Below are 55988 nucleotides of genomic sequence, written 5' to 3' on the forward strand. Positions count from 1 at the left end.
CCATCCAGTACGAGATCAACGAGATCATCACCGGCCTGATCGGCGTCGTCCTGATCGGCGCCTCCTTCTGGTCCTCCGTGCGCCGCAACCGCGCCCTCGCGGCGGCCGAGGGAAAGGCCGGCTCGGACGACAAGACTGAGGTCTCGTCCGGGGTGTGACGACCCTCCGGGTGAGGAACGCTCTCGACGGGGCGGCCACCGAGGCGATGCCTCGGCGGCCGCCCCGCCGGTCGTCAAGGCCGCGGGTACGGCGACGACCCGCGGTCTCCAAGTGAACGTGGGGGCGGAATGGGCCTGTTCGACGGACTCCGGCGCGGCACCGTGCAGTTCGACTCGGGCGACGCGTCGACCAACGCGATCGAGCTGACCAAGCGGCGCGCGCAGATATCCCTGACCAAGCAGGACGCGGCCACCGGCCATCTGCGGGTCAACCTCAGCTGGCGGATGCGCACCTCCGACATCGGCGGTTCCCAGCGCGAGAGCCTGCTGCGGCACCCCTTCCGGGCCCTGAAGCCACCGGAGGTCATCGGCCACAGCCAGAGCATGGTCAACGTCGACCTCGACCTGGGCTGCCTCTACGAGCTCCAGGACGGCACCAAGGGCGTCGTCCAGCCGCTCGGCGGCTACTTCGGCGACGTCAACGCCCCGCCGTACGTCAAGCTCAGCGGCGACGACCGCTTCGGTTCGGGGTCCGGCGAGACGATGTACATCAACCTCGACCACCGCGACAGCATCAAGCGGCTCCTGGTCTTCGTCTACATCTACGACCAGACACCCGCCTTCGACCGCGCCCAGGCCATCGTGACGCTCTACCCGAGCAACGGCCCCCGCATCGAGATCCATCTCGACGAACGCCAGCCGCAGGCCCGCTCCTGCGCCGTCGTCATGATCGAGAAGGTCAAGGACGAGATCGTGGTGCGCCGCGAGGCCAAGTTCGTCTACGGCTTCCAGGCGGAACTGGACCGGCTGTACGGGTGGGGGCTGCAGTGGGGACGGGGCTACAAGACGAAGGTCGGCCGCTGAACCCGCGGGAGCTCCACGGGCCCGGTGGGCTCTGCGGGCCCGGTGGGCTCCATGGGCCCGGTGGGCTCCATGGGCCCGGTGCTCGCGGCGGGCCCGGCCCCGGCGGCCTCAGCGGCCGAGGAACTGCGGGCCCTGCGGGGGCAGCCGGAAGTCGGGGTCGGGGGCCGCGGTGACCGGCTGCGGGTAGCCGTAGCCGGACGGCGCGCCCGCGGCGGCCGGTGCCTGCGGGTAGCCGTAGGCGGGCCGGCCCGTGGGCTGCGGGTAGCCGTACGCCGGCTGGGTCGCCGGGGGCTGCTGGGGCGGGTAGCCGTACCCGGACTGCGCGGGCACCGCCGCCGTCGGCTGCTCCGGCGGCAGCGGCCGGGACACCTCGGCCGAGGCCGACGAGGCGGCCGGGGGCTGCTGCTGGGCGGAACCGGCCGTGGTGGGAGGCGCGGGCACGGTCGTGGTCGGCTCCTCCGCGGCCTCCGACTCGTCCACCGAGATGCCGAAGTCGGTCGCGAGACCCTTCAGCCCGTTCGAGTAGCCCTCACCCAGCGCCCGGAACTTCCAGCCCTCCCCGCGCCGGTACAGCTCGCCGCAGATCAGCGCGGTCTCCTCACCCGTCTCCGGCTTGACGTCGAAGCACGCCAGCGCCTCCGCGCCGGCGTCCGCCGCGTCGTACAGCAGGATGCGCAGCTCCCGTACGCGGTCGAACGTCACGCCGTCCGCCGAGGCGACCAGCAGGATCCGGCCCACCTCCGGCTCGACCCCGGTGAGCTCCGTCTGGATGGTGTCGGTCAGGCCCTCGGCGTCCCGCTTCTTGCCGAGCCGCCACACCTTCCCGGAAGGGTGGCGGGGCTGGTTGTAGAAGACGAAGTCCTCGTCGGAGCGCACGCGGCCCTCGGGGCCGAGGAGCAGCGCGGAGGCGTCGACGTCCGGAACCCCCTGCCCGGGTGTCCAGCGCAGCACGGCGCGTACCGTGGTGGCTTCCAGCGGGACGTTCGACCCTTTCAGCATCGCGTGCGTCATGCGGTCATCCTGCCTTCTCGGTCCTGCTCACGACAACGCGGGGTGCCGGGTGCCACGAGCGGCACGGACGGCCGCCGGGGACTACCGTCGTCATGGCCGGGTACTGGCTGTGATTGCCCGCGTTACCTGAAATTCATGCCTGACGGGAACCTGGGACATGGACTTCTACGTACTATTACCGGCCAGCTTTCGTCGATTCGCAGGCCGCACCACCACCACGGGGGAGTTCCATGCGTCATTTCGGGCACATCGCCCCTGAGGTGCGGAAGCGTCTCTTCCACCGGGAGCCGTGCGCGTTCACCGCGGACTCCCCGGCCCGGCTGCTCTCCGCCGCCCTGGGCGCCACGCTCTACAGCCCGGCCACCCGGCCACGCCTCGCCGACGACGTGCTCAAGCAGGGCGGACGCGGGGTGGTGTCGATGGTGCTCTGCCTGGAGGACTCGATCGACGACGCGGACGTGGGCCCCGGCGAGGAGAACCTCGTCCGCCAGTTCACGGCCCTCGACCAGCTCCCCGGCCCGGACCTGCCGCTGCTGTTCATCCGCGTCCGCGCCCCGGGGCAGATACCCGACCTCGTGCGGCGGCTGGGCCCCGCCGTCCGCCTGCTGTCCGGGTTCGTCCTGCCCAAGTTCACGGAGGAACGCGGCATCCCCTTCCTGGAGGCCCTGGCGACCGCCGAGGCCGAAAGCGGCCGTCGTCTTTTCGCCATGCCGGTCCTGGAGTCGCCCGAGCTGCTCTACCGCGAGTCGCGCATGGAGACCCTGGAGGGCATCTTCCGCGCCGTCGACAAGTACCGCGACCGCGTCCTCGCCCTGCGCCTCGGCGTGACGGACTTCTGCTCCTCCTACGGGCTGCGCAGAGGCCCCGACATGACCGCCTACGACGTGCAGATCGTCGCCTCCGTGATCGCCGACGTGGTGAACATGCTGGGCCGCGCCGACGGCACCGGCTTCACCGTGACCGGGCCGGTGTGGGAGTACTTCCGGGTCCAGGAGCGCATGTTCAAGCCGCTGCTGCGGCAGAGCCCCTTCCTGGAGGTGCAGGCTGCGGAGCTGCGCGCCAAGCTGATCGAGCACGCCATGGACGGGCTGCTGCGGGAGATCTCCCTGGACCAGGCCAACGGCCTGCTGGGCAAGACCTGCATCCACCCCTCCCACGTGCTGCCGGTGCACGCGCTGTCGGTCGTCAGCCACGAGGAGTTCTCGGACGCCCAGGACATCCTGCGGCCCGAGCGCGGCGGCGGGGGCGTGCTGAGGTCGGCGTACACGAACAAGATGAACGAGGTGAAGCCGCACCGGGCCTGGGCCGAGCGGACGCTCCTGCGCGCCGAGGTTTTCGGCGTGGCCAACGAGGACATCGGCTTCGTGGAACTGCTCGCGGCGGGTCTGCCGAGCTGAGTCCCCGGGTCCGGTACATCGGCCGACGCGACGCAAGGAATCCATGGAGAAGGCAGTGAACGAGGGGCCGCACCACGAGGTGCGCGAGGGCGTCTGGTCCGGCAGCTGGGTCGCCGAGCGGCTCGGTGTCGAGCTCGCCGGTGACGACCGGCTGACCGACCTGCTGGGGCTGGCCCTGCGCCGCAACCCCAAGCGGGCCCACCTGCTGGTGTCCAACGTGCTGGGCAAGCACGTGCCGCAGGCGCCGTCCGTCGTCCGCGGCCACGGGGTGGCCCTGGGCCGCCGGGTGCGTGAGCTGCTGGGCGACGACGAGGCCCGCGAGGCGGTCGTGCTGGGCTACGCGGAGACCGCGACCGGTCTCGGCCACTGCGTCGCCGACGGGCTCGGCCTCGCCCCCTACCTGCACTCCACCCGCCGCCCGGTCGCCGGGCTCGCCCCCGCGGGCGGCTTCGAGGAGTCCCACTCGCACGCCACCTCGCACCTGCTCCTGCCGGAGGACCCGGAACTGCTCGCCGGTGACGGGCCGCTGGTCCTGGTCGACGACGAGTTCTCCACCGGGAACACGGTGCTGAACACCGTGCGCGATCTTCACGCGCGGTATCCGCGGCGGAGGTATGTCGTGGTGGCGCTGGTGGACATGCGGTCCGCTGCCGACGCGGGCCGGCTGGAGGAGTTCGCGCGGGAGATCGGTGCGCGGGTGGATCTCGTGGCGGCGGCCTCGGGGACTGTGCGGCTGCCGGAGGGGGTGCTGGAGAAGGGGCAGGAGCTGGTGGCGCGGTACGCGTCCGAGCGTGCGGCGGGGAGTTCGTCGGCGGGTGCGGCGCCGCCGTGGTCGCGACCAGCCCCCACCGCCCCGCACTCGGACGACGAGGACGCCGCCCCCCACGCCACCCGCGTCGACCTGCACTGGCCGCAGGACCTGCCGGACGGCGGCCGGCACGGCTTCACCCCCGCCCACCGGGAGCGCCTGGAGGCCGCCCTGCCCGGCATGGCGGCCTCGATCGCCGAGGCGCTGCCCGCCGGCGCCCGGCGCGTGCTCGTCCTCGGCTTCGAGGAGCTGATGTACGCCCCGCTGCGGCTCGCCGAGGCCCTGGAGCGGACCACGGACGCCGAGGTGCGCTACTCGACCACGACCCGCTCCCCCGTCCTCGCCGTGGACGACCCCGGCTACGCGATACGCACCCGCCTGGCCTTCCCCGCCCATGACGACCCGGCCGACGGCCCCGGCGAGCGCTACGCCTACAACGTCGCCGGCGCCGGGTTCGACGCCGTCGTCGCCATCGTCGACTCCACGGCGGACACGCCCGCGCTGCACGCCCCCGACGGCCTGCTGGCCGGGCTCGCCGCGCACACCCAGCGGGTCCTGCTCGCCGTCGTACCGTCGTACGCCCCCGCGTACCCCTCCGAGACCCCGCACGCCTCCGAAAGGCCCTCGATGCTGCCCGAGCCCCTCCGCGGCCCCGCCTTCTCGTCGTACGCGCCCGAGGAGGTCGGCTGGCTGCTGCAGGACCTCTCGGACGTGACCCTGGAGGCGCCGACCGAGGAGCGGGAGGAGGCCATCCAGAGCGGCGGCGCGCACTACGCGGAGTCGCTGCCCGTGGAGTACCAGCCGAGCGAGCAGTACCAGGAGCTGTTCCACGCCGCGCTGCGGACCTCGGCGGCCCGGATCGCCCGGGCGGTCGGCGTGGTCACCGAGACGGTCCTCGCCGAGCGGTCCCCGCGTCCCGTCCTGGTCTCCCTGGCCCGCGCGGGCACCCCCGTCGGCATCCTCATGCGCCGCTGGGCCCAGCACCGGCACGGCCTCGACCTGCCGCACTACGCCGTGTCGATCGTCCGCGGCCGCGGCATCGACGCCAACGCCCTGCGCTGGCTCGCCGCCCACCACGACCCCCGGGACGTCGTCTTCGTCGACGGCTGGACCGGCAAGGGCGCCATCACCCGCGAACTCGCCCAGGCCCTGGCGGAGTTCGAGAAATCCGACGGCATCACCGGCTTCGACCCGGAGATCGCCGTGCTGGCCGACCCCGGCTCCTGCGTGCGCACCTACGGCACCCGCGAGGACTTCCTCATCCCCTCCGCCTGCCTCAACTCCACCGTCTCGGGCCTGATCTCGCGGACCGTGCTGCGCGCCGACCTGGTCGGCCCGCACGACTTCCACGGCGCGAAGTTCTACCGCGAACTGGCCGCCACGGACGTCTCGGTGGCGTTCCTGGACGCCGTCGCGGCCCGCTTCCCCGAGGTCGCGGACGCCGCCTGTGCCCAGGCCAAGGAGCTGCTCGCCGCCGACCGCTCGCCCACCTGGGAGGGCTGGTCCGCCGTCGAGCGCATCAGCGAGGAGTACGGCATTCACGACGTCAACCTCGTCAAGCCCGGCGTCGGCGAGACCACCCGCGTGATGCTGCGCCGCGTGCCCTGGAAGGTCCTGGCGCGCGCCGGTGCGGGCAGCGACCTCGACCACGTCCGTCTCCTGGCACAGCAACGCGGCGTGCCCGTCGAGGAGGTGGCCGGCCTGCCCTACACCTGCGTCGGCCTGATCCACCCCAAGTACACCCGGGGCGCGACCGGCGCCGACGGCAAGGCGGTGACGCTCTGATGCCCGTGCTCGTCGCGAGCGACCTCGACCGCACCCTGATCTACTCCGCCGCGGCCCTGGCGCTGACCATGCCGGACGCGCGGGCGCCCCGGCTGCTGTGCGTGGAGGTGCACGAGAGCAGGCCGCTGTCGTACATGACCGAGACGGCGGCGGGCCTGCTGAGCGAACTGGGCGACGCGGCCGTGTTCGTGCCGACGACGACCCGGACGCGCAAGCAGTACCAGCGCATCAACCTGCCGGGACCCCCGCCCAGGTACGCGATCTGCGCCAACGGCGGCCACCTCCTCGTCGACGGCGTCTCCGACCCCGACTGGCACGCGCGGGTGACCGCACGGCTGGCCGACCAGTGCGCGCCCCTGGCGGAGGTGCAGGAACACCTGCTCAGGGCCGCCGACCCGGTGTGGGTGCGCAAGCACCGCGTCGCCGACGACCTCTTCGCCTACCTCGTCGTCGAGCGCGAACTGCTCGACGAGGACTGGGTGAAGGAACTCGGGGTGTGGGCGGAGAACCGCGGCTGGACCGTGTCGCTCCAGGGCCGCAAGATCTACGCGGTGCCCAAGCCGCTGACCAAGAGCGCGGCGATGCGGGAGGTCGCGCGGCGGACCGGCGCCGGTCTCACGCTCGCCGCGGGGGACTCCCTGCTCGACACCTACCTGCTCCTCGCGGCGGACCAGGGCTGGCGGCCCGGCCACGGGGAGCTGGCCGACACGGGCTTCACGGCCCCCTCGATCAGGGTGCTTCCCGAGCGTGGCGTGCTCGCCGGGGAGCGGATTCTGCGGGAGTTCCTGGGGGCGGTACGGGGCGCCTGAGAACCCGGGTGTCCTGGTCGTCGTCGTGCGGGTGCGGCCGCGCGGAGGCTTGTCGCGCGGTTTCCCGGCCCTCTTCGGGGCGCCGTCGCAGCAGCCGCATCGCGATGAACGCCACGACCGCCAGGGCCGCCAGGGCCAGGACCACCTTGGAGTAGGTGGAGACGAGGTCCGACACGGTGTGCCAGTTCGCGCCGAGGAAGTAGCCCGCGAGCACGAACACCGTGTTCCAGATCGCGCTGCCCAGGGTGGTCAGGCCCAGGAACACCGGCAGGCGCATGCGCTCCACGCCCGCCGGCACGGAGATCAGGCTGCGGAAGATCGGGATCATCCGGCCGAAGAACACGGCCTTGGTGCCGTGCTTCAGGAACCACGCCTCGGTCTTCTCGATGTCCGAGACCTTCACCAGCGGCAGCCGGCCCGCGATCGCCACCGTCCGGTCCCGGCCGAGCAGCGCCCCGACCCCGTACAGGGCGAGCGCGCCGATCACCGAGCCGGCCGTCGTCCACAGCAGGACGGCGAGCAGGCTCATGCGGCCGCTGCTCGCGGCGAATCCGGCCATGGGCAGGATCACCTCGCTGGGCAGCGGCGGGAACAGGTTCTCCAGGGCGATGGCGAGACCGGCACCCGGCGCGCCCAGCGCGTCCATGAGGTCGTTGACCCACTGCGGTCCGGCGTCCGCGGCGATGGCTGTCATGCCCCCACGCTAGGAAACCGGACCTGAAGGGATCCTGAGGAACCGGACCCGGGGCCCGGGGGAGAGGGCGTCAGCCGCAGCAGCCGCCACCGCAGCAGCCGCCTCCGCCGCCGCCCGCGCGGGGCGCCGGGGCGGGAGCGGCCGCCGAGCCGCCCACCGCGACGGTGGACAGGAGCTTCACCGTGTCGTCGTGCCCCGAGGGGCAGGCCGCGGGAGCGGAGGACTCGGCCATGGGGCGGCTGAGTTCGAACGTGTCGCCGCAGGTACGGCAGCGGTACTCGTAGCGAGGCATGGGCACAGGTTAACCGGCGCGGTCAGTGGCCCGCCGCCCCCCGTTCCTCCCGGATCAGGGCCACGACGTGCGCCACGGCCCGGCGTACCCCCTCCGTCTCGTTGAGGAAGTGCCAGTAGTCCGGGTGGCGGCCCTCCAGCGTGGTGACGGCGCGCTCCAGGCGGGCCACGGCGTCGTCCAGGGGGCGGGCGTGGCGTGGGTCCGGGGTGTTGCGGCCGGCCATCGCCAGGCGCTGGGCGTCGCGGATGGCGAAGCGGGTGCGGTCGATCTCCTGCTGGGGGTCCTTCTGCACGGCGTTCAGCCGGTGCAGGCGGTCACCGGCGGCGGAGACCGCCTCGTCGGTGGTGTTCAGCAGGGCGCGCACGGTCGACAGCAGGGCGGTGGCGTCGGCCCAGCGCTGCTCGTCGCGGGCGGCGCGGGCCTCGGCGAGCCTCGTCTCGGCCCGGCGGACGTTCTCGGCGGCCGTGTCGGGGACGTGCTGCAGGTCCTGCCAGCAGGCGGCCGTGAAGCGGCGGCGCAGTTCGCTGAGGATCGGATCGACCTGCTCGGAGCGGGTGGTGAGGGCCTGGGCGCGGGTGCGCAGGGAGATGAGCCGGCGGTCGATCTCGGCGGCGCGCTCCGGCAGCCGCTCGGCCTCGACGCGCACGGCCTCCGCCGCGCGGGTCACGCGCTCGGCCCGCTCCAGGGTCTGCGGTACGCCGTGCCGGCCCGCGCCCTGGTTGAGCTTGGTGAGCTCGGGCGAGAGGGCGGCGAGCCGGGCGGCGAGGTCGTCCGCCTTCAGTTCCGTGGCCCGGACGGCGTCGAGGGCGTTGGAGGCGGCGAGCAGAGCCTGGCGGGCGCGTTCGACCGCGGGGGCGAGGCGGGCCAGCTGGGTCTCCGCCTTGCCGAGCAGGGGGCCGAGGCCGTCGGTGAACCGGTCCAGCTCCTGCTTGACCCGGTCGAGTTCCTCCCTGGCGGCGGTCAGTTCGCCGCGGGCGCGGGCGGCGGCCGAGGCCTCCAGGTCGTCGCGGTCCAGGTCGTGTGCGTCGACGGCCTCGATGTACCGGTGGCTGGCCTCGTCGATGCGCCGGCCCAGGGCGTCGAAGTCGCTGACGGCGCGCCGGGCGGCGGGGGAGTCGTCGACCGCGGTGATCGTCTCGATGGAGATGCGCAGGTCGCGCTGCGCGGTGTCGAGTTCGTAGAAGGCCGCGGCGGCGGCGTCCTTCGCGGCCTGCGCCTCGGCCCGCTGGTTCTCGGCCCGGTTGCCGAACCAGCGGCGGGTCCCGCCGCCCGCGAAGGCGGCGGGCAGGACCAGCGCGGCCAGCAGCGGCAGGGCGACCAGGGCCAGCGTGTCGCCGAGCGGGCCGGGTCCGCGGACGGGGCGGTGACGCGGGCGGCGTGCGCGCGGCACCGACGGCGAGTACGGCTGCGCTGGTGTCGCCGTCACATCCCTCTCCCGTGCTGTGGTCCACCCTGCCCGGTGTCATTCTCCCACCGGTAAGGGACGAACACACGGGCCGATCAGTTCGCCGTGCGGACCGTCACTTTGCCGTCGCCGGTGCGGGCGGACACCACGTGGGCGCTGCTGTCGTCGCGCGGCACGGACACGTCGACGCCGCCGTCGCCGGTCTCGGTGGTCACGCGGTAGGTGGCGCGGGGCAGGGCGATGGTCACGGAGCCGTCCTCGGTGCGGGAGTCCACGCGGTCGGGTACGGCGCCGAGTTCGAGGCGGACGGAGCCGTCGCCGCTGTGGGTGCGCACGTCGCGGGAGGAGACGTCGGCCCGGATGGAACCGTCGCCCGTGCGCATGCGCAGCGGCCCGGTGGCGTCGGAGACACGGATCGATCCGTCGCCGGTGCGCAGCTGGAGGGGGCCGGTGGTGTCGGTGACGCGGACGGAGCCGTCGCCCGTGCGGATGTTCAGCGGGTCGCGGAAGCCCTGGGCATGGACGCTGCCGTCGCCGTCCCGGACGTTCACGGTGATGCCGCGGGGCACCTCGACGCGGTGCCTGGCCGAGCAGTCGGCGACGAAGCCGGAGCACTTCAGCCGCAGGACCAGCCGGTCGTCCCGCATGGTCCAGGTGACGTCGGGATCCTCGCCGAGGACGACCGAGCCCTCGAACCAGCGCGTGACCTCGATCCTGCCCGTGGGGTTGCCGTCGGCGGCGACGATCTCCAGGGCGGAGTCGTCGGAGTCGACGGTGAGGGTGCGGCCCTGGAGGCCGAAGGTCCGGCGCTCGGGGTCGTCGTCCTCCCCGGCGGAGGCGCAGGCGCCGAGCCCGGCGACGAGCACGGCGACGGCACCGGCGACGGCGGCCGTGCGGGCGAGGGCGGGGCGGGTGCGGGCGCTGGTGGTGCCGCTGGTCGTGGCGCGGGTGGTGCGGGTGGCGCGGGCCATGATGGTCTCCCCCTGGACGGACGACGGGCGCTCTCGGGCGCTCTACGACCGTAGGGAACCGCCGCCCGCCGGGGGATCCGGGCGGCTCCCGGATCAGGGGTGGGGATAACCCCCCGGCGGTGCCCCGGCGGTGACCCGCGATACGGGTTTGCGGGACCGTGCCCCGGGCCATGTAGGCTGTCCACTCGTCCTGGGCACGTGTCCCGGGAGCCGGGTGCGTAGCTCAGGGGTAGAGCGCCTGCCTTACAAGCAGGATGTCGGCGGTTCGAAACCGTCCGCGCCCACGGTCACCGAACGGCGAGAGGCCCCCAGGGAGATCCCTGGGGGCCTCTTCCGCGTCCGTGGCGGCGGGCGGGGCTACGGCGACGCCTCGCCCCCTTCGTCCGGCGGAGTCTCGTGGGCGTGTTTCAGCTGGGAGCGGGCCGTCACCCGGTCGGGGCCGGTGAGTTCGGACCAGTAGCGGTGCGTGCTGACGAACACCGCGAGTTCGTGCTCCCGGCGCCGGAGTTTCTCCACCTCGGCCTGTTCGTCGGCGGTCCAGCCGGGGGAGGCGGGGCGTTCCACCTTGCGCCAGCCGTTGTCGTCGCTGAAGCCGTCCAGCGGCTCCACCGACCAGGGAAGTCGCTTCAGAAGGGCCGACAGCTCGGCCCGGACCTGATGGAGTTCCTCCTGACCGGCGAGGAGGTCACTCGGAAAGTCATAGGTCGTAGCCACGGCCCAATGATACGCCTGTTCGATTTACGGGTGCGAGTTCCTTCCTGTGGTTCATGCGAACGGGTGTACCCCCCGCCTCAGCTCGCCCACCACCCGCTCCGTCACCGGGGCCGGGATCCCGTGGCGCTCGGCCGCGCGGAGCAACGCCCCGCCGATCGCGTCCAGTTCGAGCGGCCGGCCCGCCTCCGCGTCGCGCTGCATCGACGACTTCATCCCGGCCGGGAACGCGTCGTAGCGGGCGAGGGCCCCGGCCGGGTCCGACGGGCCGCCGCACGCGCGGCTGATCTCGGCCGTCTCCTCCACCAGGGCCGTCAGTTCGGCGCGGTGGTGCGTGCGGACGTCCCCGAGGGGAAGGCCGTGGCGGGTGGTGAGCAGGGCGAGGGGGCCAGGAAGGACATCTTCGCCCACAGGGTCGCCGTCTCGTCGTCCTGCACCCGGGTGTCCGGGCCGGCGGCGTTCAGCGCCTGCGCGAGGGCGTCGAGGCGGGGGCGGGGGACGTCCGTGCCGGCCAGGTCGATCTCCGCGAACGGACTGGTGTGTTCGACGACGCCCGGGGCGACCCGGGTCGACTCGACGCGGATGACGGCGGGCGCGACACGGCCGGGGCGGTAGCGGGCCCGCAGGGCCGCCGGGTGTTCGACGCCGTTCAGGAACGGCACGACGAGCCCGTCGCCCACGGCGGCGGCGGGCACGCGCCGCAGGGCCGTGTCGAGGGCGGTGTGCTTGACGGTCACCAGGCAGGCGTCGACCGGCTCGCGCAGCCCGGTGCCGGCCTCGACGCGGGCCGTGAAGTCGCCGAAGCGGGCGCTGCGGACGCGGAGGCCGTCGGTGCGCAGGGTCCGCGCCGTCTCCTCGCCGGACAGGCAGATCACGCGGTGGCCCGCCCGGGACAGCAGGGCGGCGAGCAGGCCGCCCACGCCACCCGGGCCCAGGACGGCCACCGTCAGTTCGTTCGTGGCGGAGTGCGCCATGAGAGGTCCTCTCGTCGGTCGGCCCCGGATGGTGGCCGCCTGAGCATGATCATGGCAGGAATCGCTGTCGCGGGAGTGACGAAGGGGTGAGACTGGGGGCATGTGCCGGAGTATCAAGACCCTGCGTCCGCCCGCGCTGCCCGAAGAGGCCACGGAGGAGGACATCCGCGCCGCCGCGTTGCAGTACGTGCGGAAGGTGTCGGGCTTCCGCGCCCCCGCGGCGCACAACCAGGAGGTGTTCGACCGCGCCGTGGAGGCCGTCGCGCTGGCCACGGCCGAGCTGCTCGACGGGCTGGAGGTCCGGGGCTCCTCGGGGGCGGCCCGGCAGGCGGGTTAGAGCACGGCGGGCGACGTCCTCACGCCGGCTGCGGTTCCGCGCGCGGGGCCGGGACGGTGGCGCCCTCCCACAGCTTGGCCAGGCGCTGGTAGCCGTAGACCACCGAGGCCATGACCAGCAGCAGGAGCGGTCCGGCGAGCCACGGGTACCGGGCCATCTCCAGCGGTGCGAAGCGGTACGCCGTCAGGAGCGCGGCGAAGACGACCGTCCCGTAGCCGACGAGCAGGAGCCCCGCCCGGTCCCCGCCGCGGTCGAAGGTGCGCAGCGCCGCCTCGATCGTGTAGGCGAACACCACACCGGCGACGAGGTCCACGCCGTAGTGCCAGCCGAAGCCCAGCGTCGCGGCGAGGGTGGCGATCAGCCAGAACGTGCCGGCCAGGCGCAGCGCGCGCGGGCCCCTGCGGGAGTGGAGGAAGATCGCGGTGGCCCACGCCGTGTGCAGGCTGGGCATGCAGTTGCGCGGGGTGATCTCGTCGAAGGGCAGCGCGTACGGGGCGGTCACGGCCGGCAGCGTGTGCGGCCACAGGTCGGCCGCCGCCCACCGCCCGCCCTCGGGTCCGTAGGCGAAGACCGGCCCGACCACGGGGTAGATCATGTAGACGGCCGGTCCGACCAGGCCGATCACCAGGAAGGTGCGCACCAGGTGGTGGCGCGGGAAGCGCCGCTCGGCCGCCACGTCGCGCAACTGGTACAGGGCGACGACGACCGCGGCCACCGCGAGCTGGGCGTAGACGTAGTCGAGGGCGTGCTCGCCGACCGGGCCACTGGCCTCCAGCAGCCGGCCGGCCAGCCACGACGGGTTGCCCAGGGCGTGGTCGGCCATCGCGATGTACGGGTCGAGCACGACCGGGCGGGTCTGCGAGGTGATCAGCAGCCAGGTGTCACCGGTCTTGCGGCCGGTCACCAGCAGCAGGCCCAGCCCCACGCCCTTCAGCAGCAGGAGGCGTTCCGGGCCGGTGCGGCGGGTCAGGGCGAGGACCCCGACGCCCAGGACGACCCACAGGGCGCCGTTGCCGAAGGGGTGGCCGTCCGTCAGGTCGGCACCGATCGCCCACCGGACCGCCAGGAAGACGAGGTCGATGCCGAGCGCCGCCCCCAGGGCGATCAGCCGCTGCCGCCAGGTGAGCACCACCAGCGTCAGCGCCATGCCGGCGTACAGCAGGAAGCCGGACTTGGGGGCCTGGACCACCTCGCGCGCCTGCGTGGTGATCGGCCCGGGCACGCCGAGGTGACGCGCCACGATCTCGAGCGCGACGAGGAATCCCAGGGTGAGCACGCCCGCGCCGGCCCACAGCAGCGTCCGTGGATGCCGTCGTGCGGTGGCGGTGATCCGTCCTGCCCGGGAGGTCCCGGGGTCTTTCCGCGTCGCGGTGGTCGTCAATGTCTCAGCCGCTTCCTGGTCGGAGTGGTCGTTCAGGGGGCGTGGTGAGGCCCGGCCCCGGGCTACGACGGCCTCGGCTCGCGCCGCATCAGGTACGCCGCCCCGGCCCCGGCCGCGAACAGCGCCCCGACCGACACCCCCGCGGCCAGCCAGCTCGCGCCCAGCCAGTGGGCGCCGAACCAGCCGAGGGCGACGCTGTAGCAGGCCCAGGTCAGGCCGGCGAGGGCGGACCAGGGGAGGAAGTCGCGGGCACGGCGGTGCGCGGCGCCCGCGCCGAGGGAGACGACCGAGCGGCCGGCGGGAGCGAACCGGGCGAGGACGACGAGCGCGCCGCCGCCCCGCGCGAGGGCGGCGCCGAGACGTTCCTGCGCGGTGGTCAGCCGCCGGGACCGCGAGATGGCCCGCTCCAGCCTTGCACCGCCGCGCCAGGCGAGCCGGTAGGCGACCAGGTCACCGAGGACGGAGGCGGTGGCCGCGCACAGGATCAGCACGAGGATGTCGGGCACGTCGGTCGCCGAACCCGCTGCCGCCGCCGTGGCCGCCGTGATCACCAGGACGCCGCTGGGCAGCACCGGCAGGAACACGTCCAGCAGCACGGACAGCGCGACCACCGCATAGATCCATGGGCCGCCGACCAGCGACCCCACCTGCTCCAGCACCGCGACTCCCCGTGATCCCCCGTGGGCCAGACCGTGCCGCGATGACGCGGGGGGAGCGGCAGGGGTGGCCGATGACAGCCATACAGCGTACGCGGGGGTGTGACGGGTGGTTCACGGGGGGCTCGTGTGTTCGGTACGGAGTGTTCACCTCGTCCCGGCTCGTCCCCATGTCACCCGGCTGCCGCGCCCCGGGGAGCGGGGGGCGCGGGCGTCCCGTAGCAACGGGAGGAGGCCGGGCCCGCTCCGAGGGCCCGGACGAGGTGAGGAACGGTGGAGACGATGCTGGCTGGGATATGCGCGGGGGCCGTCGCCGCCGCCCTGTTCGCGAGCGGCCCGGGCGGTGGCGAGGGCTGGGTGATGCGGACGGACGCCCGGTTCGCCCCGCCGGGCGCCGCGCAGCGGTCGCCGGCGCTGACGTACGACCGCGCCCTCGTGCCGGTGGCCTCCTGGATCGAGGTCGGCCAGCGCACGGCGCCCGGTGGTGCCACGACCGTCCGGCTGCGGGTGACCGGGATGCGGCCCGGACACGCCTACGGCGTCCATGTGCACCGCGAGCCCTGCGGCGCCGACCCGGAGGCCGCCGGCGGGCACTACCAGCACCGGCCGTCGGCCGATCCGCACCACGTCGGTCCGCACAACGAGGTCTGGCTGGACTTCACCGCGGACCGGCACGGCCGGGGCGCGGCGAGCGCCCGGCACCCCTGGGGCTTCCGGCGGGCCGAGGCGTCCTCGGTGGTGCTCCACGACGCGCCGGGCGGCGCGGGGGCGCGCCTGGCCTGCTTCACGGTGCCCTTCGGATGGGCGGCCGGGAGCCCGTGAGGGGACGAGCGGAACGGGCCCCGGATCCGGCCGGGCGCGAACGGCGCCTCCGAGCGCACGGGAAGACGCCGTTCGCGGCCGTCGGGAACGGCAGGGGGGTCAGACGGCCACCGGCGCCTGGTCCGCCGCCGGCCGGCCGGGTCCGGAGGTGCGCCGCGTCAGCAGCCGGTCCAGGCCGAAGGCGCCCGAGCCGGTGAAGATCAGCAGGAACATGGCCCAGCAGTACATGGCCGCACCCTCGCCGTTGTTCTGGATCGGCCACAGCGCCTCCGGCTGGTGGACCTTGAAGTACGCGTAGGCCATCGCGCCGGAGGAGACGAAGGCCGCGATCCGGGTGCCGAGCCCGAGCAGCACCAGGGTGCCGCCGACGAGCTCGATGACGGCGGCGTACCAGTTCGGCCAGGCGCCGGTGGCGGCCGTGCCGCCGTTGCCGTCCGCGCCGCCGAGCACGCCGAAGAGCGCGACGGCGCCGTGGCAGGCGAACAGCAGGCCGATGACGATCCGGAACAGCGCCAGGGCGTATGGCTGGACGCCGTTGAGGCGAGCGGTCATGTGGGGTCTCCTTCGGTCGGCCGGCTCGGGGAAGGCCGGTCGGGGGACAGAGCCGATCGACCCACGTTAGGTCCGCCTAACAGGTACTTGCAAGTTCAACATTTGGCCACTGCTTCACCTGTGGCCCCACCTCGCCATCGGCCACAACCGCACGTAGAGCCGCTCGCGCCACCGCGTCCGCGTCCGAAAGAGTGACCGAATCCACCCCCGGGCGAGCGCCCGCCGCCGTCACCCAGTGCACACCCTCGGTCGGCACCCCGAAAGCGAACCGCCTTGCGTGTGCGCGACCTTGACGGTCAATCAGATGGTAAGGCCGAGGCGTCACATCCAACCCCCCTGTCTCGTGACCTCCGACGGTGTGCGGACGGCACTGTCCCGTCCGCAGCAGTCCCGCGAGCAGCGCGTCGGCCGTGTGGCGCAGGTCGGGCTCGGGCAGCCGGGCCTCTATGAGGGTGGTCACGGACACGGCCGAACGGGGCACGTCCGGTGAGTGCGCCGTCCAGGCCCCGTCCTCCTCCGCCACCCGCAGCCGCGGCCCCAGCACCTCCACCACCCCCGCCTCCATCAGGGCGATCAGTTCCTCCACGCGGCGCCGGGGCGGGCCGATGGAGAGGAAGGCGTTGAGCGGCGTGTACCAGCGGTCGAGGTGGTCCCGGCGGGAGGCCCCGGCGATCCCGCCGTGGTCGACGATCAGCCGGAGTTCGTTGCGCAGGTCGCGCAGCACGTCGAGAGCCGCCTTCAGCGGGCCGCGCACATTGCCCAGCGCCGCCTGCGCGGCGTCCTCGCGCAAGTAGGCCAGCAGCCAGTCCCGCCAGGCGCCCGGATGGGCGAAGTCCCGCCCGGCGTACGGCCGGGAGATCCGCTCCCAGGACCACCGGTCTGCCTCCGGAACGCCGAACTCGTCGAGCAGCAGCGCCTCTTCGGGGTGCGCGGGCGGTACGGCGAGGAAGCGGCCGGCGAACTCCCGCTCCGCGTTCCCCCTGCCGCGCAGCAGGGCGCGGTAGTAGACCGTCTCCACCTCCTTCGCCACCAGCGGCCATATCTCCGCCAGGAAGTCGGGCGCCTCCCCGGAGTCCGCGCGCTTGCGGAAGCCCGCGATCACCTCGGGCGTGAGGACGAGCGGGACGTGCCGCCCGTACGGGCCCTTCGCGTTGTCGCCGCGCGCCTGGTAGGGCACGCCGCGCCGCGAACCGGCGTACAGGCGCGGCTCCCGCCCGGAGGGGAGGTAGCGCAGGCCCCGGCCGCCGGGTACGAAACGGCCGCCGCGGCCGGTCGTCAGCAGGGCCATGTGGTCGAAGAAGTTGAGGCCGAGGCCGCGCAGCAGGACGGGCTCGCCCGGGGCGATGCCGGACAGGTCGACGTCGGCCGGATTGGCGGGCGGGACGTGGCGCAGCCCGTGACGGGCGGCGTGGGCGGCGAGGCGTGCCAGGTCCGGGCCGGCCGTCCTCGGCAGATGCCCCTGGGCGAGGACCACGGCGGACAGGCCGGTGAGCGTGCGGCCGTCGTCGAGGACGAGGCTCTGCCGGCCGTCGGGGGCGTCGTCGAGGCGCAGCGCGCGGGCGTCGTGCGTCTCGACGCGGACGGCGGGCGGTGCCGCCCGCACGACCTCGGCGAACACCCACTCCAGGTAGCGGCCGTAGTCGGCCCGGGCCGGATACTCGTCCGGACCCAGCGCGCCGTCCGCCCACTCGTACAGGCTCGGGCCCGGGCGGATCGGGCCCGAGCAGTCCACGCTGTCGTCGGTGAACAGGGTGACCTGGCAGGCCACGGTGTTCATCAGCAGCTCGGGCGACTGGGCGGTGCGCCAGACCCGGCCGGGACCGGGCGGTGCCGGGTCGATCACATGGACCGTCAGCCGGGCACCGGGCGGCAGGAGTTCCGGTACGGAGGCGCACAGGCGCTCCAGGACGCTGGTGCCGCGGGGGCCGGCCCCGACGAGCGCGACGGAGAACGACCCCGCCGTCCCGGTCGGTACGGATGCCTCTGCCGGTGCGGGTTCCTCGGTCGACGCAGACAAGGGTGGGGCTCCAGGGCGTGGGGGTGCGGAGGTCGGAGGTCCGCCGGAGGGGAAGCGGACGGTCCGCCTCATCATGCCGTCGCCGGGAGCGCTGGGTGAGGCCGTGCGGGCAGGATGGGCGCGTGCTGTGACATGCGTCACCAGCAGCCCGGGTCACAGCGTCAACAACCGGGCGATAGGCCCCGGTTACGGGGCAAGCTCGGAATCCAGCAGGGTTGTCAGCCGCGGACCCGTCCCCTGCCGCGCCTCGGCGTGCTCCAGCCGCAGCCGGGCCGAACGGCCGCGCAGGGTCAGGGTCATGAGCTGGTTGCCGAACCAGGGTCCGCCCGTCTTGCGCCAGCCGACCGGCGAACGGGACAGCCGGCCGTGCCGGGCCAGGAGCCGGCCGAAGCCGCGCGCCGCCGCGCTCCAGCCGGCCCGGAAGGCCAGCCGCATCGACAGCGGCACCGAGTTGTGCACGGGCGAGCAGACGAGCTGCACCACCCGGGCGTCCGGCCCCGGCCGGGACCGCCAGGAGGGCTCGGCGATGTAGGCGTGGTGGACGTCCCCGGACAGCACGCACACCGTCGCCGGCGCGTCCGCCCCCGACCCCGCCTCGGCGATCAGCTCCGCCAGCCGGGCGAAGGACTCCGGGAACGCCGACCAGTGCTCCAGGTCGGCGGCCCGGCGCACCTTCTCGCTCAGCCCGGCCCAGCGGGGGCCCCGCTCGCCCCCGCACAGGGCCGCGTTCCACCCCTCCGCGTCGTGCACCAGATGCGGCAGCAGCCAGGGCAGCGAGGTGCCGATCAGCAGGTGGTCGTAGGCGCCGGGGGAGTCGAGGACCTGCTCGCGCAGCCACTCCTCCTCGCCCGGGTCGAGCATCGAGCGCTCCTGCTCGCCGAGGACGCGGGCCGCCCGGCTGTCCACCATCACCAGCCGTACGCGCCCGAAGTCGCGCCGGTAGCTCCAGCGGGCCGTGGCCGGGTCGGCGTCGGCCCGGGCGGTGAAGGTGCGCAGCACGTCGGTGCCGTCCGGCAGGGAACGGACCTGCTCGTACACCGGGTCGGCGGCCAGCTCCTCCGGGGAGAGGTTCCCCAGGTGCTGGTGGACCCAGTACGACATCAGGCCGCTCAGCAGCCGCTCCCGCCACCAGCCGGTGGAGCGCATGTCGGCGAGCCAGGCGGCGGAGGTGTTCCAGTCGTCGATGACGTCGTGGTCGTCGAAGATCATGAAACTGGGGACCGTGGACAGCAGCCAGCGGATGCGCGGGTCGAGCCAGGACTCGTAGTAGAGGTGCGTGTACTCCTCGTAGTCCGCGACCCCGCTGCCCGGCGGCTCCTTCAGGTCGCGGCGGTCCGCCAGCCAGCGCTGCGTGGCGTCGGAGGTCTCGTCGGCGTACACCTGGTCGCCGAGCAGCAGCAGCACGTGCGGCCGCTCGCCCTCCGGGTCGGCCGCGAGCCGGGTGGCGAGCGCGTCCAGGGCGTCCGGCCCGACCGGGTCGTCCCCGCCGGCCGGCGGGGAGGCCCAGCGGCAGGAGCCGAAGGCGACCCGCAGGGCGCCGTCCGGGCCCGGCGCGTGGATCGCGGAGGGCGGGAAGGGCGAGCCGGGCAGCGGCCACACGCGGGTGTCGTCCAGGAGGACCTCGTACGTCGTGGTCGTCCCGGCCGTGAGGCCGGTGACCGGTACGAGCGCGTAGTGGTGGCCCGCGATCTGAAAGGTGCGGGCCGTGCCGCCGGCGCCGTCGGCGCAGCGCACCTCGGCCGTGCACGGGCGGCTCGTCTCCACCCATACGGTCGCGGACGAACCGTCGGTGTACCTCAGCAGCGGTCCGAGGCGCAGTCCGGCCATGGCGTTCCCCTCTCCGTCGCCCCGTACGGTACGGAACGACGGAGGCCGGCGGGGAGGTTCCGACACGAATTCTCCGCGCGTGTCAGCAGCTCGCGAGGTAGTTGGTCAGGGCGGACTTCTCGGCGGAGTCGACCGAGAGGCCGTAGTAGTACTTCACCTGGACCCAGGCGCGGACGTAGGTGCAGCGGTACGTCGTCCGGGAGGGCATCCAGGTGGCCGGGTCCTGGTCGCCCTTGGCCTGGTTGACGTCGTCGGTGACCGCGATGAGCTGCGGGCGGGTCAGGTCGTTGGCGAAGGCCTGGCGGCGGGAGGTCGTCCAGGAGTCGGCCCCCGAGTCCCACGCCTCAGCGAGCGGGACCAGGTGGTCGATGTCGACGTCGGAGGCGGCCGACCAGGTGGCGCCGTCGTAGGGGGAGTACCAGCTGCCGCTGGTGGCGGCGCAGGCGGAGTCCTGCACGACGTTGGTGCCGTCGCGCTTGAGGACGACCTCGCGGGTGTTGCAGGTGCCGGACTGGGTGATCCAGTGCGGGAAGAGGTCGCGGTTGTAGCCGGTGCGGTCCTCGGTGGCCACGGTGAGCGTGGCGAGGTAGGAGCGGGCGGTGGCGCCGCTGACCGGGGTGGGGAGGGCGGCGGAGGCCGTGGGGGCGCTGAAGAGGGCCACGGAGGATATGAGGGCGGTGAACGCCGCGGCCACGCTGAGCCGTCGACGCGCGTAGAACCTGGGCATGCGAACTCCCTGGGAGAGGGGGGTGTTGGCGGGCGAGCGAGGGAATGCTCGCGGTGCCGTGTTGCGCACAGGTGTGCGTCCGGTGAGAAGTTAGTGACGCGTGCATGACATGACAAGATTCAAGACGGAACTTTTCACTCCGGGGCCGTCGCGTACCATGGACGGCGCAGAAGGGGAGTAGCTCTTCGCCGGACCGTCGACATACTGCTCAGCTCGCCTGAGCCGGCGCCCGGAGGCAGGTCCTTCACCGGACCGGCCAGCGAGACCTTCGGCAAGCAGTGCACGCCCGTGCCGTACGCGCGGGCGCCGAGTGCGCTGCCGTGCCGAGGTGTCGCGTCGAAATCTTTCGAAAGACTCCGCACTCTCGGTGGGGCAGCCCCGACCGATTGAGGAACCCTTGATCAGCCTGACCGTGACGGCCGTCGTCTTCGGCGTCGTCTTCCTCGCCGAACTGCCGGACAAGACCGCCCTCGCCGGGCTCGTCCTCGGCACCCGCTACCGCGCCTCCTACGTCTTCGCCGGGGTCGCCGCCGCCTTCGCGCTGCACGTCGCGCTCGCGGTCGCGGCCGGCAGCGTGCTGACCCTGCTGCCGCAGCAGATCGTGCACGCGCTGACCGGCGTGCTCTTCCTGGGCGGCGCCGCGGTGCTGCTGCTGAAGAAGGGCGAGGACGAGGAGGAGATCCGCAAGCCCGAGAACCAGAGCTTCTGGAAGGTCTCGGGCGCGGGCTTCATGCTCATCCTGGTCGCCGAGTTCGGTGATCTCACGCAGATCATGACCGCCAACCTGGCCGCCCGCTACGACGACCCGCTCTCCGTCGGACTGGGCGCGGTGCTGGCGCTGTGGGCGGTGGCGGGGCTCGGCATCGTCGGCGGGAAGGCGCTGATGAAGAAGGTGCCGCTGCGGCTCATCACGCAGATCGCGGCGCTGGTGATGCTGGCCCTGGGCGTGTGGAGCCTGTGGGAGGCCGTGACCGGCTGAGCTGAACAGTGGGTGAACGTCCCCAGGGGGCCCCTGGCGCGATGGCCGCTTCGTTTTGTACCGTAGAGAAACAAAGTGGCCTCCGCCCGTTTTCCCTGACCGGCGGGCGGGGCCGCCTTGTCCCTCCGGGGTGCGACGGACGCGATCCGCCGCCCGCCCCCTCCCGCGCTGGAACGCGCCCCGAGCCTTGGAGCTGCCGATGACGGCCACCGCCGTGCTCACCGCCCGCGCCCTCCTGCTGGACATGGACGGCACCCTGGTCAACTCCGACGCCGCCGTCGAACGCGTCTGGCGGCGCTGGGCCGAGCGGCACGGGCTCGACGGGGACGAGGTCATGAAGGTCGTCCACGGGCGGCAGGGCTACGCCTCGATGGCGCTGCTGCTGCCCGGCCGGCCGATGGAGCAGAACCACGCCGACAACGCCCGGATGCTCGCCGAGGAGACGGCCGACACGGACGGTGTCGTGCCGGTTCCCGGGGCGCCGGAGTTCCTGGCCTCGCTGCGGGGGCTGCCGCACGCGCTGGTGACCTCCGCGGACGTGCCGCTGTCCACGGCGCGGATGGCCGCGGCCGGCCTCGGCCTGCCCGAGGTGCGGGTCACCGCGGAGTCCGTCGGGGCGAGCAAGCCCGACCCCGAGGGCTTCCTCAAGGGCGCCGCCGAGCTGGGCGTCGACCCCGCGGACTGCGTCGTCTTCGAGGACTCCGGAGCCGGGATCGCGGCCGGGCGCGCCGCCGGGATGACGGTCGTCGGGGTCGGGCCCCGGGCCGCGTTCCACGAGCCGGACGTGGTGGTGGAGGACCTCCGGCAGGTGCGGGTCGAGGCGGGGGCGGACGGGACGATCCGGCTGCATATCGGCTGATCGCGCGTGCGGGACGATCCGGCCGGGCATCTGCTGGTCAGGCGTGCGGGACGACCTGGCCGCTCATCGGCTGGTCGCGTGGACGGATCGATCCGGCTGGGCATGATCGCGCGTGCGGGGCGATCCTGCTGGGCATCGGTGATCAGGCGGGCGGGGCGATCTGGCTGCGCATCGGCTGATCAGGCGGACGAGGCGACTTGGTTGCGCATCGGGCGGACGGGACGATCCGGCCGCGTCTGGGCTGATCAGGTGTCGGCCGAGCCGGTCGTGGCGTGCTTCGGCCGGGGGCGGTCCACGTGGGCGGCGATGAGCCGTGCGCAGGCCAGGGACTCCGTCCGGGTGGTGTCCACCTCGACGTCGTAGGCCATCCCCTGGTGCACGATCCGGGCCTGCGCCGCGGCCATGCCCCGGACCCGGTCGCCGCGTGCGATCTCGCGTCCGGCCGCGACCTCGCCGTCGCACCGGACGCCGACCCACAGCACGTCCAGGCCGGCCAGGGCCCGCTCCCAGCGCTGCCGGGACGCCGGCCCGCCGAGGAAGACGTCGTCGACCAGCACCCGCGCACCCGCCCTGGCCATCGCCGCGATGCCCTGCGACCAGGCCGTGTCCAGTTCGCGGAACTCCGCGCCCACGCTGACGCCGCCGTCCGGCCCGAAGGTGATGCCGGCCTCCGAGTCCCGCAGCCGCGCGGGCATCGCGTCGACGAAGTCGTCGACCGAGAGGGACAGCCAGGGGTCCGGCAGCACCTCCTGCAGGCACCGGGCGATGCCGGACTTGCCCGAGCTGGAACCGCCGTTCAGAACGATCACCCGTGTGGTCACGGCGTCACCGTACGGCGTCCGGGCCGGTCAGGGCTCCCGGGTTTCCGCCTCCAGCTTCTCCCGGGTCTGCCGGTCGTAGACGCCGAGTTCGTCGGTCTGGACGCCGCGGGACCACTGGTAGGTGCGCACGGCGTCCTCCAGCCGCTGGTCGTAGGAACCGTCGGCGTCGTCGTTGTAGAGGTACAACTGGCGCAGGCGCAGCTGGAGTTCGGTGACCTCCGGGCCGCTGTCGCCGCGGCGCAGGACCGTGACGAGGCCGTTCTGGCCGGAGTTCTCCGGTCCGCCCCGGTCGGTCGGCGCGGCGGTCGTCGGCGAGGCCGACGGGGCGCGCGACTGCGACGGGCTCGGCGAGGCGCCGGTCGTGGACGGCGACGCGGAGGGCGACGGGCTCGCACTGCGGGAAGGCGACGGGGAGGCCGCGGTGGGCGACGACGGGGCTGCCGACGGGGTGCTCGCGGAGGGCGTGGGCGCCGCGCTGGCCGGTGGGGCGTCCGGCACGCTCGCGCGGATGCCGTCCGGGAGCGCGGTGTCCCGGGAGGGGCTCTCGTAGGAGAACAGCCCGCTGAGGTAACCCGCCGCGGCGACCAGGCCGACGCCGGCGGCGGCCGCGGCGGCGACGAGGACGCCACGGCGCCTGCGCGGAGGCAGGTCCGTGCCGCCTCCGAGGGTTTCCGGGCCCGGCGTCTTCGGGCCTGGCGCCGCCGGGCCGTCGAAGAGGTGCAGGTCGGTGACGCTGGGCTCGCTCGTGCCCGGCACGAGGGGCGCGGGCAGCACCGAGGTGTCCGCGGCGGCCGGGGCGGTGGGCAGTACGGCGGTCGCGTCCGGGTCGACCGGGCGCAGCGGGGCGGTGGCGTCGAAGGGAGAGGCCGACGCGGGCGCGGAAGCTTCCGGCGCCTCCGCCTCCGGCGGCGGTGAGATCCGAGAGGCGGCGGTGGGCACCCGGCCGACCGCGCCGCCGGGGGCTGGTACGCCGAGTGCCGGTACGCCCGGGGCTGCCGCGCCCGGCGCGGGTACGCCCGGAGCCGGCGCGGCCTCCGCCGGGGGCGGCCCGGCCGCGTCTGCGCGCCCGACGGCCTCTGCGGCCCCGGCAGGCCCGGCGGCCCTCACAGACCCAGCGGCCCTTGCCTGCCCGGCGGCTCCCGCGTGCCCGGCGGCCTCTGCGGTCCCCGGGTTCCCGGAGCTCAACGCGTGCCCGGCGGCCTCCGCGGGCCCGGCGGTCCTCGCGGACGCGGCGGTCCCCGCATGCCCGACCGCCCCGGCAGTGCCCGTAGACCCGGCAGTGCCCGTAGACCCGGTGGCCCTCGCGGCCCCGGCAGATCCGGCAGTGCCCGCAGACCCGGTGGCCCTCGCGGCTCCGGCAGACCCGGCCGTGCCCGTAGACCCGGTGGCCCTCGCGGCCCCGGCAGATCCGGCAGTGCCCGCAGACCCGGTGGCCCTCGCAGACCGGGCGGCCCCCGCAGGCCCGGCGGCGGACGCAAGCCCCATCGCCCCGTCTTCCCCGACAGGACCGTTCCCGGGTCCCGCCGCCGGGACGTTCCGGACGGGCCCCGTCCCGCCGTCGAGTTCCACGTACGGCCGGATCCGCAGCGGATCGAAGTCCTCCGCCGCCGCTGCCTGTGCCGTGCGGGCGTCGCGGAGGGCCTCGGCGGCGCGGTCGGTGCAGGCGCAGGAAGGAGTGCTGTCCCGCTGTCTGGGCGCGCCGCACTCCGGGCACGGGTGGCCGTTGGGCTGCTCCACGCGTTCCTCCCTCCCCTCGCGAACTCCAGAGATTATCCAGATCTTCTCCACAGTGCGGCGGGCGAGCCCCCGGAACGACGGCTTCCGAACGGGCTCGGCGGGCCATACCCCCGCACACCGGTCACGATGGAAAAAGTCACAGGACCTCGGGAGGTCTCATGGGCGGGGACACCCACACCGCGAAGCCGCCGGCCGCGGCCCCCGCAGCCGCGGAGCAGGTGCCCGGGAACGTGCTGGTCTCCCTCGGGGCACTGCTCCTCGGGATGCTGCTCGCGGCGCTCGACCAGACCATCGTCTCGACCGCGCTGCCGACGATCGTCAGCGATCTCGGCGGTCTCGATCACCTGTCCTGGGTGGTCACGGCGTATCTGCTGGCCGCGACCGCCGCGACCCCGCTGTGGGGCAAGCTCGGCGACCAGTACGGCCGCAAGCGGCTGTTCCAGACCGCGATCGTGATCTTCCTGGCCGGTTCCGCGCTGTGCGGGGCGGCGCAGGACATGGGGCAGCTGATCGCCTTCCGGGCCGTGCAGGGACTGGGCGGCGGCGGGCTGATCGTGCTGTCGATGGCGCTCGTCGGCGATCTCGTGCCCCCGCGCGAACGCGGCCGCTACCAGGGGCTGTTCGGCGCGGTCTTCGGCGCGACCAGCGTGCTCGGGCCACTGCTCGGCGGGCTGTTCACCCAGCACGCGAGCTGGCGGTGGGTGTTCTACGTCAACCTGCCCGTCGGCCTCGTCGCGCTCGCCGTCATCGCCGCGGTCCTGCGCATCCCGCGCACCGGGCAGCGGCACGTCATCGACTACCTCGGCACCTTCCTCGTCGCGGCCGTCGCCACCTGCCTGGTGCTGGTCGCCTCCCTCGGCGGCACGACCTGGGCGTGGGGGTCGCCGCAGATCGCCGGTCTCGCGGCCCTGGGCGTCGTCCTCGCGGCCGCCTTCGTGGCCGTCGAGCGGCGGGCCGCCGAACCGGTGCTGCCGCTGCGGCTGTTCCGCGTGCGGACCTTCACGCTCTCCGCCGTGATCAGCTTCGTCGTCGGCTTCGCGATGTTCGGCGCGATGACCTACCTGCCGACGTTCCTCCAGGTCGTCCAGGGCGTCAGTCCCACCATGTCCGGGGTGCACATGCTCCCGATGGTGCTGGGGCTGCTGCTGGCCTCCACCGCCTCCGGGCAGATCGTCAGCCGGACCGGCCGCTGGAAGGTGTTCCCGATCGCCGGCACCGGCATCACCACGCTCGGGCTGCTCCTGCTGCACCGGCTCGACGAGAACAGCTCCACCGCCGAACTGAGCGGCTTCTTCTTCGTCTTCGGGCTCGGGCTCGGGCTGGTGATGCAGGTCCTCGTGCTCATCGTGCAGAACGCCGTGCCCTACGCCGACCTGGGCGTGGCCACCTCCGGCGCGACCTTCTTCCGCTCCATCGGGGCCTCGTTCGGCGTCGCCGTCTTCGGCACGGTCTTCGCGGGCCGGCTCGGCGAGCAGCTCACGGACGCCTTCCGGGGAGCGCAGCTGCCGCCCGGCGCCTCGGTGGACGCCCTGGAGGCCGACCCGCGCGGCATCGCCGCCCTGCCGCCCGACCTGCGCCCACCGGCCCTGCACGCCTACGCCACCGCCATCACGGACGTCTTCCTCTACGCCGCCCCCGTCGCGCTCCTCGGCTTCGTGCTGGCCTGGTTCCTCAAGGAGGACCGGCTGCGCGGCTCGGTCACCGCGCCCGACGCCACGCAGACCCTGGCCAGCAACCCCGTCGAGCGGTCCTCGCACGACGAGGTGTGCCGGGCCCTGTCGGTGCTCGGCACCCGTGAGGGCCGGCGTGAGGTCTACCGGACGATCACTGCGCGGGCGGGCTACGACCTGCTGCCCGCGGCGAGCTGGCTGCTGCTGCGGATCCGCCGGTACGGCTCGGTGGAGCCGGGCGTGCTGGCCGAGCGCGGTCCCGTGCAGCTGCCCGTGATCATGGAGGCCGTCCGGCAGGTCGAGGAGCGGCGGCTCGCCCTGCGCCAGGGGCTCGACCTCGTCCTGACCGACCGGGGGCGCGAGGTCGCCGAGCGGCTGGCCCAGGCGCGTGAGGACTCCCTCGCCGAGCTGCTCGGCGACTGGTGGGGGCCGGACCGGCCGACCGACCTGGAACGCCTCGTGCGGGAGCTGAACGGCGAGCTGTGCGGGGCGCGCGGCGAGCGGCCGGACGCCCCGCGGGCGGTGGAGCGGGCGGGCTGACTCAGTCGAGCCGCCTGGCGAACCAGTGGTCGGCGTACGGGGCGTCGTTGTGGGGCGCGGTCTCGTGGTAGCCGAGCCGGGCGTAGAGGGCGCGGGCCTCGACGAGATCGCGGCGGGTGTCCAGGACCATCCGCGCGGCGCCGAGCGCGCGGGCGGCGTCCTCGGCGGCCCGGACCAGCAGCGGCGCGCCGCCCCTGCCGCGCATCGGCTCGCGCACGAACACCCGCGTCAGCTCGGCCGTTCCCGCGTCCAGCAGCCGTACGCCCGCGCTGCCGGCCGGCTCGCCGCCGTACCGGGCGACCAGCAACTGCCCGCGCGGCGGCGCGAGGTCGGCGCCAGGCTCCTTCGCGATCTCCCGTTCCAGCTCGCCGGGGTCGGTGCGGCGCCCCTCGTGCAGCAGGTACCAGCGGTCGCTGACCTCGGTGTAGTACGCCCGCCAGAGGGCGGCGGCGACGGGCGAGTCGTACGGCTCCGGGTTCACGGTCCACGTCATGAGCCGCATTCTCGACAGGCGCCCCACCCGTCACGCAACCGGATAACCCCGCGGCCTCCGGACGCCCCCGGTCCGCCCGCGCGCCGTTTGGCGGCGGGCTCAGCGGCAACCCGGACAGCGAACCGGCTCGCGAGGAGAGCCGGTTGGGCCGAGAACCCGGAAGGCATCCATGTCCACTGGCCTGATCATTGCTCTGATCGTGATCGCGGCGGTCGTCGTCATCATCGCGGCCGTCATGACCCTGCGCTCCCGCGGGCCCCGGCGCGGCCCGAACCTGAAGCGGCGCTTCGGACCCGAGTACGACCGGGTCGTCGCCCGGCACGACGGTGACACCAAGGCCGCCGAGCGCGAGCTGACCGAGCGCGTGCAGCGCCACGGCGACCTGCGCGTACGCCCGCTGGAGCCGGCGCAGCGCGAACAGTACGAGGCGCGCTGGACGGCCGCCCAGGAGCGGTTCGTCGACTCGCCGCGGGAGGCGGTCGCCGAGGCGGACCGGCTGCTCGGCGAACTGGCCGGCGCCCGGGGCTACCCGGACGGTGGGCAGTACGAGGAGCAGCTCGCCGCGCTGTCCGTGCACCACGCCCACCACGTGGACGGCTACCGGCGCGTGCACCGCGCGGCGCACCTGCGCGCGGAGGACGCCCGGGACGGCGGCCAGGGTACGGAAGACATGCGCGAGGCCATGCTGGCGGCCCGCGCCCTGTTCGAGGAACTGGTGCGGCCGGGCCACCACGACGGTGGCCGGCAGGAGGAGCGGCACGAGGGGCACCACCGTGCCGGACTGAACGGCGGCCGCAAGGCCCCGGCCCGCGGCGGCCACATGCCGTGGGCGATGCACCGACGTCAGGCGAAGGAGAGCTGAGTCGATGACCGACATGACCCGACCGCCCGGCGACCACACGCCGGCCGCGCCCGACGCCCGCGGCGAGAGCGCCCTGGGCACCGGCCCCGGGACGACGGTCCCGGACACCCGCCAGGGCACCGACGCGGACCGCGCGACGGCACCCGGCACGGGCGCGCCCGGCACGGCGGCGCCGCGCGGTGACGAGTACGGCACCGGCACGCCCGGCAGGGCGGCCCCCCACGGGGACACCCTCGGTACCGGCACCCCGGGTACGGGCACCCCCGGTACGGACGCGACCCGCGGCGAAGCGCACGACACCGGCCGCACGGGCACCGGCCGCACGGGCACTGGGCACACGGGCGCCGAGCACACGGGCGCCGGGCACACGGGCGCCGGGCACACCGGCGGCAGCGGCACCCCCGCGCACGGGTCCGGCTCCGGCTCCCACGACCGGCTCTTCCCGCACGACGACTCCGACAAGTACGGCGCGCGGCTGCAGCACGCCGTCGCCGGGTTCGTCGACGGGCCCCGGGCCGCCGTCGAGGAGGCCGACCACGTACTGGAGGAGATCGCGGCCCGGTTCACCGAGGCCGTGACCGAACGCCGCCGCACCCTGCGCCGCTCCTGGCAGTCCGTGGAGGGCGGCGAGGGCCGGTCCGTCTCGTCCGCCGACACCGAGCAGCTCCGGCTGGCCCTGAAGGACTACCGCGAGCTGGCGGAACGGCTGTTGCACGTGTGACCCGGGTGAACGGCCCGGCTAACGATCCGCCCGGCGCTCCCGCCACTGCCGTACGACGTCCTCGACGTCGTACGGCTTCTTTCCCAGCGGGGGGCCGGGCGGCGGCTTGAACATCATCTCGCGGATCCTGTCGTTGATCTCACCGATGATCTTCCGGACCATCCGCTCCGTGGGTGCCGCGTACGCGGCCTGGAGCGCGTCCTCCGCCTCTTTGCGCAGCGCCAGCGCCGGAGGGAGCACGGACAGGCCCTCGCGGGCCATCTTCCGCTTGACCCACCACAGTTCGTCGTAGGTGCTCTCCACGTCGGGCGGCAGCGGGCGGCCCGCCCCGGGCAGCCGGTCGAACTCCCCGCGTGCCTCCGCGTCACGGATCTGCTTGTCGACCCAGGACCCGAACTCCACGCCGGGTGGCTTTCGCTCGGTCATGAGGCCATTGTGCCGGACACGGCGCAACTGGGCGTTCTATCATTCGGCGGGCTTGCAGACCCACCGGGACGTCTCAGGAGGAGCGCACGTGCTCGAACTCACCATGGCCGCCGTGTCCGCGGCGGAGGAGGGTGCCACGGCCGGCATGCTCATGGCCGACGCGCCCAGCGAGCCGGGTGCCGTGCTCCGGGTGGGCCGCGACAAGTCGGTGTGCCGGCTCGGCACCCCGGACGACTGGCTGTTCGTCTCCCGGGTGCACCTGGAGTTCCTGTGCGGACCCGACGGCACCTGGCAGGTCACCTGGCTGCGCGGCTCCCAGCCCGACCCGTCCTCCGAAGTCCGCCTGACCATCGGGGAGTTCACCCAGCCCCTCGCTTACGGCGGCACCGTCCCGCTGCCCCGCGGCGGCAGCGGCGAACTCGTGGTGCAGGACCGCACCGCCCCGCGCAGCGTCAACGTCGGCTTCTACCACGAGGTGTGACGGCCGGGCCTCACACCACCCGGGCCAGCGCGAAGCCGTCGTAGCCCTTCAGCCCGACCGTCTGGATCGCCGTGCCGCTCAGCCGGGGGTGCTCGGCGATCAGGTCGATCGCGGCGCGCGTCCCCCGCACGTCGGGGGCGCTGCTGCCGGCGTCGACGACCCGGCCGCCGCGCACCACGTTGTCGAGGACGATCAGGCTGCCCGTGCGGGTGAGCCGGACGGCCCAGTCCACGTAGTGCGGGTTGTTGACCTTGTCGGCGTCGATGAAGACCAGGTCGAACGGCGGCGGGTTCTCGTCGGCCAGCTGGGGCAGCGACTCCAGGGCCGGGCCGACCCGCACCTCGACGAGACGGTCGAGCCCGGCGCGGGCGATGTTGCGGACGGCGACCTCGGCGTGCCGTGGTTCGTACTCCAGGGAGATCAGCCGCCCGTCGCCGGGCAGGGCGCGGGCCAGCCAGATGGTGCTGTACCCGCCGAGCGTGCCGATCTCCAGGATGTGGCGGGCGCCCTGGATCTGGGCCAGGAGCTGGAGGAGCTTGCCCTGGTTGCCCGCCACGTTGATGTGCGGGAGCCCGGCGGCGTCGCTGTCGCGCAGGGCCGCCGCCAGGGCCTCGTCGTCCGGGGCGAGCCGGTCGGTGAAGTAGGTGTCGACCGCGTCCCAGACGTGCGACTCGCTCATGCGGCCCTGCCTTCCGTACGTCAGCGCATGGTTAGCCTGTCTAACGACTTGCGCTGACGACGATAGTGGGTGCGGTGGCGGCTGTCAGCGGTTTATCGCTCCGCGTGTCGGCCGGCCACCGAGGGCGCCGAGCCGGGCAGCGGGCGTCCCGCCGACTCCGCCATGCGCCACACCGCGAAACCGCCGATCACGGCCGCGGCCATCATGTAGTAGGCGGGCATCATCATGTCCCCGGTCGCGCCGATCAGGGCCGTGACCACCAGCGGGGTCGTGCCGCCGAACAGCGACACGGAGACGTTGAAGCCGATGGACAGCGAGCCGTAGCGGACCCTCGTCGGGAACAGGGCCGGGAGCGCCGAGGGCATCGCGGCCGTGAAGCAGACCAGCAGCAGGCCCAGGGCGCCCATGCCGAGCGCGACCGCGAGCAGACTGCCCTCGCGGATCAGCAGCAGGGCCGGGACGGACAGCAGCAGGAAGCCCGCGCAGCCGGCGGCGATCACCGGGCGGCGCCCGATCCGGTCGGTGAGCGCGCCCGCGAACGGCTGGACGACCATCATCAGCACCATCACGCCGAGGACGACGAGCAGGCCGTGCGTCTCGTCGTAGTGGAGCTCGCTGGTCAGGTAGCTCGGCATGTACGACAGCAGCATGTAGTCGGTGACGTTGAAGACCAGCACCAGGCCGACGCAGAGCAGCAGCGCGCGCCACTGGCCGGCGACCATCTCGCGCAGCGGCACCTTGGGCCGGTCCTTCTCGGCCTTGGCGACCTCGGCGGCGAACGCCGGGGTCTCCTCCAGGCGCATCCGCAGGTAAAGGCCGATGAGGCCCATCGGGCCCGCGATCAGGAACGGGACGCGCCAGCCCCAGGAGGTCAGGTCGTCGGCGGAGAGCAGGGCGGTCATCAGGGTGACCAGGCCCGCGCCGCCGATGTAGCCGGCGAGCGTGCCGAACTCCAGCCAGCTGCCGAGGAAGCCGCGCCGCTTGTCCGGGGCGTACTCGGCGATGAACGTCGAGGCGCCGGCGTACTCGCCGCCGGTGGAGAAGCCCTGCACGAGCCGGGCCGCGAGGAGCAGGACCGGCGCGCCCACACCGATCGTCGCGTACGACGGGATCAGGCCGATCGCGAAGGTGCCCGCGGCCATCATGATCATGGTGAGGGCGAGGACCTTCTGGCGGCCCACGCGGTCGCCGAGCGGGCCGAAGACCATGCCGCCGAGGGGGCGGACCAGGAAGGCCGCGGCGAAGGCGCCGAACGTGGAGAGCAGCTGGGCGGTGGGGTTGCCCGAGGGGAAGAAGACCTTGCCCAGCGTGACCGCGATGTAGCTGTAGACACCGAAGTCGAACCATTCCATCGCGTTGCCCAGCGCGGCCGCCTTCACCGCGCGCCGCACGAGCGCGGGGTCGGTGACGGTGGCGCCGGGTGCCTGCGCGGCACGGCTCGCCGGAACGGACGCGGGGGTGACGACTGAGGCAGTCGACAAGACTCGTTCGCCTACCTTTCGACGGGGACAGGGACGCGGTCCCGCGCGGCGGCGCTGTCGTACGGGCCGAAAAGCGACGATAGGCGTGTTTGGCCCCCTTACGGGCCGTACGTCGATCGTTGCAGTGTGCACGCAAATCGTGGTTGTGCTGGCACTCCTGCCCCGCCGCACACGGTTCCCACCGGATCTTGATGTGACCCTTCTCGCGTCCACGAGAGGTGGCCGCGCACCGTGCGGACTATCGTCGTCCGGAAATAGGCAGACATACGTCAGGTGAACCCGGGGTGGCTCGCGTCTTCCCCCCGGGGGCGCCGTGCGCCCCTTAAAGTTCGCGGAGGTAATTCCCGCATCTCGGACATGCGGGATGAACTGGGGCGGGAGGCCGACGAGACGTGATGAGCGCGGATCACGGCGGACGACCGGCGGGCACCTTCGGAGCGACATCCGCCGGAGGGGCCCGCCCGCGCCTGAGAGCCGCCCGGCTGGGCCTGTGGCTGATCGCCGCCGTCCTCGCGGCACGGCAGGTCGCCGTCGTCCTCGCCACCCCGCGCGGCGAACGGCTCACGGACCTGGAGACCTGGCTCGGACCGGACGGCGTCCTGCACGTGACCGGCTCGCTCTACGACTCGACCCGCTTCACCGGCACGCCCTTCGGCGGACTCGTCCTCAAGCCCCTCACCCGTGCGGCCGAACAGGCCCTCGGCTGGGGCTGGACCTTCGGCACGCTGCTGCTGGTCGTGGCCCTCGGCCTGATCGCCGCCCGCGCCCTGCCCCCGCCCGTCGGCCGCCGCACGGCGCTGCTGGCCGCCCCCGTGGCCATCAGCCTGCTCATGCTCTCCCTGCCGGTCCGCAACACCCTGTGGCTCGGCCAGACCAGCATCGTGCCGGTCCTGCTCGTCCTGCTGGGCTGCTTCGTCGCCCACGGCCAGCGGCTCAGCGGTCTGCTCATCGGCGTCGCGGCGGCGCTCCAGCCCACCTTGCTGCTCTTCACGCCCCTGTTGTGGCTCACCGGCCGCAGAAGCGCCGCACTCGCCGCCGGCGCCACCTTCGCCGCCGGCACCGGACTCGCCTGGGCGGCGATGCCGCACGACTCGTACCGCTACTGGGTCCACCACATGGCGGGCGCAGGGCTCGGCGGCCCGGCCGACGACCTCGCCAACCAGTCCCTGCACGGCGCCCTGCTCCGGCTCGGCCTCAGCGGCCCGCCGGAGATCGCCCTCTTCCTCACGCTCGGCGCGGCCGTCGCCGTCCTGGCCCTGCGCCGGGCCGTGCGCTACTTCCGCGACGGCCAGCTGCTCCTCGCCGTCGCGATCACCGGCTGCGCGGCGATCGTCGTCTCACCCACGGCCTGGCAGCACCAGCTGCTGTGGGTGCTGCTCGCGGTGGTGGGCAGGGCCGGCCGGCGCGCCTCCGACCGGTACGTGTGGCCGGTGACGGTCGTGCTGGTCATGACCCTGCCGGCGAAGATGCTCCTGCCGAACATGACGATCCTCGCGCCGCTGCGTGACAACGTCGTCCTCCTGGCCGCCCTCGCCGCCGCCACCGCCGTGCCGTTCCTGTCCCGCACCTCGCCGTACCACCGGTCGCCCCTGCCGGCGGAGTACGCGCCCGCCGTCCCGTCCCACTTCCGGCACGTGCCGCTGGTGCCGTTCCTGCGCCGGGTCCTCACCCGCCCGAACCTCCTGCTCGAACTGCTCCTCATCCGGGTCACCTACGCCGCCTACTCCCGGGTCCGCCTCGCGGCCACCGGGGGCAGCAACTCGGCCGGGCGGGCGGAGGCCGAGGAGCACGGCGCGCAGATTCACGCCCTGGAACGGGCCCTGCGCATCGACATCGAGCACTGGGCCAACCACACGGTCGCCGGGATCGACTGGCTGCGCGCGTTCTTCGACTACTACTACACGTCCTTCCACTTCGTCGTCCCGCTCGGCGTCCTCGCCGTCCTCTACTGGCGCCGCCCGGCCGACTACCGCTGGGCCCGCTCCGCCCTGGGCATCACCACCCTGCTCGCCCTGATCGGTTTCTGGCTCTACCCGCTGGCGCCGCCCCGCCTGATGCCGACGCTCGGCTTCATCGACACCGTGCACGGCGTCCAGGACTTCTCCCAGCCGGACTACGGCACGCTCACGGCCCTCACCAACCAGTACGCGGCCATGCCGTCCCTGCACTTCGGCTGGTCGCTGTGGTGCGGGGTGGTGATCGCGGTGCTGGCGCCCCGGTGGTGGATGAAGGGACTGGGCCTGCTCCATCCGCTCTTCACGGTGTCGGCGATCGTCGCGACGGCGAACCACTGGGTGCTGGACGCGGTCGGGGGAGCGGCGGCGGTCGGCCTGGGCTTCGGGCTGACGTATGTGCTCCAGGGGCCGCGGGCCCGCGCGGTGACGCCCGCCGGCGAGGTCAGCAGCGCGCGTGCGGATCAGTCGAAGGACCGTACTGCGAGCTGATCCGGTACTCGCCGGCGGCGAGCACGCTCAGGCGCGTGAACTCGCCGTCGCGGGTGAGACACCCCCCGTCGGCGCGCAGCCACCGCGAGTGGGCGATCCGCACGGTCACCGCCCCCGGGCGCGGGACCCTGACGACCAGTTCGGCGGGGGAGGCGCGGACCACGGAGCCGGGCGCCGAGACGAGCGGTACGGCGTCGCGGACGCGGTACAGCCGCCAGTTCGCGTCCTGCCAGACGGGCTCCAGCCACTCGGGCCGCCGCTCGCGGAGCAGCCGGGCCTCCTCCTTGGCGTACCCGTCCGGCCTGGCCTCCGGCAGCGCGACGAAACCGACCGCCCAGCGGTCCAGCCAGGCCCGGTACGTGGCGGCGGAGAAGGTGCCGTCGTAGAACAGGCGGGCCCGTTCCACGTCGAGCTGGCGGTTCCAGCCCCGGGCCAGGCTGACCTGGGGGGCCAGCTGCGTGGCCTCGCGGTGGTCGCGGGCGGGGACGACCTCGACGCGGCCGCGGCCGGCGCCCAGCCGGTCCAGGGCCCGCACGACCCCCTGGGTCTCGGCGGCCCACGCCGGCACGACGACCGACGCCTTCAGGTCGTCGGCCGTCTTCTTGCCCACCCAGGAGACGGACAGCACGAGCGCGGCGACGAGCAGGAGCCGTCGCAGCCGGGCCGTCCCGGGCAGGGACAGCACGGCCGCGAGGAGCACGGCCGGGGCGAACAGGCCCGCGAGGCGCTCGACGTTGGTCCCGACCGGGGAAGCGACGGCGTACGTCAGGACCGTCCCGGCCGCGTAGACGGCCCCGCACCAGCGGGCGGCCCGCCAGCGACGCGGCGCCAGCGCCGTCACGGCCAGCGCGAACACGACGGGTGGCCAGATGCGCGACAGCGGCATCGGCTGCTCCCCGTGGAACGGGAAGAGGAGCGTGGTCAGCCCGACCACGGCGGCGGGCGGCACCAGCAGCGCGCAGGCCCGGGCCGGCTTCCGCGTGAGCAGGAACCCCGCCCCGACGACGGCGAGGAACAGCCCGGCGACCGGAGAGGCCATGGTGGTCAGAGCGGCGTACGCGGCGGCCGGCACGATGCGCTTCTCGCCGGTCAGCAGCAGGCAGGCGGCGAGGCCGAGGGCGACGCCGAGCGCGAACGTCGTCCGCCCCGAGGCGACGTTGCACCACAGCGCGAGGGAGGCGAGCAGGGCGGGGCCGAGGGGCCCGGGTACGCCGGTGCGCCGGATCAGCACGGCGGCGAGCCAGGAGGCGGCGAGCCCGGAGACCACGGTGACGGTGCGGACGCCCAGGGCCGCCATCACGTACGGGGACAGCAGGCTGTAGTTGGCGGTGTGCATGCCGCCGTACCACGACAGGTTGTAGGCGGATCCGCCGTGCTCCGCGGCGAACCCGGCCCAGGCGTACTGGGCGGCAAGGTCGCCGCCGCCGGTGGCGAGGAACAGCCACCAGGTCGCGTAGAGCGGGACCGTCGCCAGCGTGGCGAGAAGCGGAACGCGGTGGCGCCCGTACAGGGTACGGAGCGTGTGACCCCGCGAGGGGGACGGGCGCGTGTGTCTTATGTCGGCGAGATCGGCTGCGAGCACGTGTTGCTAGACGCCGGCCGGACCGGGCGCGTTCATCCGCGGCGTCCAGTACCACCGGACCGGCACGGGCGAAGGCGACGGCCCCGGGGATCAGGGGGCCGCCGCCTTCGGTCAGGGGGAGCCGGTGTCGGCTCAGTACCAGTGGTTGGTCTGCCAGAAGTCCCAGGCGCCGCAGGCGCTGCCGTAGCGGTCCTTCATGTAGTCCAGGCCCCACTCGATCTGCGTGGCCGCGTTGGTCTTCCAGTCGGCGCCGGCCGAGGCCATCTTCGAGCCCGGCAGGGCCTGGACCAGGCCGTAGGCGCCGCTGGAGGCGTTCTGCGCGTTCACGTCCCAGTGGCTCTCCTGCTCGACGATCTTCGAGAAGCACTGGTACTGGGCGTCGTCGCCGATCATCTTCTGCGCGACCGCCCGCGCCGAGGAGGCCCCCGCCGGCGCGGCCTGCGCGGGCCCGGCGGCGATCAGCGTGCCGCAGGTGGCGGCGGCCAGGGCGGCAGCGGCGAGAGCCTTCTTCGGGGTGGCGGCACGGCGGAGGACGGAAGCGGCGGGCACAGGCGGCCTTTCGTCGGGGGTGGGCGGTCGTCCAGAGAAACAGGACCGCCGGGATGCCCGCAATGAACCCTTTTACTAGGTATGGCCGCATGGGTGGGGTGGCTCGTCCGCCTGACCGGGCGTTGTGCCTACGGCCCCGCTTCGTACGTGACGCGGGTCATGTGGGGGGCTTCACTGCCCGGCTTCGCCTCCGGCCCCTCGAACGTGACCGGCGTCTCGAAGGCCGCCCGCCGGGTGGCCCGGCGCAGCGCCCGCAGCACCGCGGGGCCCAGGGTGAGGGTCAGGACGACCGTGACGACCGCCCGGCCCAGGTCCCAGCCGAGCGACGTGGCCACGCAGTACGCCAGGAAGCGGGCCAGGTTCGTGGCGACCGGCGCGTGCGGGTCGAAGGCGACGTTCGAGGCCAGAGCGCTCATGAAGGGCCAGCCCGCCAGGTTCATCACCGTCCCGTAGGCGAAGGCCGCGAGGAAGCCGTACGCCCCCAGCAGCGCGAGTTCGCCCCGGCCGCGCAGCCGGTCCGGGCCGGGCAGCAGGCCCGCGGCCATCGCGAACCAGCCCATCGCCAGCATCTGGAACGGCAGCCAGGGCCCGACGCCGCCCGTGAGCAGCGCGGACGCGAACATCGTCACCGAGCCGAGCACGAAGCCGAAGCCCGGCCCGAGGACCCGGCCGCTGAGCACCATCAGGAAGAACATCGGCTCGATGCCGGCGGTCCCCGCGCCGATCGGCCGCAGGGCCGCCCCGGCCGCGGCCAGCACACCGAGCATCGCGACCGCCTTCGGGCCGAGTCCCGACTCCGAGATCGCCGCGGCCACGACCGCAACCAGCAGCACCAGCAGGCCCGCGAAGAGCCAGGGCGCGTCCTGCGCGTGCGCGCCGACCTGCGAGCCGGGCGGCGCGAGGAAGGGCCAGCCGAAACCGGCGACCCCGACGGCACTGACCAGGAGCAGTGCGGTGAGCGAGCGGGGGCCGAGGCGGACGGCCCGCGCCTGCCGTTGCGCGCTCACGAGGCGGCCCCGGGGCCGAGGGCCGCGCGGACCTGGGAGACCGTGAGCCACTGCTGCGGGGCCAGGATCTTGGTGACCTGCGGGGCGAAGGACGGGGAGGAGACCACGACCTGAGCCGTCGGGCCGTCCGCGATCACCTCGCCGCCGGCGAGCAGCACGACCCGGTGGGCGAGCTCCGCCGCCAGTTCCACGTCGTGGGTGGCCAGCACGATCGCGTGCCCCTCGGCGGCCAGGCCGCGCACCACCGCGACCAGGCGGGCCTTCGCCGCGTAGTCCAGGCCGCGGGTCGGCTCGTCCAGCAGGAGCAGCGGGGGGCGGGCCGTCAGCACGACGGCCAGGGCCAGCGCGAGCCGCTGCCCCTCCGACAGGTCCCGGGGGTGGATGTCGTCGGTGACGCCCGGGAGCAGCTCGGTGACCAGGCCCCGGCAGGTGCCGGGAGAGGCGCCCGCGTCCCGGTCGGCCGCCGCGCACTCGGCGGCGACGGTGTCGGCGCAGAGCAGGTCGCGGGGTTCCTGCGGGACCAGGCCGACCTTGCGGACGAGGTCCTTCGGGGCGGTGCGGTGGGGGACGGCTTCGCCGAGGCGGACCGTTCCCGAGCTGGGAGTGACCAGACCCACCAGGGAGTTGAGCAGGGTGGACTTGCCGGCGCCGTTGCGGCCCATGAGGGCGATGGTCTCGCCGGGGGCGATGGTGAGGTCGACGCAGCGGAGGGCCTGAACGCGCGTGCGGGTGACCGAGAGGGAGCGGAGTGCGCCGATGGGTGCGGGGACCGCGGAGCGGTCGCGGGTGCTCCGGGGCTGGTCGCGCCGTTCCCCGCGCTCCTGCCGGGCGCCTTCCAGCCGTTGCTTCAGCAGGGCCGCCCTGCGCCTGGCGTCGCGGACCGTCATCGGCAGGGGCGTCCAGCCCGCCAGCCGGCCCAGGGCCACCACCGGCGGGTACACCGGGGAGACGGCCATCACCTCGGCCGGCGGCCCCACCACGGGGGCCGCGCCCGGGCCCGGCAGCAGGACGACCTGGTCGGCGTACTGGATGACGCGTTCCAGCCGGTGCTCGGCCATGAGGACCGTCGTGCCCAGGTCGTGCACCAGCCGCTGGAGGACCGCCAGGACCTCCTCGGCCGCCGCCGGGTCGAGCGCGGAGGTCGGCTCGTCCAGGACCAGCACGCTCGGGTGCGGGGTGAGCACCGAGCCGATCGCGACGCGCTGCCGCTGGCCGCCGGAGAGCGTGGCGATGGGGCGGTCCCGCAGGTCCGCGAGGCCCAGCAGGTCGAGCGTCTCCTCGACCCGGCGGCGCATCACGTCCGGGGCGAGACCCAGTGACTCCATGCCGTAGGCGAGTTCGTCCTCGACGGTGTCGGTGACGAAGTGGGCGAGCGGGTCCTGGCCGACCGTGCCCACCACGTCGGCCAGTTCGCGCGGCCTGTGGGTGCGGGTGTCGCGGCCGGCGACGGTGACCCGGCCGCGCAGCGTGCCGCCGGTGAAGTGCGGCACGAGACCGCTGACCGCGCCCAGGACGGTCGACTTGCCCACCCCGGACGGGCCCGCGAGCAGGACGAGTTCACCCTCGGGGACCTCGAAGTCGACGCCCTGGACGGTGGGTCCGGCGGCCCCGTCGTAGGTGACGGACACGTCCTCGAAGCGGATCACGACGGCTCCTGGGGATCGGGGGCGACGAAGGCGGGCAGCAGGCCGAGCAGCACGGCCGCCGCGGGCCACACGGGAAGAGCCGGGGCGACGAGCGGGACCACCCCGGGATGCAGGGCGGCGGGGTCGCGCACGGAGGCGAGGGTGAGCAGCGCCGCGACCGCCACGCCCGAGGCGACGACGAGGCAGGCGCGCACGTCCCAGCGGTCCGGGCGGTAACGGGTGCGCAGGGAACGGCGGCCGCCGAGCTTGAGGCCCGCCAGAGCGGCGGTGACGCCGGCGAGGAGGACCGGGACGCCGTAGCTGCCGCCCTCGGCCGTGAGGAGCCCGTACGTACCGGCGCAGACACCGAGCAGACCGCCGAGGGTGAGGGCGGCGGTGGTCCGCCGCACCGCGGCCGGGACCCGGGCCGTACGGCCGTAGCCGCGGGCGTCCATCGCGGCGGCGAGGGATACCGAGCGTTCCAGGGCGCCCTCCAGCACCGGCAGGCCCACCTGCAGCAGGCCCCGGATCCCCTGGTCGGGGCGGCCGCGCAGGCGGCGGGCGGCCCGCAGGCGCCGCACGTCCGCGATCAGGTGCGGGGCGAACGTGAGGGCCACGACCACCGCGACACCCGTCTCGTACAGGGCGCCCGGCAGGGACTTCAGCAGCCGCGAGGGGCTGGCCAGGGCGTTCGCGGCGCCGACGCAGATCAGCAGGGTGGCGAGCTTCAGACCGTCGTACAGGGCGAAGGTGAGGGCCTCGGCGGTGACCTCGCCGCCGAGGCGGATGCCCTGCGCCCAGGTGGGCAGGGCGGCCTCGGGGAGCGTGAACAGCGTGTGCGTGCCGGGGATCGGCGAGCCGAGGACCGTCGCGAACAGCAGGCGGATCAGCAGCACGGCGAGAGCGAGCTTCACGAAGGCGCCGTAGGAGCGGGACCAGGGGGTGTCCGGGCGCCGGGTGGCCACCACGTACGCGGAGACGGCGACGAGCAGGGCGAGCAGGAGGGGGTTGGTGGTGCGGGTGGCCGCGGTGCCGAGGGAGAGGGCCCACAGCCACCAGGCGCCGGGGTGGAGCGTCCTACCCACGCCGGCGTACCTGCCAGATCGCCGCCCCGGCCAGGAGCGTCACCACGCCGACGCCCGCCACGAGACCCAGGGACGGTCCGTCGTCCCGCTGTTCCCTCCGCTCCGCCGCCGGCTTCCGCTGCTTCCCCGACACCGGCTCGCCGCAGCCCCTGTCCGGGTAGCCGGAGATCGCGCACAGCAGGGCGTTGGTGTCGTAGCGCAGGGGCTTGGCCACCGCGGCGAGGGCCTCGGCGGTCGTGGCGTCGGGCGGGACCTGCGCGCAGGCCGTCCTCGCGGCGGGCGGCGTCTCGCCCTCGGGGGCGTCCGCGGGCGTGCCGAAGTCGAGGAGCAGGGCGACGCGCTTGGTGCCCTCCCGGGCGGGCGTCCTCGCGCAGATCGCCGCGAAGTCGGCCCGGCCGCGGGGCCGGGCGGCGTCCTCGGAGTCCTCGCTCACCGCGAAGCGGAGGCCCTGGACGTCCCCGTCGGAGGGCCGGGCCGTGGACGGGCCCTGGGTGGCGTAGACCCAGCGGCCGCCGTCGCGCTCCCAGAACGACCAGTACCGGTAACCGGCGGCCCGGGCCGCCTGGCCCGCGCCCGCGACCAGCAGGAGCGCGGCCAGGAGCAGGAGAACGGCCCGGCGGATCACGGCTGCTGCTTCCGGCGGCCGGTGAACAGGAACCCGATGCCGATGCCCGCGACGAGGCAGACGCCGACGTACCACCACACGCCGAACATCGAGTCCGAGTCGTCCTTGTCGTCCTTGACGGCCTTGCCGCCGGCGTCCGCGGCGGCCTGCGGGGCCGGGCCGGTCCCGTTGAGCTGCTTCACCAGGTCCGCGCCGCCGAAGTCGCGCGGGTCCGCGCCCGTCGCGTGGGCGGCGAGGATCAGCTGGGCGTAGGCGGCCGGACCGCTCCGGGCCGCCCAGTCCGCGGAGTTCTTCTCCAGCCAGCGCACGGACCTCTCCGCCTGCTCGGTGTCGCCGCGCGCGGCCAGCGCGACGACCGCGTCGGCGGTGTTGCCGTGGTCGGGCTGCGGCTCGGCACCGGCCAGGGCCGACATCAGGTGGTCGTCGTCCTCGCCGAGGGCGGACGTGAGGTACGCGGCCCCGTTCGCCGCCGCCTGCTCCGGGGTGCGCGGCTCGGCGCAGGCCGCGCCGGACGTCCCGCCGGGCTTCTGACCGGGCTTCACGACCATGCCCCGGCCCAGGGCGCCGAGGACACCGGCCGCGGTGGCGTCCGCGTTGGCGGCCAGTTCGCCCTTCTTGTCCGGCTGGAACGCGAACGCCCCGGCGCCGTCCCCGTCGCAGGGGAGGGCGAACTTCAGCAGCGCGTCGTAGGGCGACTTGCCGCTCTTCTCCACCCGGTCCGGCCGCTCGCCCACGGCGGCGAGCGCGCCGATGACGACCGACGTGGAGTTGGTGTCGCTGGCGCCGCCGGGCGCGTAACCCCAGCCGCCGTCCTTGTTCTGGACGGACTTCAGCCAGGTGACCGCCTTGCCGGTGACGTCGTCGTGCCCGCCGAGCGCGGCCAGGGCCTGCACGGCGGCGGACGTGGCGTTGGTGTCGAGCGGGGTCCTGGCGCCGCAGGCGGTGGCGGGGTCGGGGCGGTAGGAGGCGAACCCGCCGTCCGCGCACTGCTGGCGCACCAGCCACTCCACGGACTTCGTGGCCGGCCGCACACCGGCCGTGTCCTGCGCGAGCAGCGCGAGCGACTGGCGCCAGACGCCGTCGTACGTCGGGTCCGCGTCGCCGTACAGGGCGGAGGGGAGTGCCTGGGACGGCGAGGGGGACGGGTCGGCGGCGGCCGGGGCGGCGGCGCCGATCACGGCGGCGGCGGCCAGGATCGCGGCGCTGCGGCGGACGTTCATGATCGGCGGGTGCCTCTCCCTGTGCGGGAGCCGGGCAGCGCGGGACACCCCGGCGGCTCGGCTCCGTATACCTCGACGGTGCCGTGCCCGGCGGACTGCCGGGCACGTGAGCCGGTCACGGACCGTACGCGGCGATCCGGCTCACCGCCGCTGTGGTGGCGGTTCACGGTTGCGGGTCAGCGCCGGAATTGCACCGGCTTTCCCCCGTACGGTGTGATGACGACCCGCTCACTGTACCCGCCCGTAGGGAACCGCCCGGGGGCGGCATGTGCGGCGGGGCCGCCACTGGGCGAACTCCTCTGCACGGCGCAGGAGTTGGCCCGCTCGGAGGCATGTACCGGATAACGTGGGGCTTCCCGACCACACCCAGGAGCGTCCATGAGCGAGCAGGTGGAGAACGCCGAGCAGGAGCCGTTCGACAAGATCGACACCTCGGTGCCGCACTCGGCCCGGATCTGGAACTACTGGCTCGGCGGCAAGGACAACTACGAGGTGGACCGTGTCGCCGGTGACGCCTTCCGGGAGATCTTCCCCGGGATCGAGACCGGGGCCCGCGCCGCCCGCTACTTCCTCGCGCGCGCCGTCCGCCACCTCGCCGCCGAGGAGGGCGTCCGGCAGTTCCTCGATGTCGGCACCGGCCTGCCCAACGTGGACAACACCCACCAGATCGCCCAGCGCGTGGCCCCGGAGAGCCGGATCGTCTACGTCGACAACGACCCGCTGGTCCTCGCCCACGCCCGCGCGCTGCTCACCAGCACCCCGGAAGGCGTCACCAACTACGTCGACGCCGACCTGCGCCGGCCGGACACGATCATCCGGGAAGCCGGCAGGACCCTGGACTTCGACCGGCCCGTCGCGCTGATGCTGATGGGCATCCTCGGCCACATCGAGGACCACGACGAGGCCCGTTCGATCGTGCGGCAGCTGGTGGACGCCCTGCCCTCCGGCAGCTACCTCGTGAGCTACGACTCCACCGACACCAGCGAGGACTACGTCCGGGCCATCAACCAGTACAACGAGGGCGGTTCGATCCCCTACATCCTGCGCAGCCCGGAGCAGATCGCCCGCTACTTCGACGGGCTGGACCTGCTCGAACCGGGCGTCACGTCCTGCTCCCGCTGGCGCCCCGACGCGGCCGCCCTCGACCTGCCCGCCGAGGTGCACCAGTACGGCGGAGTCGCCCGCAAGTCCTGAGCCGTCGCACCGCCGGTGCGGCCGCCGGGGCTTCCGCCCAAGTCGTCAGGTCTCCTGCAGGACGCGGTGCAGGATGGTCGGGGTCTCGTCCGGCGACTCGGCCTCGACCACCAGCCGGTTCATCGCGTCCCAGTGGCGCTCGATCTCCGCGGGCTTGTCCGGGTACAGGGCGGTGGTCAGCTTCTCCAGGTAGACGATGTCCGGCAGCTGCCCGCCGGGCAGGCGCAGGATGGTCACCGGGCCGCCCTCCGCCGCGTGCCCGCCCGAGGAGAACGGCAGGATCTGCAGGGTGACCTGCGGCAGCCGGCAGACCTCGATGAGGTGCCTGAGCTGGGCGCGCATCACCCGGATTCCGCCCACCGGGCGGCGCAGCGCCGCCTCGTCGAGCACGGCCCACAACCGGGTGGGCTGCTGCCGGTACAGGATCCGCCGGCGGGTCATCCGCAGCGCGACCCGGCGCTCGATCTCCGCCGGACCGGCCTGGGGGTGGGCGACCCGGAGGGAGGCGCGCGCGTAGTCGGGGGTCTGCAGCAGGCCGGGCACGCGCTGGACCTGGTAGCAGCGCACCAGGCTCGCCGCCTGCTCGGCCCCGAGGTACGTCTGCATCCACGGGGGCACGACATCGCTGTAGTAGCGCCACCAGGCGGGGGTGTTGGCCTGCTCGGCGAGGGCCAGCAGGGTGGCGCGCTCGGCCTCGTCGGTGACGCCGTAGTGCGTGAGCAGGTCGGCGACGTCGCGCAGCTTGAATCCGTGACGCCCGGTCTCCATCCGGCTGATCTTGGACGAGGAGGAGCGGATGACCCGCCCCGCGTCGGCGCGGCCGATGCCCCGCTCCTCGCGCAGTCGCCGCAGCCGGGCGCCGAGCACCAGCCGCGGCACCATGGGCCCGGCCGACCGGGCGTCCAGGGCTCCCCTGCCGATCGTGACGGATGCGGCTTCTTCGGTGCCCATGGGCATCTCTCCCGGTGCGAGCGTTGCGTCCGACCATCCTAGGGGGCGCAGCCCACCATCAAGTGCCCTCTTCCGGCGGACAGTTCACAGGATCCGACCCACATCGCCACCTACCTGCGGGAGGCCTCGGAGGGGGCGGGACGGGTCACTCGTGGGCGTCCGGGCCGGTCAGGTCGATCAGACGGCACACCGTCTCGATGTCGATCTTGACCTGGGCGATGGAGGCGCGGCCCGACAGCCAGGTGATCAGGGCCGAGTGCCAGGTGTGCTCGATGACCCGGACCGCCGACAACTGCTCGGGGGTCGGGTGCTCCTGGCCCATGGCGTCCAGGATGATCGCCGTGGTCTGCCGGGAGACCTGGTCGACCTCCGGGCTCACGCTGCGGTCGGCGAAGGTGAGCGCGCGGACCATGGCGTCGGCCAGCTGCGGCTCGCGCTGCAGGGCGCGGAAGGCGCGCATCAGCGTCTCGGCGACCCGCCCGGCCGCCGTTTCACCCTGCGGCGGTTTCTTCCGGAGCGTGCCGTGCATGTGCTCCAGCTGGTCCTGCATCGTGGCGACCAGCAGGTGGATCTTGGAGGGGAAGTAGCGGTACAGCGTGCCCAGCGCCACCTGCGAGGACTCCGCGACCTCGCGCATCTGCACGGCGTCGAAACCGCCCCGGCCGGCCAGCTGCGCGCTCGCGTGCAGGATGCGGCGGCGACGGGCCTCCTGCCGCTCCGTCAGCGGCGGGGAGGCGGGGAGCGCGGCTCCGGCTTCCACCTTGGCCGGCTTGGCCACCTTGTTCACCTCGGCGTTCACCTGGGCTTCCGCGGGCATGGTCCGGTCCCGTTCCGTGACCGTCCGTGAGGGCGAGTGATCAGACAGCATGGCACGGCGCCGGCCGTGGCGTGAATCACCTGATCCACTGGTCACAGCGCCCTTACCTGCCGGTAGATTCGGAGCCTCCGGACGATCAAGTCTGAAACTTGTTCTAGATTAGCGTCCCGGCGTAATCTCGCGGGACAGTGCAGGAAGAAGGGGGCCCGGAGTGACCGCTGAGGCCAGGGAGGCCGGGGCCCCGGGGGACCCCGCTGCCGACGGCTTGCGACCGCTCGACATCGCGCTCCTCACCTATAAAGGGAACCCGTTCTGCGGCGGCCAGGGCGTCTACGTCCGGCACCTCTCCCGCGAACTGGCCCGCCTCGGCCACCGCGTCGAGGTCATCGGCGCCCAGCCCTACCCCGTCCTCGACGAGGGCTACGACGGCCTGAGCCTCACCGAGCTGCCCAGCCTCGACCTGTACCGCCAGCCGGACCCCTTCCGCACGCCCGGGCGCGACGAGTACCGCGACTGGATCGACGCGCTGGAAGTGGCGACCATGTGGACCGGCGGCTTCCCCGAGCCCCTGACCTTCTCGCTGCGTGCCCGCCGCCATCTGCGCGCCCGGCGCGGCGCGTTCGACGTGATCCACGACAACCAGACCCTCGGCTACGGCCTGCTGGGCGACGTCGGCGCGCCGCTGGTGACGACCATCCACCACCCCATCACCGTGGACCGGCAGTTGGAGCTGGACGCCGCGGAGAGCCGGCAGCGGCGCTGGTCGGTGCGGCGCTGGTACGCGTTCACGCGCATGCAGAAGCGCGTGGCGCGGCGGCTGCCGTCCGTGCTCACCGTCTCCGGCACGTCCCGCCAGGAGATCATCGACCACCTCGGCGTCCGGCAGGACCGCATCCACGTCGTCCACATCGGCGCCGACACCGACCTGTTCTCACCGGACCCCTCGGTCCCGGTGGTGCCGGGCCGCATCGTGACGACGTCCAGCGCGGACGTGCCGCTGAAGGGCCTGGTGTACCTGGTCGAGGCGCTGGCGAAGGTGCGCGCCGAGCACCCCGGGGCGCATCTCGTCGTGGTCGGCAAGCGCCCTGCGGAGGGGCCGGTCGCCCAGGCGATGGAACGCTACGGGCTGGAAGGCGCCGTGGAGTTCGTCAAGGGCATCTCCGACGCGGAGCTGGTCGACCTGGTGCGGTCGGCGCAGGTGGCGTGCGTGCCGTCGCTCTACGAGGGCTTCTCGCTGCCGGCCGCGGAGGCCATGGCGACGGGGACGCCCCTGCTCGCCACGACCGGGGGCGCGATCCCCGAGGTCGCCGGACGGGACGGCGAGACGTGCCTGGCGGTGCCGCCCGGCGACTCCGAGGCCCTGGCCGCGGGGCTCGGCCGCCTGCTGGGCGACCCGGACCTGCGCGCCCGGCTCGGCGCGGCCGGGCGCGAGCGGGTGCTGCGGCACTTCACCTGGGCCCGGGCCGCGGAGGGAACGGTGGCCCGTTACCGCGAGGCGATCGACCGGGCCGGGGGCGGTCCGGCCACGGCGGTCGGCGTTACGTCCTCCGGTTCCGGTGGCCGTTCCGCGACGACGGCAGGCGCGGTCTCTCCGGCCTCCGCCGCGCCGGCCGGGGCCGATTCCCTGGGTCCCGTGGGGCCGGCGGGCGCCGGCGCCCCGCTGTCCGCGTCCCCGGCAGGTGCCGTCTCCCCGGCTCCCGCCGCCGCGACGGGGTCCGTCCCCCCGGCCCCCGCAGATGTAACAGGCGTCAACTCCGAAAGCAGGGCCACGTGCTGACCGTCGACTTCTCCCGGTTCCCGCTCGCCCCGGGCGACCGTGTCCTGGACCTCGGCTGCGGTGCCGGACGTCACGCGTTCGAGTGCTACCGGCGCGGCGCGCAGGTCGTGGCGCTGGACCAGAACGCCGACGAGATCCGCGAGGTCGCGAAGTGGTTCGCGGCGATGAAGGAGGCCGGCGAGGCGCCCGAGGGCGCCTCGGCCACGGCCATGGAGGGCGACGCCCTCGCGCTGCCCTTCCCCGACGAGTCCTTCGACGTCGTCATCATCTCCGAGGTGATGGAGCACATCCCGGACGACAAGGGCGTCCTCGCCGAGATGGTGCGGGTGCTGAAGCCCGGCGGCCGCATCGCCGTCACCGTGCCGCGCTACGGCCCCGAGAAGGTCTGCTGGGCCCTGTCCGACGCCTACCACGAGGTCGAGGGCGGCCACATCCGCATCTACAAGGCCGACGAGCTGCTCGGCAAGATCCGCGAGGCCGGCCTGGAACCGTACGGCACCCACCACGCCCACGCGCTGCACTCGCCCTACTGGTGGCTCAAGTGCGCGTTCGGCGTCGACAACGACAAGGCGCTGCCGGTGCGGGCGTACCACAAGCTGCTGGTCTGGGACATCATGCAGAAGCCCCTGGCGACCCGGGTCGCCGAGCAGGCGCTCAACCCGCTGATCGGCAAGAGCTTCGTGGCGTACGCGACCAAGCCGCACCTGCCGCGTCCGGCCGGCGTCGAGGCGGACGCCCAGTGACGACTCCCCGGACGGAACACCTGGTCCTGCCCGGGGTCCTCACCGCCGGGCAGGCGGCCGAGACCGTCGCCGGCATCCTCGCCGTGCAGCGCGAGGACGGCGCGATCCCCTGGTTCCGGGGACACCACCTCGACCCGTGGGACCACGTCGAGGCGGCGATGGCCCTGGACGCGGCCGGTGAGCACGAGGCCGCCGAGCGGGCCTACCTGTGGCTGGCCCGGCACCAGAACGACGACGGCTCCTGGTACGCGGCCTACGCAGACGGGGAGTTCGCCGACGTCACCGACCGCGGCCGGGAGACCAACTTCGTCGCCTACGCAGCCGTCGGCGTCTGGCACCACTACCTGTCCACCGGGGACGACACGTTCCTGGAGCGGATGTGGCCGGCGGTGTACGCGGCGGTGGAGTTCGTGCTGCGCCTGCAGCAGCCCGGCGGGCAGATCGGCTGGCGGCGCGACGACGACGGCACGGCGACCACCGACGCCCTCCTGACCGGCTCCTCCTCGATCCACCACGCGCTGCGCTGCGCCCTGGCCATCGCCGAGCAGCGCGAGGAGCCGCAGCCCGACTGGGAACTGGCGGCCGGTGCGCTGCGGCACGCGATACGCCACCACCCGGAGCGGTTCCTGGACAAGAACCGGTACTCGATGGACTGGTACTACCCCGTGCTGGGCGGCGCGCTGACCGGGGCGGAGGCCAAGGCCCGGATCGAGGAGGGCTGGGAGCGCTTCGTCGTGCCGGACCTCGGCGTGCGGTGCGTCGTGCCCAACCCGTGGGTGACAGGAGGTGAGTCCGCCGAGCTCGCCCTCGCCCTCTGGGCGATGGGGGAGTCCGACCGGGCCCTGGAAGTGCTCCAGTCCATCCAGCACCTGCGGGACCCGGACAGCGGGCTCTACTGGACCGGCTACGTCTTCGACGACGACGCGATCTGGCCGCGTGAACTCACGACCTGGACCGCCGGGTCGTTGCTGCTCGCCGTCGCCGCGCTGGGAGGCCATGAGGCGACCTGCGCGGTGTTCGGCGGGGAGCAGTTGCCCAGAGGGCTGGAAGCGGACTGCTGCGACTGAGTGTGTGGGGGCGCGGGTGCGTGCGTGGTGCTCGGCGCAGTTCCCCGCGCCCCTGAAGGACGTGCCCTGAGGACCTGCCCGGGGGCGGCGTCAGTGCCGGTGCACCCGGTTGGCGATGGCGTGGCCCACGAACAGGTACACCACCGCCGCCAGACCGTAGCCGGCGACGACCCTGGCCCAGGCCTCGTCGAACGTGAACAGGTCGTGCGACCAGCCGGCCAGCCAGCGGGCCGCGTCGTGGATGAACTGGACGAAGTCGTTCGCCCGGTTCGCGTCCAGCAGGTACATCACGATCCACAGGCCCAGGATGAGGGCCATGATGTCGGCGACGACCGCGATGATCGTGCCGGCTTGATTCGCGCCGTTGCGATATCGAGGGGACATGCCCATCGGATTGCCCGTGCGGCCGGATCGAAACCCGCCGTGCGCTTCCGCCCGTGTTCAACGGACGTTCCCCGCAGGGCCGTTCGGGGTACACCCGGATCACCGACGATCCTGGCCCGGCAACCCGGGGGGAACGCCGGTGTCACGGGGGGAGAGCGCCGTTGCCCGAGAACGGACCCGCCGGCGGAGAGCCGGCACTGAACGTCACCAGACGCCCGCGCCGGCGTCTGCGCAGAGCGCTGGCGTCGGCGCTGCCCGTCCCGGTCGTCGGTCTGGCCCTGCTCGTGGGCTCCGGCAACCTCCTGCTGCCGCTGCGCCAGGTGATCACCATCGAGGCCAAGATGGCCTCCAAGAGGGACTTCTTCCAGGACCCCGAGGTCGAGCGGCTGCTGCTGAAGCACGGCTTCCGCGTGCACATCACCAACATGGGCTCGCGTGAGATCGCCCGGCAGGACCACGAGGGATACGACGTCGTCTTCCCCTCCGGCCAGCCGGCCGCCGACCTGATCAGCCGGCAGCGGGCCCGGGCGAACCGTCCGGTGCTGCTCTTCCGCCCCTTCGTCAGCCCCATCGTGCTGGCCACCTACCGCGACTACGCCGAGGTGCTCGCGGCGGAGGGCGTGGCGCGGCGTCTGCCGGGCCCGGGCGAACGGCCGATGTACTACACCCTCGACATGCGCAAGTTCCTCGACCTGGCCCGCGGCAAGCGCGACGGCGTCCGGCGCGACCCGGACAACGGTTACCGCTGGGACGAGATCGACCGCGGCGACCGCGTCCGCAACGGCAACAAGATCCTCGCCCAGACCTCGGACATCTGCGAGGCCAACTCCGCCGGCACCTACCTCGGCCTCGTGGCCTTCGTCGAGCACGGGAACGACGCGCCGGACGACGCGGCCGAGGCCGAGGCACTGGCCCGGAAGATCAAGCCGCTCCTCGTCGAGCAGGGCCTGCCGTCCTCCGAGCGCGCCGAGACGTATCTGTCCCCCGACGGGCAGAGCATCGCCCCCGTCTCGGTGATCTACGAGCACCAGTTCCTCGCCCACCAGATCAGACACCGGGCCGAGAAGGGCGTGACCGACGCCGAGCGCGTCCTGCTCTACCCGTCCACCCGCTTCGTCACCGAACCCCAGCTCGTCGCGCTGACCGGCGACGGCGCCCGGCTCGGGGAACTCGTCAGCAAGGACCCCGAACTCCAGCAGCGGGCGATGGAGTTGGGCTTCCGGGCCCGCAACGCCACCGGCGGCACCGCCGGCGACGCGCTCACCCGGTTCCTCACCGAGCGGCGGATCCCGGTGCCCACCACCTCGTCCGACGACACCCGGGCCGTGCTGCCCAGCCTGCCCCTGCTGGAGAGGATGATCGAGATCGTCGGCGACTGCCCGGACCGGACGGGCGGCCCGTGAGGCGCGGCGCGGGCCTGCCGGCGCTCTGCCTCGTGCTCCTCGCCGCGCTCCTCACCGCCTGCTCGGGCGGCGACGACGATACGGTCCGGCTGCGTGTGCTCGCCGGCCCCGACCTCGCCGTACCGGCACCGCTGCTCGCCGAGCTGAAGGACGAGACCGGCGTCGATCTGCGTCTGGACCCCAGGGCCGACGCCGAGACGAAGACCCCCGACCGCGACCGGTACGACCTCGCGTGGCTGTCCTCCGACCGCTATCTGCGCCTCACCGACAAGAACGCCACCCGGGGAGTGCAGCGCACGCCCACCATGACGTCCCCCGTCGTGGTGGGGCTGCGGCCCGACGTGGCGCGGCAGGTGCGCGCGAGGGCACCCGGCCCCCGGCTCACCTGGGCCGACATCGCCGACGCGGCCGCCACCGGCACCGTACGCTTCGGCATGGCCGACCCCCGGCAGGCCGGCAGCGGCCTTGCCGCCCTCGTCGGCGTCGCCACCGCAGCGGCCGGAACCGGGGCCGCGCTGCGCCCCGGGGACGTCTCCTGCGACCGGCTGCGCGGCTTCCGCTCCGGCCAGACCCTCACCGCAGCCACCGGTCCCGCCCTCGTCGACTCCTACCCCGGCCACCAGGACGAGGCCAACGCCCTCATCACCTACGAGTCCGACCTGCTGGCCCTCAACGCCTCCGGCCGCCTCGGCCACCGGCTGGAGATCGTCCGCCCCGAGGACGGCACGGTCCTGGCGGACTTCCCGCTGCTGCTGCTGAACCCGCGGCACCGCGCCGCGTACGACAAGGTCACCGAGTGGCTGCGCCGTGACGCGGTGCAGCGGCAGATCATGCGGCACACCCTGCGCCGCCCCGTGAACACGACGGTCGCACGGGACGCCCGGCTGCGCGAACCGGTCGGCAACGCGCTCTTCTACCCCGACCGGCGCGAGGTCGTCGACATGCTGCTGGCGGACTACGGCGACCCCGGCCGCCGCACCACGAACCAGGTGGTCTTCCTGCTCGACTCCTCCGGCTCGATGCGCGGTGCCCGCTCGGCCGCCCTGCGCGCGGCCTTCGCCGGCCTCAGCGGCGCTGACCCCTCCGCCTCCGGCAGGTTCACCCGCTTCCACCGGGGCGAGCGGCTGACCGTCGTCCGCTTCGGCGAACGGGTCCTGGCGGAGCGGACCGTCACCGTCACCGGGCCGAAGGACCTGACGGCCCTCGCCGACGCCGTCGCCCGGAGCGGTCAGGGCGGCGCCACCGCGCTCTGGTCCGCCCTCGACCACGGCTACCGCATCGCCGCCCGCGCCCTGGCCGACGACCCCGGCCGCTCCGTCTCCGTCGTGCTGATGACCGACGGCGAGAGCAACGCGGGCCTGTCCTACGAGGAGTTCGTCCGCCGCCACCGGGCGCTGCCCGCAGCGGTGCGCGACACCGTCCCGACCTACCCCGTCCACGTCGGCGAGGCCGACGCCGGCGACCTGCGGCGCGTGGCCGCCGGCACGGGTGGGCGGATGGTGCGGGCCGCCGGTTCCTCCCTGTCCGAGGCGTTCAAGGAGATCCGTGGCTGTCACTGACGCACTGTGGTGGAGCATGTGGTGGCCGTGGCTGACGGTCTGGCTGGTGACGGCCGCCGGCACGGTGGTGCTCGCGGTGGTGCTGGTGCGCCACGCACGGGAGCGGCGCAGGCACCTGCGACGCTGGCAGTCGGCGTACAGCATCTGCCTGTACCTGGACGAACAGGCGGTGATGGACCTGTGGGAGCTGGGCAACTACCGGTCCGCGCTGGAGGAGGCCGTCGAACTGCGGACGAAGGTCGACACGAGTGTCGGCTTCTGGAACCGGGTGCTCACCTGGCTGTTCAGGTTCCGGCTGAAGCGGGACGTCAGCCAGGAGACGTTCCGCAAGTTCGTGCGCAAGGACAAGCCGATCAACGTGATCGGCGTGGTCCTGGAGGCCTTCGACCGGGCCGACGCCATCGTCCACGCCGACCTGACGACCCTCACCGTCGTCCCGAACCGTAACCTCGCCGACGACCTGGCGGACGGCCGTGCGGTGACCCTGAGCCGCGTCGGCGCCTTCGTCCTGGTCAAAGGGGTGTTCACCCGCGTCCCGGACGTGGCGGAGGGCTTCGAGCTGAGGGCCGAGTACGGCGGGGAGCGGCCCCCGGCGCACCTGCGCGTCGTCGCCCCGGGCAGTGCCCGCCGCCAGATCCCGGCCGGCACCTTCACGGCCCGCTGCCTCGGCAAGACGACCGGCTGGCGCGAGGACACCCGCGAGGTGACGCTGGAGGCCGTCGCGATCTTCTGGTGAGCGCCCCGGCGGCCCGCGCCGTACGCCTCCCGCGCAAGGGCCACGTGGCCGGGGGAGGGGCCGTGACCCCGGCAGCCGAGGCCGACTCCGCGCCACACGACAGATCCTGACGGTCCGTCAGTCATCGGGCGGGTGACGGCCACGGCAACGGCCCCCCGCCCGGAGGGGCGAGGGGCCGTGGGAGGTTCGAGCGGGCTCAGCCGCGCTGGATGCCGGAGGTGTCCTGCAGGACACCGCGGCGGCCGTCCTGCGTCTGGGCGACCAGGGCGGCGCCGCGCTGCTCGACGGCCAGGTACCAGGTGCCCGGCGCGAGTTCGGCGATGGGCGTGGGCGAGCCGTCCTCCGCGAACAGCGGGCGCGGCACCGGCACCGCGAACCAGAACGGGGAGAAGTCCCCGGCCGGCGGCTGCGGGGCCTGGGCCTGCTGCGGCTGGGGCTGGGGCTGGCCGCCGAACGGCTGCCCCGGCTGCGGCTGGCCGTAACCGCCGGGCTGCTGGGCGCCCGGGTAGCCGTAACCGCCCTGGGGCTGGCCGCCGTAGGGCTGCGGGGCGGCGGGGCGCGGGGCCGGGAGGAGGGCGCCCTTGAGGGCGGGGACCAGGGGCGTGGCGAGGGCGGCGGCGGCCATCAGCAGTGTCGCGACGAGGGCGAGGATCATGCCGATGCCGGGGCTCGGGGCGCCGGAGCTGCCGTTCTCGCCGATGTTGTCGAAGCCGCCCGGCACGTCGAAGATGTTCCCGAGCGCGCTCCACGCGGCGAACACCGTGAACGCGACGCCGAACGGGACGAGTTCGAGTCCCGCGATCTTCGGGGCCTGCGGCAGGCCCCGGCCGACGACGACGAGTGCGGCGCCGATGATCCCGGCCAGCACGACGCTGAACACGACCGGGCCGCTGCCCCACAGGCTGGGGAGGTCGACGCTGTCGGGGACATTGTCGAACGAGTAGAGGTCGAGGAACGACGCGATCAACAGCAACACCGCTGCTCCGATCACCACGCCGTCGCCCCGAGTGAGGGAGCGGATATTCACTTCAGGTCCTTCGTAGGTCGTCTCGTCGTCGGTAGAGGCGTCGCTGTCACCATGTCGCCGTCAGGACGCGGTTGAAGCGCGGGGGTGGCCCCTCATCGTAAGGAGGACACTATCGTCCGCCCCATCAGGGTGTCCGCCGGGATCTTCCGGTCCGCACCTACCCGCGCAGGAAGCTCACGATTCCCTCGGAGATCCCTCGCGCCGCCTTCTGTCGCCAGGCACCGCTGGTGAGCAACGCCGCGTCCTTGCTATCGCGCATGTTGCCGCACTCGATGAACACCTTGGGAACCGTTGACAGATTGAGACCGCCCAGGTCCTTCCGCGTGACGAGGCCGGTGCCGTCGCCGACGTAGTCGGAGGGCGCGCTGCCGGTGACCGCCACGAAGCGGCCCGCCACGCGCTCGCCGAGGTCCCGCGACGGGCCGACGATCGCGCGGGTGTCCGCGGCGCCCGCCCGGACCGTGCCGGGCAGGATGACGTGGAAGCCGCGGTTGCCGGCGCCCGAGCCGTCCGCGTGGATCGACACCACGGCGTCGGCCTTCGCCTCGTTGCCGATCCGGGCCCGCTCGTCCACGCACGGGCCGTACGGCCGGTCGCCGTCCTGCGTCAGCTTCACCGTGGCGCCCTGCCCCTCGAGAAGTGCGCGCATCCGGTGCGCCACGTCCAAAGTGAACTCCGCCTCGGGATACCCGTCGTTGGTGGACGTGCCCGTGGTGTCGCACTCCTTCCAGTTCGTCCCGATGTCGACCTTGCGGTTGATCTCGGACGGGTGCCAAAAGTTCTCGGGGTTGTGGCCGGGGTCGATGACGACGACCTTGCCCTTGAGCGGGCCGGAGGCGGCGGGCGCGGAGGTCCGGGAGCCCGTCGGGGCCGGCGAGGGGTCCGGCTGCTTGCCGTCCGCGGTGGGGGCGGGGGTGGGCGAGGCCGCCCCCGCCGTCGCCCGGCCGGTGGCGTCGCCGTCCCCCGGCCCGCCCACCGTCTCGTAGACCAGCCAGCCGAGCAGCGCCCCCGGCACCAGCGCGGCGAGCGCCACGGTCAGGGGGCCGCGACGGGAGCGGCGGGGCTGGGGAGGTTCGAAGTCCGGGCCTGCGTACGACACGTCTGCCACCCTAGCGGCCGACGCCGGGCGGCAGCCGGTCGAGGACGGCCCGACGGGTGGCGGCTACCCCGCGTCGGCGCCGGGGCCACCGTGCCGTACCGCCTCCTTCACCCGCGCCTCGATCTCCTGGCGCGGGGTCTGCTCCTGCTTCGCGTAGGCGGTCACCGCGGCCTGGACGTCCCGGGCGAGGTCGCGCCAGGCGCGCCAGGCGGTCTCCCACGTGGTGGTCTGCTGCCCGCTCCACTTGGTCCGGGTGGGCGGGCCGTACGCGTCCTGCAGCTGACGCACGCGGGCGTACGCCTCGTCCGCCGCGCGCTGCTTCTCCACGAGCTCTTCGAAGGTGTGTGCCACGCGCCCGGATCCTTGGGCAGAGGCACCCGCCCGCCGACGCGCCACGCCGCCCGTGGGCCGACCGGGAGGGGGTGCGGGCCGCGCAGTTCACCCGCCCGGTCGCCCGGTCAGACGCCCGGGCCCGTGCGCCGCAGCACCCGCAGCGAGCCGGTCGCCGAGACCTCCGTGAAGGCACCCGAGGAGAGCGCCCGGAGGTAGACGCGGTAGGGAGCCTGCCCGGTGAACTCGTCCTGCGGGTCCGGGAAGACGTCGTGGATGAGCAGCAGCCCGCCCTCGGCGACGTGCGGGGCCCAGCCCTCGTAGTCGGCCGTGGCGTGCTCGTCGGTGTGGCCGCCGTCGACGAAGACGAGGCCGAGCGGCGTGCGCCAGAACGCGGCGATCTGCGGGGAGCGGCCGACCAGGGCCACCACGTGCTCCTCCAGACCGGCCCGGTGCAGCGTGCGGCGGAACGTCGGCAGCGTGTCCATCACGCCCAGCTCGGGGTCGACCGTCTCCGGGTCGTGGTACTCCCAGCCGGGCTGCTGCTCCTCGCTGCCGCGGTGGTGGTCCACGGTGAGCGCGCTCACCCCGGCCTGCCGGGCGGCGTCGGCGAGCAGGATCGTGGACCGGCCGCAGTACGTGCCGACCTCCAGCAGCGGCAGCCCCAGCCGCCCGGCCTCCACGGCCGCCGCGTGCACGGCCAGCCCCTCGGCCACGGGCATGAACCCCTTCGCCGCCTCGAACGCGGCCAGGATCTCGGGCTTCGGGGCCGCGGGCATGGGGGTTCCTCTCGGTCGTACGACGGTCCGGGCGCCCA

At 73.9% G+C, this 55988-nt stretch carries 53 protein-coding genes, 1 tRNA gene, 1 pseudogene and 1 riboswitch; of the genes and pseudogenes, 22 read left to right on the forward strand and 33 right to left on the reverse strand.

Annotated elements, in window-relative coordinates:
* On the forward strand, positions 1 to 158 hold a 158-nt coding region (locus tag ACF07N_RS33050; RefSeq protein WP_392120531.1), incomplete at its 5' end, for a DUF475 domain-containing protein.
* A 129-nt stretch (positions 159 to 287) separates the two neighbouring features.
* Positions 288 to 1022, forward strand: coding sequence for a Tellurium resistance (locus ACF07N_RS33055; protein WP_383323108.1), 735 nt, complete (start codon positions 288 to 290; stop codon positions 1020 to 1022).
* 108 nt (positions 1023 to 1130) lie between these two features.
* Here ACF07N_RS33055 and ACF07N_RS33060 read toward each other — a convergent pair whose 3' ends face one another.
* Complete coding sequence (locus tag ACF07N_RS33060) at positions 1131 to 2033, reverse strand: TerD family protein (RefSeq protein WP_392120132.1); 903 nt, start codon at positions 2031 to 2033, stop codon at positions 1131 to 1133.
* Between the two features lie 230 nt (positions 2034 to 2263).
* Between ACF07N_RS33060 and ACF07N_RS33065 the strand changes: the two genes are divergently transcribed.
* The 3 genes from ACF07N_RS33065 to ACF07N_RS33075 are packed head-to-tail and all read left to right on the forward strand — an operon-like array spanning position 2264 to position 6832.
* Complete coding sequence (locus ACF07N_RS33065; RefSeq protein WP_383323114.1) at positions 2264 to 3430, forward strand: HpcH/HpaI aldolase/citrate lyase family protein; 1167 nt, start codon at positions 2264 to 2266, stop codon at positions 3428 to 3430.
* 43 nt (positions 3431 to 3473) lie between these two features.
* On the forward strand, positions 3474 to 6023 hold the full coding sequence (locus ACF07N_RS33070; RefSeq protein ID WP_392120134.1) for a phosphoribosyltransferase: 2550 nt from the start codon (positions 3474 to 3476) through the stop codon (positions 6021 to 6023).
* On the forward strand, positions 6023 to 6832 hold the full coding sequence (locus ACF07N_RS33075; RefSeq protein ID WP_392120137.1) for an HAD family hydrolase: 810 nt from the start codon (positions 6023 to 6025) through the stop codon (positions 6830 to 6832). The genes ACF07N_RS33070 and ACF07N_RS33075 overlap by 1 nt, the downstream gene beginning before the upstream one ends.
* On the opposite strand, the gene ACF07N_RS33080 is transcribed toward ACF07N_RS33075, so the two are convergent.
* From ACF07N_RS33080 to ACF07N_RS33095, 4 genes are all read right to left on the reverse strand, one after another.
* Entirely contained in the window at positions 6753 to 7526 is a 774-nt protein-coding gene (locus ACF07N_RS33080; protein WP_392120140.1) for a DedA family protein, read from the reverse strand. The two genes, ACF07N_RS33075 and ACF07N_RS33080, sit on opposite strands and share 80 nt — an antisense overlap.
* A 70-nt stretch (positions 7527 to 7596) precedes the next feature.
* Entirely contained in the window at positions 7597 to 7818 is a 222-nt protein-coding gene (locus tag ACF07N_RS33085) for a zinc ribbon domain-containing protein (protein WP_392120143.1), read from the reverse strand.
* Positions 7819 to 7840: 22 nt separating this feature from the next.
* Complete coding sequence (locus tag ACF07N_RS33090) at positions 7841 to 9244, reverse strand: hypothetical protein (RefSeq protein WP_392120145.1); 1404 nt, start codon at positions 9242 to 9244, stop codon at positions 7841 to 7843.
* Positions 9245 to 9318: 74 nt separating this feature from the next.
* Entirely contained in the window at positions 9319 to 10194 is an 876-nt protein-coding gene (locus tag ACF07N_RS33095; RefSeq protein WP_392120147.1) for a DUF4097 family beta strand repeat-containing protein, read from the reverse strand.
* A gap of 212 nt (positions 10195 to 10406) precedes the next feature.
* Between ACF07N_RS33095 and ACF07N_RS33100 the strand changes: the two genes are divergently transcribed.
* Positions 10407 to 10478 (forward strand) — tRNA-Val (locus ACF07N_RS33100).
* A gap of 73 nt (positions 10479 to 10551) precedes the next feature.
* Here the strand turns inward: ACF07N_RS33100 and ACF07N_RS33105 are convergent.
* Together ACF07N_RS33105 and ACF07N_RS33110 are read right to left on the reverse strand one after the other, a co-directional pair.
* A complete protein-coding gene (locus tag ACF07N_RS33105; protein WP_383323132.1) occupies positions 10552 to 10908 on the reverse strand; it encodes a hypothetical protein in 357 nt (118 codons plus the stop codon).
* Between the two features lie 51 nt (positions 10909 to 10959).
* Positions 10960 to 11879: pseudogene (locus tag ACF07N_RS33110) on the reverse strand (ketopantoate reductase family protein).
* Between the two features lie 100 nt (positions 11880 to 11979).
* On the opposite strand from ACF07N_RS33110, the gene ACF07N_RS33115 reads away from it, so the two are divergent.
* Positions 11980 to 12216 (forward strand): DUF2277 domain-containing protein, encoded by a 237-nt coding sequence (locus ACF07N_RS33115; RefSeq protein ID WP_383323138.1) that lies wholly within the window; start codon positions 11980 to 11982, stop codon positions 12214 to 12216.
* A gap of 19 nt (positions 12217 to 12235) precedes the next feature.
* On the opposite strand, the gene ACF07N_RS33120 is transcribed toward ACF07N_RS33115, so the two are convergent.
* Together ACF07N_RS33120 and ACF07N_RS33125 are read right to left on the reverse strand one after the other, a co-directional pair.
* Complete coding sequence (locus ACF07N_RS33120) at positions 12236 to 13546, reverse strand: phosphatase PAP2 family protein (protein ID WP_392120533.1); 1311 nt, start codon at positions 13544 to 13546, stop codon at positions 12236 to 12238.
* A gap of 113 nt (positions 13547 to 13659) precedes the next feature.
* Complete coding sequence (locus ACF07N_RS33125) at positions 13660 to 14256, reverse strand: DedA family protein (RefSeq protein WP_383323144.1); 597 nt, start codon at positions 14254 to 14256, stop codon at positions 13660 to 13662.
* A 279-nt stretch (positions 14257 to 14535) separates the two neighbouring features.
* Between ACF07N_RS33125 and ACF07N_RS33130 the strand changes: the two genes are divergently transcribed.
* Entirely contained in the window at positions 14536 to 15075 is a 540-nt protein-coding gene (locus ACF07N_RS33130; RefSeq protein ID WP_392120150.1) for a superoxide dismutase family protein, read from the forward strand.
* A gap of 99 nt (positions 15076 to 15174) precedes the next feature.
* On the opposite strand, the gene ACF07N_RS33135 is transcribed toward ACF07N_RS33130, so the two are convergent.
* From ACF07N_RS33135 to ACF07N_RS33150, 4 genes are all read right to left on the reverse strand, one after another.
* The gene (locus tag ACF07N_RS33135; RefSeq protein WP_392120153.1) at positions 15175 to 15627 is read right to left on the reverse strand and encodes a DoxX family protein; all 453 of its coding nucleotides are present in this window, start codon (positions 15625 to 15627) and stop codon (positions 15175 to 15177) included.
* A 76-nt stretch (positions 15628 to 15703) separates the two neighbouring features.
* The gene (locus ACF07N_RS33140) at positions 15704 to 17716 is read right to left on the reverse strand and encodes an FAD/NAD(P)-binding protein (protein ID WP_392120535.1); all 2013 of its coding nucleotides are present in this window, start codon (positions 17714 to 17716) and stop codon (positions 15704 to 15706) included.
* A gap of 114 nt (positions 17717 to 17830) precedes the next feature.
* Complete coding sequence (locus ACF07N_RS33145) at positions 17831 to 19471, reverse strand: alkaline phosphatase D family protein (RefSeq protein WP_383323153.1); 1641 nt, start codon at positions 19469 to 19471, stop codon at positions 17831 to 17833.
* Between the two features lie 82 nt (positions 19472 to 19553).
* Positions 19554 to 20198 carry an HNH endonuclease family protein gene (locus ACF07N_RS33150; RefSeq protein ID WP_383340624.1) on the reverse strand — a complete coding sequence of 215 codons (645 nt, stop codon included), beginning with the start codon at positions 20196 to 20198 and terminating at the stop codon, positions 19554 to 19556.
* 397 nt (positions 20199 to 20595) lie between these two features.
* Between ACF07N_RS33150 and ACF07N_RS33155 the strand changes: the two genes are divergently transcribed.
* Positions 20596 to 21177: a TMEM165/GDT1 family protein gene (locus ACF07N_RS33155; RefSeq protein ID WP_392120157.1), complete on the forward strand. Its 582-nt coding sequence runs from the start codon at positions 20596 to 20598 to the stop codon at positions 21175 to 21177.
* Between the two features lie 199 nt (positions 21178 to 21376).
* Positions 21377 to 22036: an HAD-IA family hydrolase gene (locus tag ACF07N_RS33160; RefSeq protein ID WP_392120160.1), complete on the forward strand. Its 660-nt coding sequence runs from the start codon at positions 21377 to 21379 to the stop codon at positions 22034 to 22036.
* Positions 22037 to 22281: 245 nt separating this feature from the next.
* Here the strand turns inward: ACF07N_RS33160 and cpt are convergent, their stop codons facing one another.
* Positions 22282 to 22857, reverse strand: coding sequence for a chloramphenicol phosphotransferase CPT (gene cpt / locus ACF07N_RS33165; protein WP_392120163.1), 576 nt, complete (start codon positions 22855 to 22857; stop codon positions 22282 to 22284).
* Positions 22858 to 22884: 27 nt separating this feature from the next.
* Positions 22885 to 23796: a peptidoglycan-binding protein gene (locus ACF07N_RS33170; RefSeq protein WP_392120166.1), complete on the reverse strand. Its 912-nt coding sequence runs from the start codon at positions 23794 to 23796 to the stop codon at positions 22885 to 22887.
* A 956-nt stretch (positions 23797 to 24752) separates the two neighbouring features.
* On the opposite strand from ACF07N_RS33170, the gene ACF07N_RS33175 reads away from it, so the two are divergent.
* Positions 24753 to 26804: a DHA2 family efflux MFS transporter permease subunit gene (locus tag ACF07N_RS33175; protein WP_392120169.1), complete on the forward strand. Its 2052-nt coding sequence runs from the start codon at positions 24753 to 24755 to the stop codon at positions 26802 to 26804.
* A gap of 1 nt (position 26805) precedes the next feature.
* Here the strand turns inward: ACF07N_RS33175 and ACF07N_RS33180 are convergent, their stop codons facing one another.
* Positions 26806 to 27297: a GNAT family N-acetyltransferase gene (locus ACF07N_RS33180; RefSeq protein WP_383323174.1), complete on the reverse strand. Its 492-nt coding sequence runs from the start codon at positions 27295 to 27297 to the stop codon at positions 26806 to 26808.
* 169 nt (positions 27298 to 27466) lie between these two features.
* Here ACF07N_RS33180 and ACF07N_RS33185 point away from each other — a divergent pair, with 169 nt between their 5' ends.
* A complete protein-coding gene (locus tag ACF07N_RS33185; RefSeq protein WP_383323177.1) occupies positions 27467 to 28159 on the forward strand; it encodes a hypothetical protein in 693 nt (230 codons plus the stop codon).
* A gap of 4 nt (positions 28160 to 28163) precedes the next feature.
* Positions 28164 to 28880, forward strand: coding sequence for a hypothetical protein (locus tag ACF07N_RS33190; RefSeq protein WP_392120174.1), 717 nt, complete (start codon positions 28164 to 28166; stop codon positions 28878 to 28880).
* 18 nt (positions 28881 to 28898) lie between these two features.
* Here ACF07N_RS33190 and ACF07N_RS33195 read toward each other — a convergent pair whose 3' ends face one another.
* Positions 28899 to 29306 (reverse strand): DUF1992 domain-containing protein, encoded by a 408-nt coding sequence (locus tag ACF07N_RS33195; protein WP_383340642.1) that lies wholly within the window; start codon positions 29304 to 29306, stop codon positions 28899 to 28901.
* An 88-nt stretch (positions 29307 to 29394) separates the two neighbouring features.
* Between ACF07N_RS33195 and ACF07N_RS33200 the strand changes: the two genes are divergently transcribed.
* On the forward strand, positions 29395 to 29787 hold the full coding sequence (locus ACF07N_RS33200; RefSeq protein WP_383323186.1) for a hypothetical protein: 393 nt from the start codon (positions 29395 to 29397) through the stop codon (positions 29785 to 29787).
* A gap of 10 nt (positions 29788 to 29797) precedes the next feature.
* Here ACF07N_RS33200 and ACF07N_RS33205 read toward each other — a convergent pair whose 3' ends face one another.
* Both ACF07N_RS33205 and proP read right to left on the reverse strand, forming a co-directional pair.
* Positions 29798 to 30466: an O-methyltransferase gene (locus ACF07N_RS33205; RefSeq protein WP_392120178.1), complete on the reverse strand. Its 669-nt coding sequence runs from the start codon at positions 30464 to 30466 to the stop codon at positions 29798 to 29800.
* Positions 30467 to 30558: 92 nt separating this feature from the next.
* Positions 30559 to 31947 carry a glycine betaine/L-proline transporter ProP gene (proP, locus tag ACF07N_RS33210; protein ID WP_392120181.1) on the reverse strand — a complete coding sequence of 463 codons (1389 nt, stop codon included), beginning with the start codon at positions 31945 to 31947 and terminating at the stop codon, positions 30559 to 30561.
* Positions 31948 to 32342: 395 nt separating this feature from the next.
* Between proP and ACF07N_RS33215 the strand changes: the two genes are divergently transcribed.
* Positions 32343 to 34391: a phosphatase PAP2 family protein gene (locus ACF07N_RS33215; protein ID WP_392120184.1), complete on the forward strand. Its 2049-nt coding sequence runs from the start codon at positions 32343 to 32345 to the stop codon at positions 34389 to 34391.
* Here ACF07N_RS33215 and ACF07N_RS33220 read toward each other — a convergent pair.
* The 7 genes from ACF07N_RS33220 to ACF07N_RS33250 all read right to left on the reverse strand — a co-directional run bounded on the left by ACF07N_RS33220 (position 34345) and on the right by ACF07N_RS33250 (position 42084).
* Positions 34345 to 35973, reverse strand: coding sequence for a hypothetical protein (locus ACF07N_RS33220; protein WP_392120187.1), 1629 nt, complete (start codon positions 35971 to 35973; stop codon positions 34345 to 34347). The genes ACF07N_RS33215 and ACF07N_RS33220 overlap by 47 nt on opposite strands.
* A gap of 132 nt (positions 35974 to 36105) precedes the next feature.
* Positions 36106 to 36522, reverse strand: coding sequence for a transglycosylase SLT domain-containing protein (locus ACF07N_RS33225; protein WP_383584820.1), 417 nt, complete (start codon positions 36520 to 36522; stop codon positions 36106 to 36108).
* Between the two features lie 128 nt (positions 36523 to 36650).
* Positions 36651 to 37529 carry an ECF transporter S component gene (locus ACF07N_RS33230; RefSeq protein ID WP_383340663.1) on the reverse strand — a complete coding sequence of 293 codons (879 nt, stop codon included), beginning with the start codon at positions 37527 to 37529 and terminating at the stop codon, positions 36651 to 36653.
* A complete protein-coding gene (locus ACF07N_RS33235) occupies positions 37526 to 39175 on the reverse strand; it encodes an ABC transporter ATP-binding protein (RefSeq protein WP_392120190.1) in 1650 nt (549 codons plus the stop codon). Before ACF07N_RS33235 ends, ACF07N_RS33230 begins: the two co-directional genes overlap by 4 nt.
* On the reverse strand, positions 39172 to 40239 hold the full coding sequence (locus tag ACF07N_RS33240; protein WP_392120193.1) for a CbiQ family ECF transporter T component: 1068 nt from the start codon (positions 40237 to 40239) through the stop codon (positions 39172 to 39174). Before ACF07N_RS33240 ends, ACF07N_RS33235 begins: the two co-directional genes overlap by 4 nt.
* Positions 40232 to 40864, reverse strand: coding sequence for an SCO2322 family protein (locus tag ACF07N_RS33245; RefSeq protein ID WP_392120196.1), 633 nt, complete (start codon positions 40862 to 40864; stop codon positions 40232 to 40234). Before ACF07N_RS33245 ends, ACF07N_RS33240 begins: the two co-directional genes overlap by 8 nt.
* Positions 40861 to 42084 (reverse strand): prenyltransferase/squalene oxidase repeat-containing protein, encoded by a 1224-nt coding sequence (locus tag ACF07N_RS33250; RefSeq protein WP_392120199.1) that lies wholly within the window; start codon positions 42082 to 42084, stop codon positions 40861 to 40863. The genes ACF07N_RS33245 and ACF07N_RS33250 overlap by 4 nt, the downstream gene beginning before the upstream one ends.
* A gap of 112 nt (positions 42085 to 42196) precedes the next feature.
* Positions 42197 to 42355, reverse strand: a riboswitch (cobalamin riboswitch).
* A 107-nt stretch (positions 42356 to 42462) separates the two neighbouring features.
* Here ACF07N_RS33250 and ACF07N_RS33255 point away from each other — a divergent pair.
* Positions 42463 to 43278, forward strand: coding sequence for an SAM-dependent methyltransferase (locus tag ACF07N_RS33255; protein ID WP_392120202.1), 816 nt, complete (start codon positions 42463 to 42465; stop codon positions 43276 to 43278).
* A 45-nt stretch (positions 43279 to 43323) separates the two neighbouring features.
* Here the strand turns inward: ACF07N_RS33255 and ACF07N_RS33260 are convergent, their stop codons facing one another.
* Both ACF07N_RS33260 and ACF07N_RS33265 read right to left on the reverse strand, forming a co-directional pair.
* A complete protein-coding gene (locus ACF07N_RS33260; protein WP_392120204.1) occupies positions 43324 to 44229 on the reverse strand; it encodes a DUF5753 domain-containing protein in 906 nt (301 codons plus the stop codon).
* A gap of 145 nt (positions 44230 to 44374) precedes the next feature.
* Complete coding sequence (locus ACF07N_RS33265; RefSeq protein WP_392120207.1) at positions 44375 to 45046, reverse strand: TetR family transcriptional regulator; 672 nt, start codon at positions 45044 to 45046, stop codon at positions 44375 to 44377.
* Between the two features lie 211 nt (positions 45047 to 45257).
* On the opposite strand from ACF07N_RS33265, the gene ACF07N_RS33270 reads away from it, so the two are divergent.
* From ACF07N_RS33270 to ACF07N_RS33280, 3 genes are read left to right on the forward strand one after another with little or no spacing between them, the layout of a single operon-like run.
* The gene (locus ACF07N_RS33270) at positions 45258 to 46823 is read left to right on the forward strand and encodes a glycosyltransferase family 4 protein (RefSeq protein WP_392120210.1); all 1566 of its coding nucleotides are present in this window, start codon (positions 45258 to 45260) and stop codon (positions 46821 to 46823) included.
* Positions 46817 to 47566: a class I SAM-dependent methyltransferase gene (locus tag ACF07N_RS33275; protein ID WP_392120213.1), complete on the forward strand. Its 750-nt coding sequence runs from the start codon at positions 46817 to 46819 to the stop codon at positions 47564 to 47566. Before ACF07N_RS33270 ends, ACF07N_RS33275 begins: the two co-directional genes overlap by 7 nt.
* The gene (locus tag ACF07N_RS33280; RefSeq protein WP_383340680.1) at positions 47563 to 48633 is read left to right on the forward strand and encodes a prenyltransferase; all 1071 of its coding nucleotides are present in this window, start codon (positions 47563 to 47565) and stop codon (positions 48631 to 48633) included. The genes ACF07N_RS33275 and ACF07N_RS33280 overlap by 4 nt, the downstream gene beginning before the upstream one ends.
* Positions 48634 to 48723: 90 nt before the next feature.
* Here ACF07N_RS33280 and ACF07N_RS33285 read toward each other — a convergent pair whose 3' ends face one another.
* Complete coding sequence (locus tag ACF07N_RS33285; protein ID WP_311684932.1) at positions 48724 to 49017, reverse strand: hypothetical protein; 294 nt, start codon at positions 49015 to 49017, stop codon at positions 48724 to 48726.
* Positions 49018 to 49178: 161 nt separating this feature from the next.
* Here ACF07N_RS33285 and ACF07N_RS33290 point away from each other — a divergent pair, with 161 nt between their 5' ends.
* From ACF07N_RS33290 to ACF07N_RS33300, 3 genes are read left to right on the forward strand one after another with little or no spacing between them, the layout of a single operon-like run.
* Positions 49179 to 50420 carry a hypothetical protein gene (locus ACF07N_RS33290; protein ID WP_383587453.1) on the forward strand — a complete coding sequence of 414 codons (1242 nt, stop codon included), beginning with the start codon at positions 49179 to 49181 and terminating at the stop codon, positions 50418 to 50420.
* Entirely contained in the window at positions 50417 to 51979 is a 1563-nt protein-coding gene (locus ACF07N_RS33295; RefSeq protein ID WP_392120217.1) for a VWA domain-containing protein, read from the forward strand. Before ACF07N_RS33290 ends, ACF07N_RS33295 begins: the two co-directional genes overlap by 4 nt.
* Positions 51966 to 52715 (forward strand): hypothetical protein, encoded by a 750-nt coding sequence (locus ACF07N_RS33300; protein ID WP_392120220.1) that lies wholly within the window; start codon positions 51966 to 51968, stop codon positions 52713 to 52715. The genes ACF07N_RS33295 and ACF07N_RS33300 overlap by 14 nt, the downstream gene beginning before the upstream one ends.
* A gap of 196 nt (positions 52716 to 52911) precedes the next feature.
* Here ACF07N_RS33300 and ACF07N_RS33305 read toward each other — a convergent pair whose 3' ends face one another.
* The 4 genes from ACF07N_RS33305 to ACF07N_RS33320 form a co-directional block, all read right to left on the reverse strand.
* Complete coding sequence (locus ACF07N_RS33305) at positions 52912 to 53742, reverse strand: hypothetical protein (RefSeq protein ID WP_392120223.1); 831 nt, start codon at positions 53740 to 53742, stop codon at positions 52912 to 52914.
* Positions 53743 to 53899: 157 nt separating this feature from the next.
* Complete coding sequence (locus tag ACF07N_RS33310; protein ID WP_392120225.1) at positions 53900 to 54841, reverse strand: N-acetylmuramoyl-L-alanine amidase; 942 nt, start codon at positions 54839 to 54841, stop codon at positions 53900 to 53902.
* A gap of 63 nt (positions 54842 to 54904) precedes the next feature.
* A complete protein-coding gene (locus ACF07N_RS33315) occupies positions 54905 to 55192 on the reverse strand; it encodes a hypothetical protein (protein ID WP_383323269.1) in 288 nt (95 codons plus the stop codon).
* Positions 55193 to 55299: 107 nt separating this feature from the next.
* Positions 55300 to 55950, reverse strand: coding sequence for a class I SAM-dependent methyltransferase (locus ACF07N_RS33320; protein ID WP_392120228.1), 651 nt, complete (start codon positions 55948 to 55950; stop codon positions 55300 to 55302).
* Between the last annotated feature and the right edge of the window lie 38 nt (positions 55951 to 55988).

Origin of the sequence: Streptomyces sp. NPDC015242, assembly GCF_043079125.1 — a bacterium.
In the GTDB taxonomy this organism is placed as follows: Bacteria; Actinomycetota; Actinomycetes; order Streptomycetales; family Streptomycetaceae; genus Streptomyces.

What these genes read in the sequence shown, in the direction of transcription:
- ACF07N_RS33055 (WP_383323108.1), top strand. Translation starts at nt 288, where the DNA reads ATGGGCCTGTTCGACGGACTCCGGCGCGGCACCGTGCAGTTCGACTCG.
- ACF07N_RS33060 (WP_392120132.1), bottom strand. Translation starts at nt 2,033, where the DNA reads ATGACGCACGCGATGCTGAAAGGGTCGAACGTCCCGCTGGAAGCCACC.
- ACF07N_RS33065 (WP_383323114.1), top strand. Translation starts at nt 2,264, where the DNA reads ATGCGTCATTTCGGGCACATCGCCCCTGAGGTGCGGAAGCGTCTCTTC.
- ACF07N_RS33070 (WP_392120134.1), top strand. Translation starts at nt 3,474, where the DNA reads ATGGAGAAGGCAGTGAACGAGGGGCCGCACCACGAGGTGCGCGAGGGC.
- ACF07N_RS33075 (WP_392120137.1), top strand. Translation starts at nt 6,023, where the DNA reads ATGCCCGTGCTCGTCGCGAGCGACCTCGACCGCACCCTGATCTACTCC.
- ACF07N_RS33080 (WP_392120140.1), bottom strand. Translation starts at nt 7,526, where the DNA reads ATGACAGCCATCGCCGCGGACGCCGGACCGCAGTGGGTCAACGACCTC.
- ACF07N_RS33085 (WP_392120143.1), bottom strand. Translation starts at nt 7,818, where the DNA reads ATGCCTCGCTACGAGTACCGCTGCCGTACCTGCGGCGACACGTTCGAA.
- ACF07N_RS33095 (WP_392120147.1), bottom strand. Translation starts at nt 10,194, where the DNA reads ATGGCCCGCGCCACCCGCACCACCCGCGCCACGACCAGCGGCACCACC.
- ACF07N_RS33115 (WP_383323138.1), top strand. Translation starts at nt 11,980, where the DNA reads ATGTGCCGGAGTATCAAGACCCTGCGTCCGCCCGCGCTGCCCGAAGAG.
- ACF07N_RS33130 (WP_392120150.1), top strand. Translation starts at nt 14,536, where the DNA reads ATGCTGGCTGGGATATGCGCGGGGGCCGTCGCCGCCGCCCTGTTCGCG.
- ACF07N_RS33135 (WP_392120153.1), bottom strand. Translation starts at nt 15,627, where the DNA reads ATGACCGCTCGCCTCAACGGCGTCCAGCCATACGCCCTGGCGCTGTTC.
- ACF07N_RS33140 (WP_392120535.1), bottom strand. Translation starts at nt 17,716, where the DNA reads ATGAGGCGGACCGTCCGCTTCCCCTCCGGCGGACCTCCGACCTCCGCA.
- ACF07N_RS33145 (WP_383323153.1), bottom strand. Translation starts at nt 19,471, where the DNA reads ATGGCCGGACTGCGCCTCGGACCGCTGCTGAGGTACACCGACGGTTCG.
- ACF07N_RS33150 (WP_383340624.1), bottom strand. Translation starts at nt 20,198, where the DNA reads ATGCCCAGGTTCTACGCGCGTCGACGGCTCAGCGTGGCCGCGGCGTTC.
- ACF07N_RS33160 (WP_392120160.1), top strand. Translation starts at nt 21,377, where the DNA reads ATGACGGCCACCGCCGTGCTCACCGCCCGCGCCCTCCTGCTGGACATG.
- ACF07N_RS33175 (WP_392120169.1), top strand. Translation starts at nt 24,753, where the DNA reads ATGGGCGGGGACACCCACACCGCGAAGCCGCCGGCCGCGGCCCCCGCA.
- ACF07N_RS33180 (WP_383323174.1), bottom strand. Translation starts at nt 27,297, where the DNA reads ATGACGTGGACCGTGAACCCGGAGCCGTACGACTCGCCCGTCGCCGCC.
- ACF07N_RS33185 (WP_383323177.1), top strand. Translation starts at nt 27,467, where the DNA reads ATGTCCACTGGCCTGATCATTGCTCTGATCGTGATCGCGGCGGTCGTC.
- ACF07N_RS33190 (WP_392120174.1), top strand. Translation starts at nt 28,164, where the DNA reads ATGACCGACATGACCCGACCGCCCGGCGACCACACGCCGGCCGCGCCC.
- ACF07N_RS33195 (WP_383340642.1), bottom strand. Translation starts at nt 29,306, where the DNA reads ATGACCGAGCGAAAGCCACCCGGCGTGGAGTTCGGGTCCTGGGTCGAC.
- ACF07N_RS33205 (WP_392120178.1), bottom strand. Translation starts at nt 30,466, where the DNA reads ATGAGCGAGTCGCACGTCTGGGACGCGGTCGACACCTACTTCACCGAC.
- ACF07N_RS33215 (WP_392120184.1), top strand. Translation starts at nt 32,343, where the DNA reads ATGAGCGCGGATCACGGCGGACGACCGGCGGGCACCTTCGGAGCGACA.
- ACF07N_RS33250 (WP_392120199.1), bottom strand. Translation starts at nt 42,084, where the DNA reads ATGAACGTCCGCCGCAGCGCCGCGATCCTGGCCGCCGCCGCCGTGATC.
- ACF07N_RS33255 (WP_392120202.1), top strand. Translation starts at nt 42,463, where the DNA reads ATGAGCGAGCAGGTGGAGAACGCCGAGCAGGAGCCGTTCGACAAGATC.
- ACF07N_RS33260 (WP_392120204.1), bottom strand. Translation starts at nt 44,229, where the DNA reads ATGGGCACCGAAGAAGCCGCATCCGTCACGATCGGCAGGGGAGCCCTG.
- ACF07N_RS33265 (WP_392120207.1), bottom strand. Translation starts at nt 45,046, where the DNA reads ATGCCCGCGGAAGCCCAGGTGAACGCCGAGGTGAACAAGGTGGCCAAG.
- ACF07N_RS33285 (WP_311684932.1), bottom strand. Translation starts at nt 49,017, where the DNA reads ATGTCCCCTCGATATCGCAACGGCGCGAATCAAGCCGGCACGATCATC.
- ACF07N_RS33320 (WP_392120228.1), bottom strand. Translation starts at nt 55,950, where the DNA reads ATGCCCGCGGCCCCGAAGCCCGAGATCCTGGCCGCGTTCGAGGCGGCG.